The organism is Paenibacillus thalictri, from assembly GCF_004307995.1.
Lineage (GTDB): Bacteria > Bacillota > Bacilli > Paenibacillales > NBRC-103111 > Paenibacillus_AF > Paenibacillus_AF thalictri.
In genome coordinates this window covers 403,701-461,371 of the sequence record NZ_SIRE01000002.1, presented here as the reverse complement: position 1 = coordinate 461,371, position 57,671 = coordinate 403,701, and the positions used below count along the sequence as shown (strand labels likewise).

General features: G+C 50.8%; 50 protein-coding genes (1 of these 50 only partly in view). 34 read left to right on the top strand and 16 right to left on the bottom strand.

What is annotated here, in order from left to right:
* Positions 1-5: 5 nt before the first annotated feature.
* From EYB31_RS02265 to EYB31_RS02255, 3 genes are all read left to right on the top strand, one after another.
* Positions 6-563, top strand: coding sequence for a PadR family transcriptional regulator (locus tag EYB31_RS02265; protein ID WP_131011619.1), 558 nt, complete (start codon positions 6-8; stop codon positions 561-563).
* Positions 564-716: 153 nt separating this feature from the next.
* Positions 717-1,124, top strand: coding sequence for a hypothetical protein (locus EYB31_RS02260; RefSeq protein WP_131011618.1), 408 nt, complete (start codon positions 717-719; stop codon positions 1,122-1,124).
* 149 nt (positions 1,125-1,273) lie between these two features.
* The gene (locus tag EYB31_RS02255) at positions 1,274-3,265 is read left to right on the top strand and encodes a sensor histidine kinase (RefSeq protein ID WP_165452158.1); all 1,992 of its coding nucleotides are present in this window, start codon (positions 1,274-1,276) and stop codon (positions 3,263-3,265) included.
* Between the two features lie 160 nt (positions 3,266-3,425).
* On the opposite strand, the gene EYB31_RS02250 is transcribed toward EYB31_RS02255, so the two are convergent.
* The 3 genes from EYB31_RS02250 to EYB31_RS02240 form a co-directional block, all read right to left on the bottom strand.
* On the bottom strand, positions 3,426-4,232 hold the full coding sequence (locus EYB31_RS02250; protein ID WP_131011616.1) for an HAD-IIA family hydrolase: 807 nt from the start codon (positions 4,230-4,232) through the stop codon (positions 3,426-3,428).
* A gap of 204 nt (positions 4,233-4,436) precedes the next feature.
* Positions 4,437-6,416 carry a sensor histidine kinase gene (locus EYB31_RS02245; RefSeq protein ID WP_240762002.1) on the bottom strand — a complete coding sequence of 660 codons (1,980 nt, stop codon included), beginning with the start codon at positions 6,414-6,416 and terminating at the stop codon, positions 4,437-4,439.
* Positions 6,409-7,107 (bottom strand): response regulator transcription factor, encoded by a 699-nt coding sequence (locus EYB31_RS02240; RefSeq protein ID WP_420819410.1) that lies wholly within the window; start codon positions 7,105-7,107, stop codon positions 6,409-6,411. The genes EYB31_RS02245 and EYB31_RS02240 overlap by 8 nt, the downstream gene beginning before the upstream one ends.
* A 325-nt stretch (positions 7,108-7,432) precedes the next feature.
* Here EYB31_RS02240 and EYB31_RS02235 point away from each other — a divergent pair, with 325 nt between their 5' ends.
* The 6 genes from EYB31_RS02235 to EYB31_RS02210 all read left to right on the top strand — a co-directional run bounded on the left by EYB31_RS02235 (position 7,433) and on the right by EYB31_RS02210 (position 13,496).
* Positions 7,433-8,428, top strand: coding sequence for an ABC transporter ATP-binding protein (locus tag EYB31_RS02235; RefSeq protein ID WP_131011614.1), 996 nt, complete (start codon positions 7,433-7,435; stop codon positions 8,426-8,428).
* Complete coding sequence (locus EYB31_RS02230) at positions 8,425-9,228, top strand: ABC transporter permease (protein WP_131011613.1); 804 nt, start codon at positions 8,425-8,427, stop codon at positions 9,226-9,228. The genes EYB31_RS02235 and EYB31_RS02230 overlap by 4 nt, the downstream gene beginning before the upstream one ends.
* Entirely contained in the window at positions 9,212-10,006 is a 795-nt protein-coding gene (locus EYB31_RS02225; RefSeq protein ID WP_131011612.1) for an ABC transporter permease, read from the top strand. Before EYB31_RS02230 ends, EYB31_RS02225 begins: the two co-directional genes overlap by 17 nt.
* 246 nt (positions 10,007-10,252) lie before the next feature.
* Positions 10,253-10,711, top strand: a complete 459-nt coding sequence (locus EYB31_RS02220) for a chemotaxis protein CheX (protein ID WP_131011611.1) — start codon at positions 10,253-10,255, stop codon at positions 10,709-10,711.
* Positions 10,712-10,838: 127 nt separating this feature from the next.
* Complete coding sequence (locus EYB31_RS02215) at positions 10,839-11,615, top strand: SDR family NAD(P)-dependent oxidoreductase (RefSeq protein WP_131011675.1); 777 nt, start codon at positions 10,839-10,841, stop codon at positions 11,613-11,615.
* 120 nt (positions 11,616-11,735) lie between these two features.
* On the top strand, positions 11,736-13,496 hold the full coding sequence (locus EYB31_RS02210; protein ID WP_206105423.1) for a hypothetical protein: 1,761 nt from the start codon (positions 11,736-11,738) through the stop codon (positions 13,494-13,496).
* 167 nt (positions 13,497-13,663) lie between these two features.
* Here the strand turns inward: EYB31_RS02210 and EYB31_RS02205 are convergent, their stop codons facing one another.
* The 4 genes from EYB31_RS02205 to EYB31_RS02190 all read right to left on the bottom strand — a co-directional run bounded on the left by EYB31_RS02205 (position 13,664) and on the right by EYB31_RS02190 (position 16,703).
* On the bottom strand, positions 13,664-15,067 hold the full coding sequence (locus EYB31_RS02205; protein WP_206105422.1) for a SulP family inorganic anion transporter: 1,404 nt from the start codon (positions 15,065-15,067) through the stop codon (positions 13,664-13,666).
* 573 nt (positions 15,068-15,640) lie between these two features.
* Positions 15,641-15,880 (bottom strand): YkuS family protein, encoded by a 240-nt coding sequence (locus EYB31_RS02200; RefSeq protein ID WP_131011610.1) that lies wholly within the window; start codon positions 15,878-15,880, stop codon positions 15,641-15,643.
* Positions 15,881-15,981: 101 nt separating this feature from the next.
* Complete coding sequence (locus EYB31_RS02195; protein ID WP_131011609.1) at positions 15,982-16,344, bottom strand: hypothetical protein; 363 nt, start codon at positions 16,342-16,344, stop codon at positions 15,982-15,984.
* Positions 16,345-16,427: 83 nt separating this feature from the next.
* Positions 16,428-16,703: a DUF2573 family protein gene (locus EYB31_RS02190; RefSeq protein ID WP_131011608.1), complete on the bottom strand. Its 276-nt coding sequence runs from the start codon at positions 16,701-16,703 to the stop codon at positions 16,428-16,430.
* Between the two features lie 105 nt (positions 16,704-16,808).
* Between EYB31_RS02190 and EYB31_RS02185 the strand changes: the two genes are divergently transcribed.
* The 5 genes from EYB31_RS02185 (at position 16,809) to EYB31_RS02165 (ending at position 21,168) form a co-directional block, all read left to right on the top strand.
* On the top strand, positions 16,809-17,828 hold the full coding sequence (locus tag EYB31_RS02185) for an alpha/beta hydrolase family protein (protein ID WP_206105421.1): 1,020 nt from the start codon (positions 16,809-16,811) through the stop codon (positions 17,826-17,828).
* Positions 17,829-17,836: 8 nt separating this feature from the next.
* Positions 17,837-18,574 (top strand): YqjF family protein, encoded by a 738-nt coding sequence (locus tag EYB31_RS02180; protein ID WP_420819414.1) that lies wholly within the window; start codon positions 17,837-17,839, stop codon positions 18,572-18,574.
* A 115-nt stretch (positions 18,575-18,689) separates the two neighbouring features.
* Positions 18,690-20,126 (top strand): DEAD/DEAH box helicase, encoded by a 1,437-nt coding sequence (locus EYB31_RS02175; RefSeq protein WP_131011606.1) that lies wholly within the window; start codon positions 18,690-18,692, stop codon positions 20,124-20,126.
* A 33-nt stretch (positions 20,127-20,159) separates the two neighbouring features.
* Complete coding sequence (locus tag EYB31_RS02170; protein ID WP_131011605.1) at positions 20,160-20,711, top strand: hypothetical protein; 552 nt, start codon at positions 20,160-20,162, stop codon at positions 20,709-20,711.
* A 61-nt stretch (positions 20,712-20,772) separates the two neighbouring features.
* Positions 20,773-21,168 carry a Uma2 family endonuclease gene (locus tag EYB31_RS02165; protein ID WP_131011604.1) on the top strand — a complete coding sequence of 132 codons (396 nt, stop codon included), beginning with the start codon at positions 20,773-20,775 and terminating at the stop codon, positions 21,166-21,168.
* 262 nt (positions 21,169-21,430) lie between these two features.
* Here EYB31_RS02165 and EYB31_RS02160 read toward each other — a convergent pair whose 3' ends face one another.
* The gene (locus tag EYB31_RS02160; protein WP_131011603.1) at positions 21,431-23,098 is read right to left on the bottom strand and encodes an FAD-dependent oxidoreductase; all 1,668 of its coding nucleotides are present in this window, start codon (positions 23,096-23,098) and stop codon (positions 21,431-21,433) included.
* A 184-nt stretch (positions 23,099-23,282) separates the two neighbouring features.
* Between EYB31_RS02160 and EYB31_RS02155 the strand changes: the two genes are divergently transcribed.
* From EYB31_RS02155 to ilvA, 11 genes are all read left to right on the top strand, one after another.
* On the top strand, positions 23,283-24,566 hold the full coding sequence (locus EYB31_RS02155) for an S-layer homology domain-containing protein (RefSeq protein ID WP_131011602.1): 1,284 nt from the start codon (positions 23,283-23,285) through the stop codon (positions 24,564-24,566).
* A gap of 128 nt (positions 24,567-24,694) precedes the next feature.
* Positions 24,695-25,657, top strand: a complete 963-nt coding sequence (locus EYB31_RS02150; protein WP_240762011.1) for a mannonate dehydratase — start codon at positions 24,695-24,697, stop codon at positions 25,655-25,657.
* Positions 25,658-25,872: 215 nt separating this feature from the next.
* Positions 25,873-27,621, top strand: coding sequence for a sensor histidine kinase (locus tag EYB31_RS02145; RefSeq protein WP_131011600.1), 1,749 nt, complete (start codon positions 25,873-25,875; stop codon positions 27,619-27,621).
* Positions 27,599-28,768 (top strand): response regulator transcription factor, encoded by a 1,170-nt coding sequence (locus tag EYB31_RS02140; RefSeq protein ID WP_131011599.1) that lies wholly within the window; start codon positions 27,599-27,601, stop codon positions 28,766-28,768. The genes EYB31_RS02145 and EYB31_RS02140 overlap by 23 nt, the downstream gene beginning before the upstream one ends.
* Before the next feature lie 105 nt (positions 28,769-28,873).
* Positions 28,874-30,259 carry an ABC transporter substrate-binding protein gene (locus EYB31_RS02135; RefSeq protein ID WP_165452157.1) on the top strand — a complete coding sequence of 462 codons (1,386 nt, stop codon included), beginning with the start codon at positions 28,874-28,876 and terminating at the stop codon, positions 30,257-30,259.
* A gap of 54 nt (positions 30,260-30,313) precedes the next feature.
* On the top strand, positions 30,314-31,222 hold the full coding sequence (locus tag EYB31_RS02130; RefSeq protein ID WP_131011597.1) for a carbohydrate ABC transporter permease: 909 nt from the start codon (positions 30,314-30,316) through the stop codon (positions 31,220-31,222).
* 2 nt (positions 31,223-31,224) lie between these two features.
* Positions 31,225-32,076: a carbohydrate ABC transporter permease gene (locus tag EYB31_RS02125; protein ID WP_420819409.1), complete on the top strand. Its 852-nt coding sequence runs from the start codon at positions 31,225-31,227 to the stop codon at positions 32,074-32,076.
* A 79-nt stretch (positions 32,077-32,155) separates the two neighbouring features.
* Positions 32,156-33,214 carry an alpha/beta hydrolase family protein gene (locus tag EYB31_RS02120; protein WP_131011596.1) on the top strand — a complete coding sequence of 353 codons (1,059 nt, stop codon included), beginning with the start codon at positions 32,156-32,158 and terminating at the stop codon, positions 33,212-33,214.
* 4 nt (positions 33,215-33,218) lie between these two features.
* Positions 33,219-34,481 carry a CapA family protein gene (locus EYB31_RS02115; protein ID WP_131011595.1) on the top strand — a complete coding sequence of 421 codons (1,263 nt, stop codon included), beginning with the start codon at positions 33,219-33,221 and terminating at the stop codon, positions 34,479-34,481.
* A gap of 178 nt (positions 34,482-34,659) precedes the next feature.
* Complete coding sequence (locus EYB31_RS02110) at positions 34,660-35,406, top strand: HpcH/HpaI aldolase family protein (protein WP_165452156.1); 747 nt, start codon at positions 34,660-34,662, stop codon at positions 35,404-35,406.
* Between the two features lie 229 nt (positions 35,407-35,635).
* Complete coding sequence (gene ilvA, locus EYB31_RS02105) at positions 35,636-36,889, top strand: threonine ammonia-lyase IlvA (protein ID WP_131011593.1); 1,254 nt, start codon at positions 35,636-35,638, stop codon at positions 36,887-36,889.
* A gap of 125 nt (positions 36,890-37,014) precedes the next feature.
* Here the strand turns inward: ilvA and EYB31_RS02100 are convergent, their stop codons facing one another.
* The 5 genes from EYB31_RS02100 to EYB31_RS02080 form a co-directional block, all read right to left on the bottom strand.
* Positions 37,015-38,823: a hypothetical protein gene (locus EYB31_RS02100; protein WP_131011592.1), complete on the bottom strand. Its 1,809-nt coding sequence runs from the start codon at positions 38,821-38,823 to the stop codon at positions 37,015-37,017.
* A gap of 54 nt (positions 38,824-38,877) precedes the next feature.
* Positions 38,878-40,434 carry an extracellular solute-binding protein gene (locus EYB31_RS02095; protein WP_240762001.1) on the bottom strand — a complete coding sequence of 519 codons (1,557 nt, stop codon included), beginning with the start codon at positions 40,432-40,434 and terminating at the stop codon, positions 38,878-38,880.
* Between the two features lie 39 nt (positions 40,435-40,473).
* Complete coding sequence (locus EYB31_RS02090) at positions 40,474-41,352, bottom strand: carbohydrate ABC transporter permease (RefSeq protein ID WP_131011591.1); 879 nt, start codon at positions 41,350-41,352, stop codon at positions 40,474-40,476.
* Positions 41,353-41,373: 21 nt separating this feature from the next.
* Positions 41,374-42,330, bottom strand: a complete 957-nt coding sequence (locus tag EYB31_RS02085) for an ABC transporter permease (protein ID WP_131011590.1) — start codon at positions 42,328-42,330, stop codon at positions 41,374-41,376.
* A gap of 349 nt (positions 42,331-42,679) precedes the next feature.
* Positions 42,680-44,944 (bottom strand): helix-turn-helix domain-containing protein, encoded by a 2,265-nt coding sequence (locus tag EYB31_RS02080; protein WP_165452155.1) that lies wholly within the window; start codon positions 44,942-44,944, stop codon positions 42,680-42,682.
* A gap of 311 nt (positions 44,945-45,255) precedes the next feature.
* Between EYB31_RS02080 and EYB31_RS02075 the strand changes: the two genes are divergently transcribed.
* From EYB31_RS02075 to EYB31_RS02050, 6 genes are all read left to right on the top strand, one after another.
* Entirely contained in the window at positions 45,256-46,026 is a 771-nt protein-coding gene (locus tag EYB31_RS02075; protein ID WP_131011588.1) for an IclR family transcriptional regulator, read from the top strand.
* A gap of 64 nt (positions 46,027-46,090) precedes the next feature.
* Entirely contained in the window at positions 46,091-47,026 is a 936-nt protein-coding gene (locus tag EYB31_RS02070; protein WP_131011587.1) for a nucleoside hydrolase, read from the top strand.
* Between the two features lie 18 nt (positions 47,027-47,044).
* On the top strand, positions 47,045-47,971 hold the full coding sequence (locus EYB31_RS02065; RefSeq protein ID WP_131011586.1) for a carbohydrate ABC transporter permease: 927 nt from the start codon (positions 47,045-47,047) through the stop codon (positions 47,969-47,971).
* Between the two features lie 18 nt (positions 47,972-47,989).
* Positions 47,990-49,264: an ABC transporter substrate-binding protein gene (locus tag EYB31_RS02060; RefSeq protein ID WP_131011585.1), complete on the top strand. Its 1,275-nt coding sequence runs from the start codon at positions 47,990-47,992 to the stop codon at positions 49,262-49,264.
* Positions 49,265-49,400: 136 nt separating this feature from the next.
* Positions 49,401-50,219 carry a carbohydrate ABC transporter permease gene (locus EYB31_RS02055; protein ID WP_165452153.1) on the top strand — a complete coding sequence of 273 codons (819 nt, stop codon included), beginning with the start codon at positions 49,401-49,403 and terminating at the stop codon, positions 50,217-50,219.
* Positions 50,220-50,249: 30 nt separating this feature from the next.
* Positions 50,250-51,587, top strand: coding sequence for an amidohydrolase family protein (locus EYB31_RS02050; RefSeq protein WP_131011583.1), 1,338 nt, complete (start codon positions 50,250-50,252; stop codon positions 51,585-51,587).
* Positions 51,588-51,791: 204 nt separating this feature from the next.
* On the opposite strand, the gene dapA is transcribed toward EYB31_RS02050, so the two are convergent.
* Positions 51,792-52,661, bottom strand: coding sequence for a 4-hydroxy-tetrahydrodipicolinate synthase (gene dapA / locus EYB31_RS02045; protein ID WP_131011582.1), 870 nt, complete (start codon positions 52,659-52,661; stop codon positions 51,792-51,794).
* Between the two features lie 223 nt (positions 52,662-52,884).
* Between dapA and EYB31_RS02040 the strand changes: the two genes are divergently transcribed.
* The 3 genes from EYB31_RS02040 (at position 52,885) to EYB31_RS41480 (ending at position 55,662) form a co-directional block, all read left to right on the top strand.
* Positions 52,885-53,766, top strand: coding sequence for a LysR family transcriptional regulator (locus tag EYB31_RS02040; RefSeq protein ID WP_131011581.1), 882 nt, complete (start codon positions 52,885-52,887; stop codon positions 53,764-53,766).
* A 326-nt stretch (positions 53,767-54,092) separates the two neighbouring features.
* Positions 54,093-55,292 (top strand): DUF2515 domain-containing protein, encoded by a 1,200-nt coding sequence (locus EYB31_RS02035; protein WP_165452152.1) that lies wholly within the window; start codon positions 54,093-54,095, stop codon positions 55,290-55,292.
* The gene (locus EYB31_RS41480) at positions 55,183-55,662 is read left to right on the top strand and encodes a CBO0543 family protein (RefSeq protein WP_420819408.1); all 480 of its coding nucleotides are present in this window, start codon (positions 55,183-55,185) and stop codon (positions 55,660-55,662) included. The genes EYB31_RS02035 and EYB31_RS41480 overlap by 110 nt, the downstream gene beginning before the upstream one ends.
* Positions 55,663-55,932: 270 nt before the next feature.
* On the opposite strand, the gene EYB31_RS02025 is transcribed toward EYB31_RS41480, so the two are convergent.
* Both EYB31_RS02025 and EYB31_RS02020 read right to left on the bottom strand, forming a co-directional pair.
* Positions 55,933-56,385 (bottom strand): VOC family protein, encoded by a 453-nt coding sequence (locus EYB31_RS02025; RefSeq protein ID WP_131011579.1) that lies wholly within the window; start codon positions 56,383-56,385, stop codon positions 55,933-55,935.
* Between the two features lie 899 nt (positions 56,386-57,284).
* On the bottom strand, positions 57,285-57,671 hold the 3' portion of the coding sequence (locus EYB31_RS02020; RefSeq protein ID WP_131011578.1) for an aminotransferase class I/II-fold pyridoxal phosphate-dependent enzyme. Its footprint extends 918 nt past the window's final position; only the last 387 of its 1,305 coding nucleotides appear in the window; its start codon lies beyond the right edge, outside the window — the gene reads right to left on this strand; the stop codon is at positions 57,285-57,287.

Sequence of the window (57,671 nt, the reverse complement as noted above, 5' to 3'; positions counted from 1 at the left end):
GGGCGATGTCGATCAAACTGGTCATTTTGGGCCTTATGATGGAAGCGAACCGGCATCCATACGAAATTCGGCAAATGATGAAGGACCGCGGCATGCACCATTACATCAAGATGCAGGATGGATCGTTGTATTACGCCATCGATCGGCTCAAAAAAGACGGGTGCATCGAAGTGGTCGAGACGATCCGAGAGGGCAATCGGCCCGATCGGACCATATATCGGATAACGGAGGATGGCAAGGCGTTATTTCAAAAGCTGCTGCTGGAGCAGTTTAAGCAGGCAACCAGCGTATTTCATCCGCTTTCAGCGGCATTGGTGTTTGCCCACAACGGCGATCAAGCTAAAATATATGAGCTGCTGAAGGCCAAAATCGTCGCATTGCGGGAACGCACCGACATGGCCAAGGAATTGTACGAAGAGCATATCCCGACGGTGCCGCGCAGCGTGCTCCATATGATGTACGGTTTTTACGAACATTCGTTAACCGAGCTGAAGTGGCTGGAGCGGCTGGCTGAGGACGCCAAAAACGGCAGGCTGAAGGAGATTGGCTCGCCGTTAAACTGAATAAGAGATTTGCATGAAGGCTGCGCTATCACAAGCGCAGCCTTTGTTGGTTTTTAAAACAACAAAAATTTTGCAATTTACCTCAATTTAACCTGAGCTTGCTAAGCTTGCAACCATGCTCTGGACGAGCAAATACCAATCGGAGGTCTTGTAATGAAACATGTTGTGAAAAAGCTGTTGCTCAGTGCGGCGTTATGCGCCGCGATGTTGGGGACGTCGGCCGTAGCGTTTGCCGATGCTTCCATGGATTTTACCGTTACCGGGTTGTCTTACGATGAAGACGAAATCCTGGTAGCGACGGGAATCATTGAAAACACCGGCGATAAGCATATCGAAACCGTCGACCGTGTAGATATGACGCTTTCGATGTCCAATGACGCCGGCGAAGAGGTGTCTACCGAAGCTTATTGCGAAAATATTCAAGTTCATTTGGCCCCTGGAGAAAGCAAGGAGATTACGATCAAGTTTCCAAGCGGAACAAAACTTGATAAGATCGATAACCCGACCTGCTGGAAATCCAAAGAAAACGATTGGCAATTCACTTATTACGACGCAGAGTAACTTGAATACGAATAACCGGCGTTAGGAAGAACTACACGCTTATTTGAAGTGGTGCGTTCCGGCTGTGGCGGTCATCAGCATTTCCGTCATGTGTGTATTTTCGATCCTTCATGTCGGCTAGATTGGAACTTGGAGAGGAAACTGAGGTCATGCGCATCATCCGCTTCCTATTCGTCAGTTTCTGTGTGCTAAGCTTAATTTATGGCGTTGCTTCGGCAAACGCGAGAAGCGAAGGTGAGATCCCGGAGCTTGTCACCTCGGATAGTAAGCTGATGTATTCGATGAACACACATATGAGTATATTGGCAGACCCCGATCGGCAATGGTCGCTGGATGATGTGCAGTCGCAAGTTTTGCAGGAACGGTTTCGCCCGGCGACAGGTCAATCTTCCTTTGGTTTTGGCTCGCCGGTCTACTGGGTGAAGATGCAAATCCGCAACGGCTCCTCCAAGCCCAACTGGGAAATCGGTTTGCAAAACCCGCTGCTGGATAAAGCGGAGCTGTTTGCCCCTGTCTCAGTCGAACCTTTGAATCGGAATTATCCTGCGTTTGCGCTTAATTTGCCTTCAGGACAACTTACGACGATTTATATGCGACTGGAAACTTCCGGTTCGATGATCGTGCCCCTGAGCTTGACGGAGCCCTCCGCTACGTATGACGCCATCCATCTGGAGTTTTTGTTGTATGGGTTATATTACGGGATGATTGTCATTATCATCGTTTATATGTATACCCTATACAGATCCATCCGCAATTCGGCGTATCTTTACTACATATTTTATATCGCCAGTTATTCCGCTTCGCAGTTTATATGGAATGGACTGGCCCGGCAGTTTATGGGACCGGACCTGTTGATGGCAGACTCGCGGGGCATCTATTGGTTTAACGGTCCGTCGAGCGCATACGATTTCTTTTTTCTGCTGAGCCTTTGGTTTGGTTTTATGGCGATTCGAAAAATGCTGGAGCCGGACAAATACGCGCCTTTGGCCGGCAGGGTGTGCAGGTTGATGCTCGTCTTGTGTCCTATCAGCGTGTTGTGCGCGCTTATGGTGTATTCAGGCGGAATTCCCTATTATTTATCTTGGTTTAAATCCGCGGGCATTCTTATCGTTCCGTCCGTAATTATTGCTTGCGCGGTAAAAGGAAACCGGCTGGCCTGGTACGTGTCCGGCTCCATTTTGCCTTTATTTATCATTGGCGGCCCCAGCAATCTGCTGTCGTTTGGGCTTGTGCCCGACAATGTATTTACTCACTTTGGCATGCAGTTTGGGTCTGCCGCCGAATTTTTGACCATGGCCGTGCTTTTGTACGAGCAAATTTCCAAGATGCGCAAGACTCAAGATGAAGCCAAGCAGCAGCTCATGAATGCGTTAACCGATTGGAACGAGGCATTAAATAAAACGGTGGCCGAGCAGACGGAAAACTTAAGGCGGACCAATGGCGAGCTGGTCATTGTGGAAGCTGCGCGGACAATGCTGCTGCAAAATATTTCTCACGATGTGCGCAATCCGCTCAATTTTGTGCAAGGCGGCATTCTCGCGCTGAAATATAAACTGGCCGCGGAACCGGGGCAGCAGGAACGGCTGCTCAACAAAGTGTACGGTAAAGTGCTTGATGTCAACCGGTTTATCGATGATCTGTTTGAGCTGAGCCGTTCCCAAGGTGCGCAAATACCGTATGTTTTGGAATTGGTGATGTTTCAGGATTGGATCGAAGATCTGTTTCAAGAGGTTGCCGCAGATATTGAATATGCCGGCAGACGCTGCAAGGTCGCGATTTCTTCCAACGGCGCGGATGCGGACGTGCAGATCGATCCGCATTTAATGAAAAGGGTAATTTTGAATTTGGTGCAAAATGCATGCGCCTATACCCCTGCGGGCGGAACCATTACGCTGCACGCATCGCTCGGAATCCGTTCGGTTGCTGTCAGAATTGGCGACGACGGTCCGGGTATCGGCCCGGAGCGTCTGCCGCATATTTTTCGCCGGAATTATAAGGAGGCCGAATCGCAGGGCAGCGGTTTGGGACTGGCGATTGCCAAAGAAATTGTCGAAGGGCACGGCGGCGAGATTGGGGTTCAGAGCTTGCCGGGACAAGGCAGCCAATTTTATTTTACATTGCCTGTCGTTGATACCACATGACATGGATCATGCCAAATGCAAAAACCGGAGAACGCTGCACTCAGCGATCCCCGGTTTTTTTGCATGTTTTATTAGGATGTGCAAGACCAAACTTCAGCTGCAATTCTGGCGCTCATCATGGAAAGACTTCGCTGGAAGTTTTCTTAAGGTGTAAGCTGCATTAAACGTTGTTTGCAGGCAACTGCTCCAACAACTCTCTGAAAGCGGCCAAATCGTCGCAGATGACGTCGGGCTGGACACCGGCAGCGGCAATTTGCGCCGCCGCGTTTTCTTTGGTGGCCAGTCCCGTCAGCACCAGCGCGGTCCGGCAGCCGGCTGCGGCGCCGCCGCGGATGTCGGTGAGCATGTTGTCGCCGACGGCCCAAATGCGCTCCGCCGGCAGTCCAAGCCGGGCAATCGCCAAGTTCATAATAACCGGCGAAGGTTTGCCGATCACAACCGGCTCGGCTTGCGAAGACGCTTGTATCGAAGCGGCGATCGAACCGGCTCCCGGAGTCAGTTCGCCGTTCCACGGCAGCAGCAGGTCCGGATTTGTCAAAATATGCGGCGCGCCGGCGCGAATATGTTTGACGGCCGCCGCCAGTTTGGTATACGTAAACTCGCGGTCGATGCCTTGCACTACGTAATCGGGATCGGTTTCCGTCAGCTCGAAGCCCGCTTCGGCCAGTGCCGTCATCAGTCCGGCTTCACCGATGGCATATACGCGCCGTTTGCCGCTGGAATCGGCTGCTCCCAAGTGCAAGGCGGCTGCCTGCGAAGAAGTGAATACGGCCGATTCAGGCACCCGGATGCCAAGGCCCAGCAGATGCCGGGTCACTTCGTGCGGCGTGCGCGACGAATTGTTCGTGACGAGCAGATAAGGGTACTCTTTATGCTGCAGCCATTCGATAAAACCGGCGGCATGAGGAATCGGGTGATGCCCGTTGTATAACGTCCCGTCGAGATCAAGCAAAAATCCGTATGTCATCGGAAAATGTTCCTTTCTTGGACCGGCCTTAAGTTTGACAGTAAGGTAATTACCTTCTTTACTGTAATGCATAGGTGCGGTTGTGGCAAGAAAGGAACGTGGGGGACGCCAGGGAATTCAGGGACGATCAGCGACCGGAAGTAGGATTGGTACATGCCGCGTTCACTTGTCCAGCGCCTCCACTGTCCGCGGGATTGCGATCCATCAAGCCAAGCTTAATCTTACATAGAAGTGGATGCGGTTTCCGTCCGTTTCCGCCCAGATGTGGCCGTGATGGGCTTCAACGATGCTTTTGGCGATAGCCAGCCCTAATCCGGAACCGCCGCTTTCCGAAGAGCGGGAGCTGTCCACACGGTAAGTGCGTTCGAACAGCCGATCGAGTTCCTCCTGGGAGAGCCCTTCGCATTGATTGCTGATCCGCACGACGACGTACCGGGCTTCTTTCACCATTTGAACGGTGATGACTCCGGGTTTTAAGCTGTATTTCACCGCATTGGCAAGCAGGTTGTCGAAGACACGAATTACCTGGTCCGTGTCGATGTGCACGACCATTTTGTCATGGGGCAGTTGGCGGACAATCTGAAGTTGCTCTTCATCCGCCAGCGTGACGTATTCCTCAAGCAGCTGCTCGAGCATTTCATTCAGGCAGACGTTGTCTTTGTTCATCGGAATGTCATGGTTGGCCAGCTTGGTGTAGTGGAATAGATCGTCGATCAGCACCTTCAGCTTTTCCGATTTTTGATAGGCGACAGACAAGAAGCTGGCTGCTTGTTCGTCGTTTTCATATTTTTTGTCGTGGAGCAGCCTTAAATAACCCATGATCAGCGTAAGCGGTGTGCGCAAATCGTGAGACACGTTAGTAATCAGCTCGTTTTTCACGCGTTCAGCGCGCCGTTCTTCCTCAATTTTGCGCTGCAGTGCGGAAACCATGAAATTCATATCGGCGGCAAGCCGGCCAAGCTCGTCTTTGGACCGTTCGATCATGCGGTATTCCAGATTGCCGGTCGAGATGATCCGCATCCCGGAAGCGAGGTCTTCGATATAGCGCATTTTGCGGCGCGACAAGTAGTAGAACAGCAGAATAAATCCGGCAATCGCGGTCAGCCAGGAGAGCGGGCTGTCCTCCCTGCGGTAAGTAATGTGCGGATCGGGGATGCCCGATACGATCAGGTACGATTTGCGGCCGTCGTAATTGACGGGATAAAAGCTGGCAAACTCTTTGCGTGTATCCGAGCGGTTGACCCGGTCGTCCATCGCTTTTTTGATGATCTTATGCACGTCGACCGTTGTTTCCGCAGCGTTGTCGGTGCGATAGATGACTCTTCCTTCCAAATCGGTGAGCAGCACCTTATAGTTATTGTCGCGGACCAGGTGGCGTATATGTTCTTCAATGCGCTTTTTCCTCCATTGCTCGTCCTGCTGGCGGTTTGCCGCGGCTTTCTTCGACACCGCCGTGCTGCCGCCAGGCCAAGGGGCGGGCGGGAGGACAGGGGAGACTGCCGCGGCGGTCGCCGATCCCGCTGCGGCGGACGTGCCGGGTGTAGCGGCGGAATTCACTGCGCCAACGGGAGCGGTCTGCCCGGTCGTTGCCGCCGTCGGTGCGGAATTCACGCTAGCGGCACCGGCCTGCCCTGGAGCTGCGGCGGAATTCGCCGCACCTGCGGGAGCGGACTGTCCTCCGGATCCTGGAGCTGCCGCGGCATTCTCCGGTACCGCCGGAACGGCAGGCGCCAACGGGACCAATGGGGTCGCCGGTGCGGCTTTTCCGGTCATTTCCGCTTCAGTGGAATCCTCGTCGTCGGGTTCGCCGTATTCGTTGCGAAGCTCCGCGATATCCTCATCCATCCAGCGCACCAACGTTCTGGCCTCGTCATCGATGCGGTTGATGCCCATCGTGTAATCAATGACCGGCGAACGGTTCATTTCGCCAAAAATGTTGGAAGATATGGCGTAGATGATAAGTGAAGAGACAAGGCAAAAGGCGAAAGTGATGACCAGCTGAAGCCGGATGCTCATCTCCACATTGTTGCGGAACATCCGATAGAAGCGTTTCAGCAAAGAAAACGGAAACAGATTAAACAAACGTCTCAGCAGAGAAAAAGGAAACACATGAAACGGAAAACGGGACTTCGGAGCCGGTTCCGCGAAATAATCTTCAGGCAGCTGCTTTTTATGATTAATCAACTTTGTAGCCAACCCCCCACACGGTTTTTATAAATTTGGGCTTGCGCGGCTGTTCCTCGATTTTTTCCCGGATTTTGCGGATATGTACCATCACCGTGTTGTCCGACTCAAAAAAGGCTTCTCCCCACACGGTTTCGTAAATTTTCTCGATGCTCCACACCTTTCCGCGGTGCCGGGCCAGCAGCTCCAATATCGCGAATTCGCGGGGAGTCAGCTTGACATCCCGGCCGTCGACCTTCACTTCGCGGGTGGAGGTATTGATGAACAGGTCGTCGACTTCGATCTCTTCTTCTTTGTTTTCCCGCGGAACATTAAGCCGCGTATAACGGCGCAGCTGAGATTTGATGCGGGCTACAAGCTCCAGCGGATTAAACGGTTTCGTCACGTAATCGTCGGCACCGGTGCTGAGCCCGAGAATTTTATCCATGTCTTGGCTTTTGGCCGACAGCATAATAATCGGCATGTTTTTCTGCTCGCGGATTTTGATGCAAGCTTCCATTCCGTCCATTTTCGGCATCATAATATCAAGGATAATGAGGTCGATTTCCTCTTTTCGCAGCACCTCAAGCGCCTCGAATCCGTTGCCCGCGCGAAGCAGCCGATAACCTTCATTTTTCAAATAAATTTCCAGCAGATCGATAATGTCTTTTTCGTCGTCAACCAGAAGTATCGTTTGCGGACGCAATCGCATCTTCTCCTTTCCTTACCGGCTCATAACATCATTATAGACGCCGATTCTTAACAAATCGTTCTGTTAATTCTTAAGCAAATCTTAAATCAAGGGATAAAGACATATTTTACTGTTGTCAGCCATTTGTCCTCCGTGGTAATATATAACAATTAGTGGAAGGGTTTCTAGGGAACCGTCGATCTAGACGGACCAAGCGAAGCCGACGCCGGGCAATAGCCGCGTTACACCGTAGGAATTAAAAGACCTCGCGCAAGTTCCGCCGTTATGGCGAAACTGCACGGGGTCTTTGTTGCTTTAATAAGTTGAAGCGGGAGGGGGACGGCATATGTCGGCCATACGGGTGCAGGGTTTAACGAAATGTTTTGTTGTCAAAAAGAAATCGGCGGGGTTCACAAGCAGCTTAAAATCGCTTTTCAAGCCGGAGACGATGGTGAAAACCGCGGTGCACCCGCTGGATTTTTCCGTGGAGCAAGGGGAGACGTTGGCTTTCCTGGGTCCCAACGGGGCAGGCAAATCAACAACAATCAAGATGCTGACGGGGATTCTCCACCCTTCCTCCGGCAGCGCCGAGGTGCTTGGCTGCAAGCCTTGGGCGGACCGGAAACGGCTGGCGTTTCATATCGGCTCGGTGTTCGGGCAAAAATCGCAGCTGTGGTATCATCTGCCTGCGGCCGACTCGTTTGAGCTGATGAGCCGTATTTACGAGCTGAACCGGATGGATTTTGCAAAAAGACAAGAAGATTTGGTCGAACGGTTCGAAATAGGTCCGTATATGAATATCCCGGTACGCAAGTTGTCCCTCGGAGAACGGATGCGCTGCGAATTGGCGGCGGCGCTGCTGCACAGGCCAAATATCGTCTTTCTGGATGAACCGACGATTGGTCTGGACGTGGTAGTTAAGCATAAAATCCGCCAGCTGATTTTGGAGATGAACCGTGAGGAAGGGACAACGGTGTTTCTGACATCACACGATTCCGGTGACATTGAGCAGTTGTGCAAGCGGGCGATCGTGATCAATCACGGCCAGCTCATATTGGACCAGGATGTCGCTACGATGAAACGCGAGCTGCTGACGCATAAGTCGATCCGCCTGCAGCTTCTGGAGGACAGCGAACCGCTCTCGATGCCGGGAGTTGAAACGGTGGAGCATACGGGCCAGACGATGCGGCTTGCCGTTGATACGCGGCGTGTCTCGATGGAAGCCGTGCTTGCGCGTATCGTCGCCGCATGCCGCATCCAAGATGTGACCATAGAAGATCCGTCCATGGAGGAAATCATCACTCATATCTACGCGCGGAAAGCCGGGGTGGGCGTGTTATGAGGCTGCTCACGGGAACGCTGAAATATGCGGCGATCGGACGAATTTCCTTGCGGAACCATTTGGCGTATGTATACGATTTTTTGGTGCGGACCATCTTTCTGGTGCTGATCATGTACATCTTCCTCCAGCTTTGGCGGGTGACGTTTCAAGGGGAGGGGACCGAGAGGATTGCCGGTTACAGTTATCCGGAGTTAATTTGGTACATTATTTTTGCCGAAGCGCTGACGATGGCGACGCCAAGCCTTCCTTTACGGATCGAAGATGAGGTGAAAAGCGGGGATATCGGCTACAAGCTGATCCGTCCGGTCAATTACATCGCCATGCAATATGTGACCTTTATGGGGGAGATGGCCGTCAGACTGATTGTCAATGTGGCCGTAGGTTTCCTGATCGGCTTCCTGGCATTTGGCTTGCCTCATTTCGGAGGAGGATGGGCCGGCTTTGCGGTCGTATCTTTGTTTGCGATGACCGTTCAATTCATGCTTGGCATGCTGATCGCTTTATGCGCATTCTGGGTTGAAGAAACAAGAGGCATCGAATTCGTGTACAACAAGCTGCTGTTTACGATCGGCGGAATGCTGATGCCGCTGGAGCTGATGCCGGAAACGCTGCAGCATATATGCTCGTGGCTGCCGTTTCAGACGGTGCTTTATTTTCCGGCAAAAACGGCGGTGCATTTCGACCTTGGCGGCATGGCGCAAATGATCGGCGTTCAGCTGATTTGGATCGCTGTCCTCTCCTTGGGGGTGGCGGCCGTCTATAGGAAAGGGGTGGGCAAACTCAATGTTAACGGCGGTTAATACGATAAGATTTGTGCTTACTTGCTGGAAGCTGAATTTGGCCGGCGCGATGGAATTCCGGATCAGCTTCCTGCTGACGGCAGGTATGATGATTCTTAACAATACCGTATGGGTATTGTTCTGGGGCGTATATTTCCATCGCTTCCCGGTTGTGAACGGCTGGGATTTCCGCGACGTGATGATGATGTGGGCAATCAGCGCCGGGGGCTTCGGACTTGCCGCATCGTTGTTCGGCAACGCTTTCCGGCTCTCGTCGCTGGTGGCGGGCGGACAACTTGACATCTACATGGCACAGCCCAAGCCGGTGCTGCTTTCCATTCTGGTCAGCCGGATGTCGGTGAGCGCGATCGGGGATTTTTTGTTCGCTGTCATTTTGTTTGTCATGTTCGGACAGCTGACGGCGGCGGGTTTGCTCAAATTTGCGCTGGCGCTGGCGATTACGATGACAATCTACATATTTTTTATGGTGATTGTGCATTCGCTCGCTTTTTATATGGGCAATGCGGAGGGAATCGGCCAGCAAATGTTAAATGCCGTTCTCGCTTTTGCGACATATCCGACCAATATTTTTAAAGGTCTGGGCAAATTAATGCTGTTTACGGTCATCCCTGCGGGTTTTATCAGCTATCTTCCGATTGGCTTAATCAAGCGGGTGGAGCTGCCTTTTCTGTTTGGAGCGCTGGGGATGGCGGCCGCGTTAGCGCTGCTCGCCACGTGGTTTTTCTATACCGGCTTGCGGAGATACAGCTCGGGAAATATGATTTCGCTGCGCATGTAATTTGCAAGTTTTTCACAATCATTTTCATAAAAATGGTATACTTGCGAGGTAAAATTAGGTATAATTATCCCCAACGGACAAGAAATGTGAAAAAAGCTCGCATTTTGTAAGAAAAACTACCGATCGAAGCTTTACGACGAGGCTGCGTTTGTGTCTTAAATGAAGTTTTTCTTGCAATATCAGATGGTTCGGTTTCGCTGAAACTTACAAATTCTGATATTATCGAAAAAGGGGACCGATAAGTTTATGAAGGCGGAGTATATCAATCCTTTTTTGGAATCTGCACGTATCGTGATTGAACAAGTGGCAAATGTGCGTCCATCCACAGGTAAGCTTGGCATTAAAGACGTGAAACTAGTTGAAAAATATATATGGATTCAGATTGGCATGACCGGCCAGATGCAGGGAGATATCGTCTTTGGCATCCACGAAGAGGTGGCGCTTCGTATGGTATCTGCAATGATGGGCGGTTTTATCGTTACAGAGATGGATGAGATGAGCCGCAGCGCGATTTCCGAGCTTGGCAACATGATTAGCGGCAATGCCAGTACGATGTTGTTCAATCAGGGCGTGCGAGTCGATATTACCCCGCCAAAGATCATGCATTCGGCGAATGCTGCCGGGTTTGTTCCAAAAAAAGCGCTGACCATTCCTTTGATTATGGATGGCATCGGAGAGCTGGACATTCAAGTGCTGGTCACTTAAGACCTTTGTGCAATGGATAGTTTGACCAGAATGGTTTCATTCTAAAGTGGAGAGCTGAACGGGCCCAGAGCCTTGCGGCTGTCCGCTTTTTTGGTTGGCGGAAAAATGGAAAGAAAGGTCGGTTGAGATGAATATCGCAGGGAAGATCGCTGTTGTAACGGGGGCTTCAAGCGGCATCGGCGCGCTGATGGCGCAAGTTCTGGCACAGAAGGGGGCGTTGCCGATACTGATGGCCCGCTCGGAGGAAAAGCTGCGGGACGTAACGGCGAAGATCGTCGAACCGCATGAAACGCATGTGCTGGACGTGACCGATGCGCAGCAGGTTGAAGAGACGATGCGGAAGGTGACGGAAAAGCACGGACGTATTGATATATTGATCAATAACGCGGGTTATGGCGTGTTCGAGAGGTTCGTTGACGCTCCGCTAACTGAATTCGAAAGCATGATGGACGTCAACTACATGGGGGTTGTCCGCTGCACGAAAGCCGTGCTTCCGGGGATGATTGCGGCCGGAAGCGGCCACATTGTCAATATCGGCTCCATGGCGGGCAAGATCGGTTCGGCCAAATCATCCGGTTATTCGGCCACCAAACATGCCGTGCTTGGCATGACCAATTGCTTACGCCAGGAGCTTGTCGGCACCGGCGTATCTATCTCTGCGGTAAATCCGGGACCGATCGACACACCTTTTTTTGACCGGGCCGATCCTTCGGGAAATTACGTGAAAAACGTCGCCTGGTTTATGCTGAAGCCGCAGCAGGTGGCGGATCGGACTATCGAAGCGATCGAACGGGGCATTCCCGAGGTGAACATTCCGTTCACCGCAAGCTTTGGCGTCAAGCTGTACCAGCTGTTTCCGCGATTGTTCGACGGCATCGCCTATAAGCTGCTTAATAAGAAATAGCAGGGCGGCGGATTAAATGTAAAGCTCCGAAGCCAAATAAACAACGGATGGTTGTCGATTTCGCTCTTATGCTGCATAATACTTTATTATATGGTAATTTATTGATAAAGGAGGAGCGAGATGTCTTTTCAATTCGGATCCAACACTCCCGACATTGAGAACCCATTCAAACGTGAAGGGATGCTTTACTTAATTAGCGGAACATTTATTTCGGTAACTAGCGTCATATCGGTCTTGCTGATGAAAAAGCAAATCATCGATCATGCGGCTCTGTCGAGTTGGGTGCATTTAATTTTAAGCTTATTATTTTTATCGCTTGGTGTCTCACACATCGTTAGAGGATTGATGAAGGTGTTCCGATTTTATATCGGAAGGGATGTTCCTGTAAGCTTGTGCAAAAATCAGACTAAAAGCGAAAAGCATTCGCTTGAGCGGAATGTGGTGTACAAAGCCAGCGAATTGGATCAGATGATGGCCGGGCGCAAGAACATTACGTTTCTCGAACCGATAACGCTGCTCGACCGGATGCTGTACAGCGTTTTCCCAAAACTTTTATTTCTGCCTTACTCTATGCGAAATTTTCTTCATATCGTCACTGAAAACACCGGACTTGCTTTATTGTGGCTTGGCGTATACATATTATCGCTTGTGTCGGGTTTCCTCGGATTGACATCCATTACGCAAACTGCGCTTGGACAATGGCTCGGCGTCGTCTTGCTGCTCGTGTGTCTGGGGATCTGGCTGTTTAACGCTCCGACGTTTCAGAAAATCAATAACCACCAGCTTATTTTCGGCAAGCGCCGCAATGTATACCTGGTATCGATTTTCTCACTGGTATTACCGACGATTGGGGAAATGCTGATACGCAGGGATGTCACGATTCCGGAAGCTCCGATACAGCCGACGCTGCCGCTAATTATATTGTTTCTGCTTCAGATTGCCGTTCTGGTCTGCGCCATTCTCATCTCTAAACGACGAGCTGAAATGTACGACCCGCTCACGGAGGTGTCCGAATTCAGGGAGCATTGGCAGGAAAACGTTCACCCGCAAGATTTTTTCCGGTCTCTGGATATGGAGATGGCGAACCTGCGGTATATGGAGTACCCGAACCGGGTATACCGAGAGCTGGCGCCGAAATTAAACATGGAAGGCAGCATGGACAAAGGCAGCTTCCGAGGAGATACCATTCAGGAAACACAGCCGGTTTATGAGCCGATACCGTATCCGAAACTCCTCCAAAATATGAGATTATGGATTTCTGTCGGGGGGCATATTGCAGTTGTCTGTGCGTCACTTCTGCTTTTCTTTTACAGCGCGAATGCTGCTGAGTATTCCTTAGGCATATTTTTTAAAGAGGTTTTTTATCCGCTTAATTTATGGTTGTTTGGAACTTCGGCAATTATTTTGGCCCATTTATATTGGTCGGAAATGCATTTTACGAGTTACCTTATTCAATTCCAAGGAGAAGGAACGTATACGGAATCCAAGTTTTCCGTCGGAATGGCGATCACCGATTCGACGAGAAGCGAAAATACGATTGTCCGCAGTTCGTTCAGCCCTTGGCTATACGCGACCAAGCTTGTTTCAAGCACGCTTGTAGGCTCGGGAGCCGGAAATATGTCGAGCCCGCGTTATATACTCAGCATGCACAAAGCCGACGATTTGCTTGCTCACCTTGTTCAGCAGATCCGTTCGTTCGTGGATGAACGCCAAGTCATTGCCGTATCGACTTCAGGCAAAGACAATGAGGCGATACAGCGAATTTACTCAGTGAATGAAGCCGCTCCAACGAAGGAGAAATTGTTGGATCTCGGCGCTTCAGCCAGACGGGAATCTTTAAAGACTCCGGAGGACGATTCGGGTTCCGGCAACAAGGAATAATGAGGCTAAACTACCGGTTGTGTAATTCGTGTCAATGTGCAGGCTTGCGAAACGGATGGCGTGTAAACATCAAACATAATCAAAACCGTCAGGGATCCCTGACGGTTTTTTCGTAATACTCCCACTTCTCCTGTTACACAAACTCAAAAGACGGCTGCACCCGGTTGTTAATGTCCCGAAGATACGGCAAGGCCGACCTGTTCGACGAGTTTTCGGCTTTCTTCGTTTAAGCCAGTGATGCTGACGTTTTTACCGAGCTGCTCATATTTCAGCTTTGTCTTGGAGATGGCGGTGATCGCCGAATGGTCCCAGACGTGGGAAGCGGTGAAGTTGATGACGACCTTCTGCGGATCGTTTCTATAATCGAAAAGATCGATAAAATGCGTCATTGTGCCAAAAAAGAGCTGGCCGGAAATGTGGTACACCTTCGCCCCGTTTGAGGAGGCAGTGGCATGTGCTTTAATTTTCGCGGACTTCCAGCCGAAGATCAGCGCGCTTAAGACTACGCCGGATACGACTCCGATCGCCAGGTCGGACGTCGCCACTACGATCGCTACGGTAACAACCATAACCAGCGCATCGCCGCGAGGGATTTTGGCTAAAGTTTTCAGCGAATTCCAATCAAACGTGCCAAGGGAAACCATAAACATCACGCCGGTGAGTGCGGCCATCGGTATTTGCTTGACGACATTGCCCAGCACCAAGATGAGAAATAACAGAAATACGCCGGCCACAAACGTCGATAGCCGCGTCCTGCCCCCCGATTTGACATTGATCACCGTTTGGCCGATCATCGCGCAGCCCGCCATGCCGCCAAAAAATCCGGTTACGATGTTGGCGATGCCTTGGCCTTTGACTTCTTTGTTTTTATCGCTTTTTGTCTCCGTCATCTCATCGACGATCGTTGCGGTCATCAGCGATTCCGTAATGCCAACGACAGCCAGCGCCAGCGAAAACGGCAATATGCTCCAAACCGCTTGGAGCGATAGCTGGATATCCGGTATGTGGAAAAACGGCAGCTCTTGCGTAATTTTCCCCATATCGCCGACTGTACGCAGGTCCAGATGCAAGGTTACGGAGATGATCGTCATCACAATGATCGCTACCAGCGCGGACGGCACCGCCTTAGTTAGCAGCGGGAACAAATATATGACGGCAAGTGTACCTGCAACCATGGCATACATCTGCCAGTTCGCTCCTTGAAAATTGGGGAGCTGGGCCATAAAAATGATGATGGCGAGCGCATTCACGAAACCGGTCACGACCGAATGCGGGATAAACGTAATGAATTTGCCGAATTTGAGCATGCCCATGACATATTGAATGATTCCGGTTAAAATCGTTGCCGCAAATAAATATTCGATCCCGTATTTGGCGATAATCGGTCCCATCAGCGAAGCCATTGCTCCGGTAGCTGCGGAAATCATGCCCGGGCGGCCACCGACAATGGAGATGGTGACAGCGATGCAAAACGAAGCGTACAAGCCAACCATCGGGTCCACTCCGGCCAGAATGGAGAAGGCGATCGCTTCCGGAATCAACGCAAAAGCGACCGTAAGCCCGGATAACATATCCCGACGAACGTTAGAAAACCACGCATTTTTCAATTTTGGGTACAGCAAAAAAACTCCACTCCTTTTCGCTTTTGAAAAATTGTTTATTCCGAAAAACTGGGGTCCGCTCGCATTGCAGTTGGGTATTGCACGAATAAATAACTTTTCACTTTCAGAAAAGCCGGGTCCGATAGTCAACGGTTTTTATTATACACACATTGCTCCGAGATCTCTATCTTTATTTGTTGTACAGAGGTTTCATTGGTTTTCTTTGCGGGGAAAAGTGTGGACGATCGTTTTTTTGCTAATCGGCAGATACGTGGTAACGGGGACAGTACAATGAGGGAACTATGGTTTACGCGGCTTTCGGTGGACTGGTATACTTATTGAAAGGTCATCTCGCGGCAAACGGATTTCATGTATGGTGCTTACGGCGGTTATTGGGAGGACAATAAGGGAAAGCGGCCGACAAAGGGCGGGCGGAAGTACGATAACACGGCTGGATAGTTCGGAGTATGGTCTGCATAAGCGCTGTTAGCAAACGTCAGCGGCTTTGCAGCCATACTCCCGGCTTACTCATGAGGGTAAGGACTAATGGACTTGATTTGCTCTTTGCTTCACTTGAGCAACAACTTCATCGTCGGTCAAGCCGTCCGCATTGATAATGGACGCTTTCGTTGAAGTGTCGGCGATGCCCATGATGTTGCTATTTTGCCCCGATACGACGCAGCAGTCCGCGCTTGCCGCGCTATCGAAGGAAACGATCTCGCAGCCGCTGTTTTGCAGTGCCTGTTTCAGATGGCTTAAGCTGTTTTCTACAGCAACTTTCATCGTGTCACCTCTTTTCCAAATAACCATTTTACATACCGGTTTATTTTGAGTAAGAGGTTGTAGAAATATTCCAGTTCATCCTGAAATCTTTCAGCCCGATTTCAAGTTGCTTCTTCAAGCTTCTTTATAATGTTGATGTGGAGAGCTATTGATGCGATAAATACAGCGGCCATATACACTACAAGTGCTCCGTCGGGAATAGGCATTTCAAACATCTTCAACATGTAATAATTCAGCATTGCGTATGCCGCAGAAATGCCTATCATCAGAACGTGTTTAAAAAACGGGATGGCCCAGGAAATCGCGAATACTACAAAAGTTATGATGACATACCAAAATGAGCTGGCTATAAAACCCATGGCCACGCTGGCGACAAGCATTTCCACAATGAAAATCGATTCGTATGAAAAATCCTCTTGGCTGCCATTCGGGCTGCCGTTTATTTTACCGGGCAACGCTTTCACCCTCCCACTTTACACATTCCCCGCTTGCTTTACTTCGATCGTACATAAATTGGGCGAAATTGTAAAGGTTTGTCGGCAGGGCGTCACGTTTGCGGCTGCTGCGGATCCTCCTGTTTGCTGCGCGCCTTCAGCTTGATGTTCAAATCCCGCACTTCTTCGAAGAGCTGGCGGATTTCCGCTTTGCCTTGCGGGTGGTTCTGATTCCAATGGCTGGCCAAGGCCGGCATTGTTTTGTGGATATGGTTGTATATCGCCCATATTTTAATTTTCTCGACCATTTCGGGGGAGGCATCCCCTGTTAGCAGTTCTGCAAATTTTTCGACAAGCGCCTCAAAAGGCTGCTCTAATTGTGGATTCATAGCCGCACTACCTTTCGGATCATAATAAATGGAATAAGCTGCTTACTCCCCAGTCTAACGCGCGGATGGCGGGGTGTCAAAGCGGTTAGCAGGAGGCGACGGACGATGACAACAGAACGAAACGGCACCATTTTGGAAAAAACGCCGCTCAAAAATCCTTCCGCGGATTTGCTGCTGTATATGCTTACTTATATCAGCGACGGGCTAAAGGTTAAAGGGTATTTGGTTGTCCCCAAAGCCGGGGCCCCGTATCCGGCGCTCATCTACTGCCGCGGTGGCATACGCAAGGTCGGCATGGTGCGGAAACGGCGGATTATGTCGATGGCGCGGCGGGGGTTCGTCGTTTTTGCCCCGTTTTACCGGGGGAATGAAGGCGGGGAAGGACGCGAGGATTTCGCCGGGGACGACCGCTCCGACGTCTGCCACGCCATTACCGCCGTGCAATCGCTGCCGGAGGTGAAGCCGGGCCCTGTGCCGCTGATCGGTTTTTCGCGCGGAGCGCTGATGGCGCTTGCCGCCGCACGCGAATGCGATCAGGCCGGACCGGTCGTTGTTTGGGGCGGGGTTAGCGACCTGTTTGATACGTATGAAGAACGGGTCGATATGCGCCGGATGCTGAAGCGGGTGGTCGGCCATCCCCGCAAGCAGACGGAGCAATACGTGCGCCGGTCGCCCGTCTATTGGGCCGATGAAATCAACGTGCCCATTCTGATCGTACATGGGACAAGCGACGCGCAGGTGAACGCCGGTCATGCCCGCAAGCTGGCGGATGCGCTGGAGAAAGCGGGGAAAGAATATGCGATGGAATTGTATGGCGGCCTGCCTCACCGGTTTCCGAAAGAAGAGGACGAACGGGCGCTGGATGCGGTATTTGCTTGGATCACCGGCAAGCTGCAGGATGCCGGCGGATCAAAAGCTGCAGATGCGGTAAGTGCTGCAAGTGCGTCAAATGCGGCAAGCGTGCCAAATACAGCAATTGCGGTAAGTGTGTCAAATGCGGCAAGCGTGCCAAATACTGCAAGTGCGCCAAATGCGGCGAATGTGCCAAATGTGCCAAAAACGGCGAATGTGGAAGCCGTCGCCTTGAAATCCGCTGCTTCGCAGGAAGCGGGGAGCGTCCGATGACACACCCGCTGCTGCTGCATACCGCCCACCGGCCGTGGCCTCTGCCTTCGCGGGCATATGTCATGCATCAAAGCTGGCTTGATCTGCTTTTTGTCCATTGGCCGATTCCTTGCGACACGCTGCGTGCGCTCATTCCTGCAAAGTTCACGCTGGATACATGGGATGGCACCGGCTGGCTGGGAATCGTTCCGTTTCATATGAAAAATATCCGGCTGAGGGGGCTGCCTCCTATTCCGTTTACCTCGGCTTTTCCGGAATTAAATGTACGCACTTATGTGACATATCAAGGAAAACCCGGCGTTTATTTTTTCAGCCTTGACGCGCGGCACCGGCTTGCCGTTGAAATGGCCCGGCGTTTGTTTCATTTGTCGTATTTATACGCACATATTGAGGTGGAGCATGACCCTGACGGCGGCATTGTTTACAACAGCAGACGCTGCGATCCGCGGGGGAAGGAGGCATTATTCGCCGCCAGTTACCGTCCCGTCTCGGAGGTTCGGAACAGTCTTCCCGGTTCGCACGAGCATTGGCTGACGGAACGTTATTGTCTCTACAGTACGGACAAGGCGGGGGATGTCTACCGCTGCGACATTCACCATGTCAAATGGCCGCTGCAAACGGCGGAGGCGTCGATCACAATCAACTCGATGGCGGCTTCTCACGGCATTGTTTTGCCCGATACACCGCCTTTGTTGCATTTTGCGCGAAAACTGGACGTTCTGATATGGGGGCTGGAGCGGACGTAATCCATACATTCTTCGCAGACATCCTAAAAATCACGGTGAAAATAAGGCTACTTGCGGCAAGCCCCCGCGCTTGATATGATGCAGGTAATACGCTATATGGGGAAAGAGGTTATTCATGAACAACAGCTTTGAACAATTGCACATTCAGCCTTTTTATATAAAAAAACTGCATGCGATGGGGATCGTCGAACCGACGCCGATCCAGCGCGATTCGATTCCTGTCGTCATTGAGGGCAGGGATGTGATCGCTCAATCCCAGACAGGCACGGGAAAAACGCTCGCTTATTTGCTGCCACTGCTGCACCGGATCAATCCTCAAGATAAACAGCTGCAGGCCGTCGTGCTGGTTCCGACCAGGGAGCTTGGCATGCAGATCATGCTGGAGCTCGATAAGCTGACCAAGGACAGCGGCATTACCGCACAAGCGCTGATTGGCGGCGCATCCGTGCAGCGCCAAATTGACAAGCTGAAGTTGCGTCCGCAAATCGTGGTTGGTACACCGGGCCGCGTGCTTGAGCTTATCAAGGTGCGTAAGCTGACGATGCACTTTGTGCGTGCGATCGCTGTGGACGAAGTGGACCAGGTATTCGATCTTGGCGCTATAAACGAAGTTGAAGCGGTGTTAAAAAGCGCCCAGCGGGACCGGCAAATCGTATTTTTTTCGGCCACGATGCCGGAATCGGTTAACGCTATGGCGGATAAATGGATGAAGGATCCGCAGCGGGTGCAGGTCAATCCGCAGCAGCGAACTTCGGAGACGCTTGAGCATTTGTATTTTACGTGTGAAGAGCGGGATAAGCTGGACACGCTGCGCCGTCTTGTGAGGATGTACAATCCGCCTGCGGCCATTGTGTTTATTAACGAAACGGACGATATCGGAGAAGCGGCGGAGAAACTTCGTTATATCGGATTATCGGTCGAAGCGCTGTATGCCAATGCGGGCAAGATGGAACGAGCCAAAACGATGAACACATTCCGCGAGGGGAAGTTTCAACTGCTGCTGGCGACGGATGTGGCCGCCCGCGGGCTGGATATTCCCGGGGTGACTCACGTTATCAACTTGGATCCTCCCGTTGACGCGGACCATTACGTGCACCGGGTCGGACGGACGGGGCGAATGGGCCGCAAAGGTACGGCTATTTCGATTGTGACGCCAAAGCAGGAGTTTATTATCAATAAATTTGAAAAAACGCTTGGCATTACGATCGAACGAAAAGCGATGTTTGCCGGCAAGCTGGTTGAACCGGAAAGCTTGCGCAGCAGCGCCGCCAAAAAGCGCGCGGGCGTGACCGCAAAAGTATCGGCTGCTGCCGAAAAAACAAAGGACGGACGGGCCGATTCCCGTCAGACAACCGGCCGAACCGCCTCCCAGCAGGCACCGGCCGAAGCGGCTCCGTCCCGCAAGTCCGGAGGCCGTCAAGGCGGCGCTGCGGCGGTACCGGCCAAACCTGCGCCGTTGTCGAAAAAACAGGAGCGGCTGCAAAAAGAGCGTGAGCGTAAAAACAAAGGCGCGCCGCGGTGGTTAAAGGATAAGCCGGACAAGCAAAAGTAAGTTTTTTGGGCGGGAGAACAAGGGGAGCGGGGAGTGAGTGTGTTCAGGTTGTTGAAGGGCGTTTTGGCGCTTGTTTTTTGCATTGCTTTTGTGATTGCAGGGTTGGTGTGGTACGTGCAGCCGGAAACACATCTGGACTTAAGCTACTCCGGGGTGGAATGGCCGGACAAGGTAAAACAGATGATTTCCTCCCGCAAGCTGAGAATCGAACTGAATGAGGAAGATTTAGATCAGTTCGTGAAGAAGGCGATTGCGCAGCGGCAGGATGTGCCGGGCGGTTTGCGGATTACCGGGGCGCGCACCTATTTGCAGGGCAGCGAGATGATCGTGGACATTACCGGCATGTATCAAAATTTATGGCAGGTGGGAGGGAAATTATATTTTACACTTACATGGGACGAGCCGGTCTTAACGGCCACCCATACCCGGACGACCATTAAACAAGCGTCGATCCCAAACGATTGGTTTCAGCTGGAGCCCATTGAAGTCAATCTTTCCGAGATGGTCCCGAAGCCGCTTGGCGTTCGCTCCGTTTCGTTTGACGGTTCTACTCTTACCGTATCGCTGCGGTTTGTGCGGCGGTAGAAGGCTGCTTGGCAGCCTCCGCGCAAGGGGTATCATAATTATAAATCGATATTGGGGTGAAATGGAAGTATACTCCGCTCCATTCGACGTGCGGCTGCCGAGAGGAGACGAAACGTCCGACGATGAGATCAAAACGGTTGTCCAGCCGGACATCACCGTGATTTGCGACAAAACCAAACTCGACGACAAAGGCTGCAAAGGCAGTCCGGATCTGGTCGTCGAAATCGTCTCTCCCGCCAGTCTGAAAACCGATGTCAAAACCAAACAAGCGCTGTACGAGCGGTTCGGCATCCGTGAATACTGGATCGTCTACCCTGCAGAGAAGTCCGTTGTCGTATACCGGCTGCAGCCAAGCGGCAAATATGAGCTGAGCGATGCGTATGCGCAGGATGAGCTTATTCAGGTGGGCATATTCGGCGATCTGGCGATCGATTTGAAAGAAGTGTTCACAGAGTAGATGACGGCAAAATACAGTTGCCGTCCGTGATCGAGCCCGTTCGCATTGCAAGGGCTGAAAAGTGATTTTGATGCCAAAAAGGTACAACCGCTCAAGAAAATGAGAGGCTGTACCTTTTTTGTGCATTTTACGTCAATGCGGATTCCCACATGAGGATGTGGCACGGACTTTGCCGGGCCGTTTTTGTGCGCACCACTCAAGACCTCGCCAAGCCTTGTCAAGCATCCCACCAGTGCATCTGCCGAGTACTTTGTCAGCCGCCTTACTTCTTACGCGTCTTACTGTACGACGGATACGTGATCTCGCCGCTGTCGAGTTTGGCGAGTTCATCGGCGGTCCAGCCTGTCAGCTTGCTGTGGCCGGTAGCTCCGGTCAGCTTAATTTTGTATTTGCTCTCCAGGTAGCTGTGCAGCGCCGGCATATCGGCTTCCTTGATTTCGCGCAGCTTCTTTTTGCCGTGCAGCTGCCCGAGCATAATGCCGATCGTTTCGGCAGCCAAGCTCGTGTTGGGCTGGATGCGCGCGCTGCCGTAAGCGATGGCGGAGGCGCCGACGTTTTTGCCGGCGACAAGCACGTTGTCGTAGTTTTTCAGCATGAAGCTGCGCAGCGGCATACCGTATTTGTCGGGGCGGCCCATCTCGATCCCCCACTTGTTGGCGCTGGTGCCTTGAAGATCAAGCGGATAACCGGCGATGCTGACATCGTCCCAAAACATGCGGGCTCCGAGCATATCCGACACTTTAAGCACATAGTCCGTTTCATAGTGATTGTACTCGCGGATGTACAGGTAGTTCGGAAAACCGTTCAGTTCCGCATGCTCCCAGCCGGGCAGATTGTTGCGGAAATGCTGCAGCACGGCAGGCATTTCCTTCTTGCCAAGTTCCAGCGCGTCGGCAACCGATTTATCGTCGGAAGGGTCGACGGTGTAAACAAGCAGCGCATTGATGAGCACTTCACCGTTCCGCTGGTTTACCGCGTTTAATCCCCGCAAAAAGATGCGATCGTTTGAAGGTTTATATTTTTTCGTAACCCCGCTTAAGCCAACCGCAAAGCTGTTGTCGACAACGCCCCACTCGTATTTGGCGCTGCGTTCCTCGGGTTTCATGTTGTTAAAAGTGCTTCTGAATTTTTCCCAGTCGACATTTTTAAATTTCATCATGTACCCGGAACTCATATATTCGATGTTTTGCTGGCCGTAAAAAGCTTCCAGGCCGGGCAGCCGGGTTGTCTGAAGTTTGCCGAGCAGGGCCGCAAAATCCGTGTTGTCCAGCCAATAAGAGGCGGCAAGCCGCTTTTTGACACCGTCTTTAGTTTGGTAATCAACCGATTCGACGGCGTGTGGGCCAAAGCTGCCGGGGATTTGTTTTACATTATCGAGCCGGATCCCGGATTCGACGGGGATATCTTTTTTCAGCTTGTCAAAATAAGCGGCAAATTCGGGCTGCTTGCGGATTTTTCCGTTGCGGAAGCCGTCAAACAGCTCTTTGACCCGTCCTTGAGATAACGAATTGCCTTTTTCATCGCGAACTTCATCCAAAAACAGCATTTCCCCCTGCAGCACTTGTCCGCCAAAGGCTTCCCGCGGATCGAGCACCTTGACACGCAGCCCTTCGTCCGCCGCGGCCCTAGCCAGATACAGTCCTTCCAATTCGCTGCCGATCACAGCGACATCAACAGTTTCCGTAGGCGGCTCCGGCTCCGGCTTGGGGGTGGCAGGAGCGGGATTGCTTGTCCCGGCGCTTGAACCGGCTGCGGCGGCTGGCTTCGTATTAGCCGCTTGCGGCTCTTGCGAGCTGCTTGCGGGAGCTTGGCTGTTTTTTGCGGCAAACGGATTAAAGGCAAATACGGCAACGGCTCCAATCGCTGCCAAAACGAGCACGGATAAGGCCATCATGCGCTTTTTTCCGGAATAACGGCGAGATCGTACCATCAGACTCTCCCTTTATCATAATCTGTGTATGAAACTATAGTGCAAGTTTAACATCTTTAAATCTTTTAAGCTAATTTTCAGGAACCCCCTTAAAGACTCCAGGGGTGGCGAAACTATGTATCAGAGCAAAACCTCGCGAGGGTTCTTTTAACAATGAAACATGACTATTGAGGAGAGATACCCTATGAAAAAGTACACTTGGACGAAAAAAGCGATTGTGAGCAGTTTGGCATTAACGATGGCATTCGGCGGAACATCGGCGGCATTCGCAAAAGATAAAGATCACGACGACAAAGGTAAAGGGAAAAACGAAAAAGAGTACAATATCAAAGGCAATAACTACACGAATTTCAATAACAATAACTACTACAATACCAACAACAATTCAAATAACGGCAAGGCCAGCTTGGAAATCAAATTGACGTTTGACGATCTCAAAGGTAAAGACGTCGAATGGGCGATCCGTTATATCGCCAGTCTTGCTTCCAAGCGGGTATTCGAAGGTTATGAAGACGGCTCCTTCAAGCCGCGCCAAACGATCACCCGCATCGAGGCGATTACTGCGGCCGTCCGTTTGATGGGCTTGCGTGATCAGGCGGAGTCCCAGGCAGAGATGAACTCGCAGCTGAATTTTAAAGATGCGGATAAAGTGAAGTCCAAATATCCATGGGCCGTCGGTTATGTAGCCGTTGCGCTGGAAAACGATTTGTTCACCGAAACCGAGGATTCCGTACAGCCGGAGAAGGAAGCGGACCGCTTGTGGGCAACTACGCTGCTGGTGAAGGCGCTGAAACTTCAGGATGAAGCGAAAGCCAAAATGGGCACAAAGCTGACTTTTAAAGATGCGAACAAAATTCCCGCAGGTTCGGTAGGTTATGTGGCTGAAGCGATCGACAAAAAACTCGTCGATGGCTACGAAGACAACACATTCCGTCCAAGCCAACCGGTAACACGCGCCGAACTAGCCGCATTGCTCGACCGCACCGGAAGCCAGCTCCCGGGTAACGGCAGCACTACAAGTTATACGCTGACGGGCACCGTTGGTTCCAACAATAATAACGTGATTTCCATTAATCAAAATGGCACCGCGCAGCAGCTGACTGTGGATGCGGACGCATTTGTTTACCGGAAAGGGACAAAGGTCTCCGCCGCGGAAATTAAGGCGGGAGATGAAATCCGTGCCAACCTGTACAACGGCAAGGTTGTTTTTGTGGAAGTGACAAAGGCGGTCGACGATGTACAAGTCGTCAATTATACGGTTATCGGCACACTGAACAGCTATACGCTGAATGCCAGCGGACAGATCGCAACTGTTTCCGTTAACCAAACAATCAACGGCGCAGTACAAACGGCCGTATACAACGTCGCTGCGGGCGTAGCGATTAATGATGCCTCGCTGCTGACGGCCGGCCGTTCCGTTCAGCTGCAAATTACGAATCAACAAGTTACCGCAATTACAGCGCAGTAATATATGTAATCTGCGATGATCCTATCCGGTGTTTCCTGCATTGCAGGGGGTGCCGGATTTTTGCGTTTAAGAGGGATTTGCCGCTTGGGGGCGAATACATGTAAGTAAAAGGGAGGTATGCCTCAGTGATGAAAGTATCGGTAACCTTAAACAGGACAGATGTGACAGACAGCCATCTCAGACTGCTCAGCCAGATTGGAGTGGACTGCGTGGATTTTGGGAACGGCAATGCGTTTGCCGGCGTTGCGGAGCAAGGATATCCCGATTTGGACGGGCTGCTTGCCTTGAAGCGGCGTATTCAGTCGTGGGGGATGGATATCAACCGTGTGACATTGCCCAATATTAGCGAAAAGTTTATCACGGCGTCCGAAGGAAGCGAAAAAGAGCTCGACCACGCTGCAACCGCTTTGACGGTATTTGCCGAAGCCGGCATACCGATTGTACGGCAGCGCATCGCCGGGGATAACCGTTTTGACAGCCAGATCATGTACACTGCGGTTCACCGCGGCGGCATGACCAACCGCGGGGAAAACTGGGCCGGGGTGATGAACGGACTGCCTTCGCGCGAACAGCAGGAGATGTGGTGGGGGCGGTTCTGCGACATTTACGGCAGACTTGTTCCGCTGGCCGACAAATACAACATCAAGCTGGCGATGCACCCTTCGGATACGCCGCTTCCCGGCATGCCGTTTGGCAGTCTCGGTTTTCACCGCATCATTGACGCATTCCCAAGCAAACGAGTCGGATTTATTTATTGTACAGGCACACGGGGCGAAGCAGGCGGTTCTGCTCTTGTATTGGACGAAATCAATCATTTTGGCCGAAAAGGACGTATCTTCTCCGTCCATCTGCGTAATGTGAGGGGTAGTCTTGCAACCGCTTCCGGGTTTGAAGAAGCGCTGCTCGACGACGGAGATATGAACATGTTCAAGCTGCTGCTGGAACTGAGGAAGGTAGGCTACGACGGCTGTCTGAATGCCGATCATATGCCGCATTTGGCGGGAGATTCGGCCGAGCATACGCTGGCCTGGTGTTATTCCGTCGGATACATTAAAGCGCTGCTTGCTGCGCTGGTTGAATTTTCAGGTTAGCGGGTGTTCATTTATTACGGTTCCCAAGTAACGGATAGACAAGCAGATTTGATTCTGCCGGCTCTGTCCGTTTTATTTTTGGCTGATTGTTTTAATGTTTGATACGGTATCGGCTTCTAATCACTGAATTGTGTAAAAACAGAACGGATATGTTCATTAATCTAACTGAAACGAATTCTTATAATGGAGATACATCTCAGGGAGGAGAAAATTAAATGAGAAATCTGAAGATCAAGCAGCGGTTGTTTCTTATCTTGTTTACAGAAGCGGTTGTCATTGGATTATTAGGTTGGCTGGCACTTCATATATCGTTTAAAATCTACGACAATCAAATTTATATTGAAACTTCGGATAAATTAAAGCTGCAATCCCGGGCGATTGATGAGAAGCTGCGTAAGGCGGACGAGCTGTCTTATTCGATATTGGCCAACCCCGGACTGCAGCAATCGCTAAAGATGATGAAGCAATATCCGGATTCCTATGAATCGAGCCGAGCCTCCCGGGAGCTTCAGGAAAAGTTTCTCATCCGTACGCCGCTGCAACCTTATGTAGGCGCTGTTGATATTATTGACTTTTACGATAACCAATACAGTATCGGTCAGGACGCAGGTGTATTGGACAAAAATAAAATACGGCAAATCAAGGAAATGGCAGTAAATAAGAAAGGCGCCAGCTTCTGGGGGAAGCCGGATAAGGACAGCCAGACGTTCTTTCTCATGCGCGAATTGAAAGAATCGGCTAATGTGAGTATGGAAACTTTGGGCTACTTGATCATTCGTGTGGATGCCGATAAGCTTGTCCGTTCAACTACGGCGGAAATCTCTAACAGTGAAACTCATCTAACGATTGTAGCGGATCAAACGGTTATTTATCCGAATGATAGTCTGTTTCAGGTCGGCCCTGATCTTCCGGTAGACGAGGAGAATGGTTACCGGATTATTGCGGATGGCAGTAATGAGTATTTGGCTGCATATTTAACCTCTTCCTATACCGGTTGGCTGTTTATAAATATGATTCCTTATGCTTCTATATTTCACAATATTTCCATTATGAAAGTGTCGTTACTATTTTTTTATATTGTCATTTTGCTGGTTATGATCTACATCGGTTTTCGCTTTGCCCGCAGCATTACGAAGCCGATTGAAAATTTAACCGTAAAAATTGCTCAGGTCGGTAAAGGCCGATTCGAGCTGGATCAATCCGGTGTCTCAGTCAGCCGTGACGAGGTAGGACGGTTAAACCGCGATTTTGATATTATGATCAGTCGTCTTGACGCTTTAATTAAGGAAAACTATATCAAACAGATGATGCTGAAGGAAGCCGAATATCAGGCGCTTAAGGCAAAAATCAACCCGCATTTTTTGTACAATACACTGGAATCTGTAAATTGGCTGGCAACGATGAACGGGCAAACGGAAATTTCAATTATGGTGAAAGCATTAGGAGACCTGCTTCGCAGCACCGTAAACAACAAGGAGTATGTGACCATCGGCGAGGAAATAGCAAATTTGGACAAGTACATTCAAATTCAAACGATCCGTTACGAAGATCGGCTGGATTACAGGATGGAAATCCCGGAGAATTTGGCGGATATACAGATTCCCAACCTGATTCTGCAGCCCATTGTAGAAAATTCCATACAATACGGGTTGGAGAATATGCCGGGCATTTGCCGCATCCGTGTTGGCGCGGAGGAATCGGCCAAAGAATTGGTTATATTCGTGAATGATAACGGCCCGGGCATGGATCCGCTGTATCTGCATAACCCGCGGGATCATCAAGAAGGCCAAACCCAATCAAACGGGATTGGCCTTAGAAGTATTCATGAGCGGATACGATTTATATATGGAGATGAATACGGTATCGTGATTGACAGCACTGCAAACGAAGGGACGACCGTGCAGATCCGAATACCTTATATGCGGAACGGGAGGGTAACACATGTACAAAGTGCTGCTGGTTGACGACGAACGGATTATTCGCGACGGTATTGCCCGTTCGATAGATTGGTCATCTCTTGGGCTTGAATTTACGGGTGCCGCTGCCAATGCGGAAGACGCGCTGCAGCAGATTGCCGAATTATCGCCGGATATCGTGATTACCGATATTAAGATGCCGGGCCGCAACGGGTTGGAGCTCATTCAAGACGTGCAAACGAGGCACTCAGAACTCAGGTTTATTGTATTGTCGGGATATGGCGAATTTGAGTTCGCCCACAAGGCTATGGAGTACGGAGTCCGCCATTACTTGTTAAAGCCGTGCAATAAAGAGGAGATAACCGGTGTATTGCTTAAGGTTATGGCTGAATTGGACGAGCGGCACAGCAAAGAGAAGTTTTATATGCAAGCGATTCCCAAGGTGAAGGAGCAGTTTCTGCGCGACGGTGTGCTCAGCCGCTTCTATACGCAGCAAGATTGGGACCAGTTCAAGCGAATGTTAAACCTTGGCGGGCGAAACGTCAGGCTGGTTATTTTTCAGTTTGAACAAAAATTCAGCTATACCGATATTTTCGCATTAACTAATATTACTGAAGATTTGCTCGGCAAAGAGGGGATTTTATCCACCGCCTTGGTTGGTGATACATTTCTTGTGCTTATCCGGGACGATGACCTGATAGCAATCCGTTCGACTGTCATTTTAATTCGGGAAACGTATATCAAATATTATAAAAACGGGCTTATTTGTGTCATCAGTGAAGAGGGCCCGGTGGAAGGGATCCCTTCTATGTATAATCAAGCGCTCCGTATCGTTATCGATTTCCCGCAATACGGCACGCTTGTGAACCGGATGATCCAATATGTCCGGCTGCATCTGCATGAGGAGCGGCTTAATCTGCACTGGCTGGCAACGGAAGTGTTTTTTATGAACGCGGATTATTTGGGTAAGCTGTTCAAGAAGGAAACAAATGAAAATTTCTCCAATTACTTAATGAAAATACGTGTGGATAAAGCAAAGGAATGGATCAACTGCGACCGGGAAGCGGCTATCTATGAAGTTGCGGCGAAAACGGGTTTTGGAGAAAATGCCCAATATTTCAGTAAAGTGTTTAAACAATTTACCGGCCTTACACCAAAGGAATACAAACTTTCCGGACTCAACCGGATTCACTGAATATGACAAGAGTAAACCGGATATGTTTATTATTTTTATAAGGGGTACGCTTTAGAATGAAGTTGAACTTAATTTCTAATTTAATGCAAAGGATGTGTAACAACAATGAAAAAGCGATGGGTCCATGGTATGGCATTGCTGGCTGTATCCGCATTGTTGCTGGCGGCATGCGGAGGAACAGGCGGCGGCACTGGCAGTGCGGGAAGTACAGGAAGTACGGGCAATACAGCGAGTTCAGGCGGGGCGGGAGGAACAGGGGGGCAACCGGCCAAACCGGAAGAGAAGAAAAACGAAGAGAAGATCACATTACGCGTGGGGTATTTCGCAGGCGCCCAAGCAACGGTAGATGTGACCAATAAAGTGATTGCATTATTTGAGAAAAAGTACCCGAACATCAAAATCGAATCGGAGTACTCGCCGTTTGCCAACTATTTTGAGAAACTAAGCGTTCAAGCGGCAGGCAACAGTATGCCGGATGTGGTCAGACAAGATTACGCGTATTTGGCTCAGTATGTTAATAAGGATCTGATGTTTGGTTTGGACGATCTTGTGAAGCAAGGCAAGATTAATCTGGAGGGTGTTGACAAGAAGCATCTTGAGGGCGGAATGGTGAACGGCAAGCTGTACGGTATCAACATCGGAAATAACGCATTTGTCTCTTTATATGATCCGGAAGCATTCGCCAAGGCCGGCGTGCCGCTGCCGACGGATAATTGGACCTGGCAGCAGTATGAGCAAACGGTGCTGCAATTAAAAGACAAGCTGAATATTTACGGTGATATGCATCTAGGCAGTAATGTGTTCCAAATCTATTTGCGTCAAAACGGTGCTTCCTTCTTTAACAAAGACGGTACTGCGCTTGGTTATGACGACGATAAGCTGTTCACCGATTTCTACGATATGGTGTTAAGGCTGCAAAAAGCTAAAGCGCTTTCACCAATCGCTGAAGAGCTGGAGGCCAAAGCGGCGGAAGACACCCCTTTCGCCAAAGGAAAGACGGTGATGGATAACCAATCATGGAGCAACAACTTATTAGTACGGGAAACCTTGTCCAAGAAAAAACTGCAAATGGCTTTAGTTCCCGGGTCAGGCAACGGTAAAGGGATGTATTTAAAACCGTCGCAGTTTATGTCTATTTCCAAATCCTCTAAGCAGGTGGATGCAGCAGCCCAATTTATCGACTTCTGGATGAATGATATCGAAGCGAATAAAGCGTTAAATGCGACACTGGGGTTTCCTTATATTCCGAAGGTGCTGGATGCTATGTCGCCGGGCTTTGACGAGGTACAGAAGAAAACGGCTGCCTACTTAAAAACCGTTGAAAAATACGCGGCAGCTATCGATCCCCCTGCACCCGGCAACAGCGGAGAGGTTTCCAAGCTGCTTGAAATTGCAACGGGCGAAATCTATTTTGAGAAATCGTCAACCAAGGATGCAGCTGCCAAATTCAGAAAGCAAGCCAATGAAATTTTAGCCAAAAACAAAAAATAAACGGGCAGACGGGTGCGGTAGTCTTGAAATGGTACGAAAAGGTGAGTGGAGTTTATGAAAATAGAACGTATCGGGAACGTTCTGAGATCTGATCATACAGCCGGCTATCTATTTGTTTTGCCGTGGCTGATCGGGTTTGCAGGATTTACAATGCTGCCGCTCTGCGCCTCATTGTATCTATCGTTCACCAAATATGATGTATTATCACCGCCTGTATGGATCGGTATCGATAACTACAAAGCTATGCTTCATGACGACAGGTTCTGGAAATCGATTAAGGTCACGTTTATATATGTATTTACGGCAATACCGCTGAAGCTAGCTTTTGCATTAAGTATCGCATTACTGTTAAATGCCAAATTCAAAATGATGGGATTGTACCGGTCGCTGTATTATCTTCCGACCATTATGGGCGGAAGTGTAGCAGTAGCAATCATGTGGCGGCAATTGTTTGGCCTGGAGGGAGCGCTTAATTCGTTTTTGGCCGTGTTTGGAGCGGTCGGGGAGAAGCAATCGTGGGTGATGAACCCGTCAACATCTTTATGGACGCTGGTCTTGCTTGGCGTCTGGCAATTCGGTTCATCGATGTTGATTTTTCTTGCCGGACTGAAACAAATACCAACGGGCTTATATGAGGCCGCTATTATTGACGGGTCCAACTGGTTCCAGCGTTTATTTCGTATAACGCTGCCGCTGCTTACTCCTGTTATCTTTTTCAATTTGATTATGCAGATCATTAGCGGCTTTAAGGTGTTTACCGAAGGACTGATTGTGACCGGCGGAGGGCCGATGGACTCCACCTTATTCTATGCGCTCTATTTATACGAAAAATCATTTACCAGCTTTGATATGGGTTTTGGTTCGGCTATGGCCTGGGTACTGCTGCTCATTATCGCTTTCTTCACAGCGATCGTATTTAAATCATCTGCAGGCTGGGTGCATTACGAATCGAAAGGAGAATAGCGATGGGAATGCTGAACCGTCCGGCTGCTATTCGGGCTGTCGTTTATCATCTGTTTGTTTGGATTACTGCATTTTTAATGCTCTATCCGCTGCTGTGGCTTTTATCCAGCTCGTTGAAGGATAACTCGGAAATATTTACTCATGCGCACCAGCTGACCCCGAGTTTTATTAAATTTGAAAATTATGTAACCGGCTGGCAAGGCTTCGGCGGCATCAAGTTTTCAACCTATTTCCTGAATTCGTTGATTATTACGGTTTGCGCAACGGTCGGCTGCGTCATTTCCTCCACCCTGGTAGCTTACGGATTCGGCCGCATCCGGTTTGCAGGCTCCAGATTTCTATTTGTGTGCATGCTCATCACCATGATGCTGCCTGGTCAAGTGCTGATTATACCGCAGTACATCTTTTTTCAAAAAATCGGCTGGGTAAATACCTTTCTTCCGCTCATTGTCCCTTCCTTATTTGGTCTGCCGTTTTTAATATTTATGATCATGCAATTTGTGCGGGGGCTCCCGAATGAGCTTGATGAATCCGCCAAAATCGACGGCTGCGGGAGATATGCGATTTTTTACCGTATCATTGTCCCTCTTGTTACGCCTGCTGTCATTTCGGCAACGATATTTAAGTTTTACTGGGTATGGGACGATTTCTTTGGCCCGTTAATTTATTTAAATCGGCCGCGTCTTTATCCGGTATCGCTGGCTTTGAAGTTTTTTGCCGACCCGCAGCAAAAAACGGACTGGGGCGCCATGTTCGCGATGTCCATTTTGTCATTGGTCCCGGTATTTGCAGTATTCCTTGCATTTCAGAAATATATTGTGGAAGGGATTAGCACGACGGGCTTGAAGGGGTAAGAAAGATGCGAATCTGTAAAATTAAGGTAATATAATGTGATTAAGGTGACAAATTTAGTTTAAGTGCGGAGGATGGAAGATGATTCAATTTAATACGAAGCAATATTTGAATAACATGCTTGATAGGGCGGACCGGGCATTTGCGGCAGACAAACAACTGCATGAAGGAAATTGGCAGGAGTGGCAGACCGGCTTCCGAAAGCGGTTGCGTGAATTGACAGGTGTAGAGCGGATAACCGCCTTAACGGACGGGCTTTCTTTGTCCGCCCGGTCGGAAGGTGTATGCGAGTTTCCTGACTATACCCGCGAAAAGCTGTATGTCACAACCGAGCCGGGGATCGAAATTGCTTTCTATTTATTGCTGCCGAAGGAAGGGGAAGCTCCATTTCCTCTGGTACTGACTCCGCACGGTCACGGCCGCCGCGGTAAGGAGGTTTATGCCGGTAACTTTGAGGATGAGCAAGAGGAGGAGGAAAGCCTGTCGGGAGAACGCGACATTGCCGTGCAAGGCGTTCGTGAAGGTTATGCGGTGATCGCTATGGATGTGCGCGGGTTTTGGGAGATGTCCCGGGTTGAGGAATATGATAAGGGTGAAAACAATTCCTGCACGGAGCTTCAGAAGCTTGCCTACATGTTTGGTCGGACGATCATTGGAGAGCGTGTGCACGATATCGGTCGGTTGATTGATTATGCGGCTACCCGGGAGGAAATAGATTCGTCCCGAATTGCAATTACAGGCAACTCCGGAGGCGGAACCGTATCGTTGTTTGCTGCGGCGATGGATGAACGTATCTCCATTTGTGTACCGGGCTCTTATTTAAATACGTTTGAGGAATCCATCTTATCGAGATACCACTGCATGTGCAATTACATACCGGGAATGCTGGAACTAGGTGAAATGTATGACGTCGCCGGATTGATTGCTCCGCGGCCTTTTCTGGCTGTCAACGGCACCGATGATCCAATCTTTCCTATTGCCGGAGCCAGAGAATCGTTCAGGCATATACAATCCGTATATACCCATATGGGTCATCCTCAACATTGTGAATTTTATGAAGGTAACGGCGGTCACCGCTACTATAAAGCGCCGGTATGGCCGTTTATCCGTAAGCATATGACAAGTTTAAAGGAGAGATAGCTGTATGAAAGGAAGCTGGAATGAGGCGGTATGGACGGAAGGCGGTCATTTACGGACGGAAGCTGACGAAGCCGCAGAAGCCGGCTCCGCTGGCGGAAAACATCATTACCGGATTACCGTGGCATCGGATTGGGCACCGCTCCGCGGGCACGAAGCGATAATGGTCGAACGGCCGTTGGATATTTTTGGGGATTTGCTTCCATTGTTCAGAGAAAGCGATTTGAATATCGTAAATGTGGAAGCGGTTCTTGGCGATCACGGGCAGCCGATCTTGAAGGACGGGCCTTGCCTGAGAGGGGATGAGCGAGCCGTTCAGGGTTTGGTGGAAGCACCCTTTCATGTTGCTTGTCTGGCTAATAATCACACGTGCGATTACGGCCCGGAGGGACTCCGGCATACGATTGATGTGCTGCATAAAGCAGGCCTACATACGGTCGGAGCGGGAATGAACGGTGAAGAGGCGGCTAAACCGCTGCTGCTGCAGGCGGGAGCCGTGAAGCTGGCTGTCGTCAACTTTGCCGAAGGGGAAGCATGCCGTTCCGTTAACGGCTCGCCGGGAGCGCATGGCTTTGATCCGCATACAGCAGCACTTCGCATTCACGAAGCGAAGCAGCAGGCGGAGATCGTGCTTGCCGTCTATCATGGTGGGAGGGAGTACACGCCTATGCCTCCGGTGTATGTGGTTGAAGGCTTGCGCAAGGCTGCCGAGGCAGGAGCATCGGCGGTCATCGCGCACCATCCTCATGTACCGCAAGGTATGGAATTCCATCATGGAGTTCCGATTGTTTACAGTCAGGGTAATTTCGTTTTCTGGCAAGAAAATGATCTTTACTATAGGCATGTCGGCTATCTCGTCCATCTTGATTTTGCCGGTGACAGGTTGGTTAAGCTGGAGTTGTCGCCTTACACAATCGGCAGGGAAGGTCTTTCTTTGCTTGCAGGTAAAGATAAGGAATATTTGCTCAGCCAACTACAGCATATTTCCCGGCTGCTGACGGAACCGAAAGCAGTGAAGATGGCGTGGGATGCGTTTGTTGACCGCGTTGGTGTACAAGGAATGGTCGCGAGGCTGCAGAGTGATCTGGACATGATAGCACAAGATACACCTGCAGGAGCAGCCCGGCTGTACAATATGTTCTTCACCTCCGCGCACAACGAGCTGTTTCTGAACGGGCTGAAGCGTGCTGCATCAGGTGAAGCCGGAGCTTCTCCCGAATGGGCTAAGGAATTGGTGGAGCGCTGGATGACGGAGAAGATTAACGGATAAAGTGAATAAGCAGTCTTACAAATTCATCGCCGATTTCATAACGTTTAGTCAATTCGCTGTCCGCATGTGATAGTGGATGCTTCCAGGAGGCGGAGTGTCATTTTTGCCCAGCGTACAAATCAGGAAGCTAAACCTAGGAGAAATATGGTATGATTTTTGGAGAAAGGAGGAAAAAAACATGTCCAACAACATAAAAGAAATAATGAAGGAAGGTAAAACAGCGTTAGGTTGTTTTATCGGAATATATTCTCCGTCGCTGGCGGAGATGATCGGACACGCGGGGTTCGATTTTGCGGTGATCGATAACGAGCACGGCTCGTTCAGCTGGGGCGAGGTCGAGAATATGATCCGAGCCTGTGAGGTGGCCGGAACGACTCCGATCGTTCGTATCGTCAACGCGCTGCCCAGCGAGATTTTGAAAGCGCTGGACCGGGGAGCCAGAGGCATTCACGTGCCGCAGATCAATACCGGCGCGGAAGCAAGAGCAGTCGTACAGGCGGCCAAATTCCCGCCGCTGGGTACGCGAGGGGTGGCTTATTCGGTTCGCGCCGCCTCGTACGGCATGAATAAAGGACCTTCGTATTTGAACCAGAGCAATGACGATGTGCTGGTTTGTGTGCATATCGAAACGCCGCAAGCGGTGGAGCATGTCGATGAGATTATGGAGAGCGGCATTGACCTCGCTTTTATCGGCCCGACCGACTTGTCGGTAAGCGCGGGGCATGCGGACAATCCCGATCACCCGGAGCTTGAAGCGATGAAAAACAAGGTGCTGGAAGCGGGGCGCCGGCATGGCGTTCCCGTCGGCATTCTTGCCGCCGACCGCGCCGGATTGGACCGTTACCGCGCATGGGGCGCGAATTATATCGGCACGAATTTTACTTCACTGCTGTATTCGTCGCTAACTTCGGTTACGAAACAGTAGCAATAAAGGCTGGGATTGCCGAAGATCGAAAGCGAGCGTAGAGGTTGGAGCCACTCCCGTACCTCGTGTGGGGAAATTGCGCGGCTAGTAGCAGTTATCTGCTTCGCTCCTCGTATGGACCGCCGTGCAAGCCGTATCCCGCTTATGCAGCAAAAAAAGGTTGATGTTCGCGGGCGGCTGTGTATAATAGATCTATTATACACATTTTCGGACATGATGGAGGTCACTTATGAGCCCGGCAAAAGTCAAATTAGACGATATCGTTTTGGCCAGTCACCTGCTGAAAGATGTCGTGAACTATACTCCGCTGCAAAAAAACTTTATATTATCCGATCGTTACGGCTGCAACGTTTATTTGAAACGGGAAGACCTTCAGGTCGTCCGCTCCTTTAAAATCCGCGGTGCGTACAATCTGATCCGTAGTCTTCCGGAAGAATTGCTAGAGCGGGGCGTCGTCTGCGCAAGTGCAGGCAATCACGCCCAAGGCGTCGCTTATTCCTGCAAAACATTGGGCATTCAAGGGAAAATCTTTATGCCGACGACCACGCCAAGACAAAAAATTTCTCAGGTGAAGTTGTTTGGCGGCTCGTTTGTTGAGGTTATTTTAAGCGGCGATACGTTTGACGATTCGCTGAAGGAAGCGATCAGAATCAGCGAACAGCAAGGCATGCAGTTCATTCATCCGTTTGACGATCCGAAAATCATCGCCGGGCAAGGAACAGTGGGCATGGAGCTGCTCAATGCGCTGCCGGAGCAAGCCGATTTCGTATTTATGGGCATCGGCGGAGGCGGTCTGGCCGCAGGCGTCGGCACTTATGTGAAAAGTATCAGTCCGGCGACGCAAATCATCGGCGTAGAGTCAACGGGCGCGCCTTCGATGACAAAGGCGTTTGAGCTGGAGCAGGTCGTTACGCTCGACGAAATCGACAAGTTTGCCGACGGAACGGCCGTCAAACGCGCCGGGGAGCTGACTTTTGAGATTTGCCGCGAGGTTGTCGACGATATCCTGCTTGTTCCGGAAGGCAAGATATGCACGACGATCCTTGAGCTGTATAACGAAAACGCCATTGTGGCCGAGCCTTCCGGCGCGCTGCCGATTGCGGCGCTGGACTTCTACAGGGAGCAAATTGCCGGCAAAAACGTCGTCTGCATTATCAGCGGCGGCAACAACGATATCGATCGGATGCAGGAAATCAAGGAGCGCTCGCTCATTTACGAAGGGCTCAAACATTACTTTACGGTAGAGTTTCCGCAGCGTGCGGGCGCGCTTCGCGAATTTTTGGACGAGGTGCTGGGGCCAAACGACGATATTACCCGCTTTGAATATACGAAGAAAACAAGCAAGGAGAACGGACCCGCGCTTGTCGGCGTTGAGCTGAAAAACAAGGAAGATTACGGCCCGTTGATCGAGCGGATGATCCACAAAGGCATCCGTTATGTGGAAATTAACAAGGACCCGCATTTGTTTAATCTGTTGATCTAAGCTAAAGAAGGCTGAATCGCGCAGGCGGCAGCATGAAACTGCACCTCCATTGTGGATATAATCCAGCAATTGGAGGTGCAGTTTTTTTCTTGGCACATGCCGTCTCGCAGCGCTTTACGCTTCGGTTACTCAGTGTCCTCGCCTAGGCTCAATTGGATCCGAAGCGAACTGCGGCCTTGCAGTTCAAGAACGGTGTACAATCCGTTGCGATTGCCCCTTGCTGTACTGTCCAACAAAGGTTCACCGTCGAACTCCACTTTGTATACCCACCTGGGTATTTTGACGGTTGCTTGATGTGAAAATTCACAGCTCGAATCGGCATGATCCCGAATATCGGTTATATCCACCAGAGAGGTGTGCGTACCGTTTGAGGAAAATAAAGGCACCCTCATGAACAACGGACCTGCCTCTTCACGTTCGGCCATATATCGGACGCCGTTCTTATCGAGCACATAATGTTCGATAAGCGCTCCTTGGTGTAATGCTTCTCCCGTATAGCGGACCTTAAACTCCACACGGTCTTCTTCCTGTGAAATGCTGCTGAGCTTATGTTCCAATTCCTCCGACAACTCGGCTAAATACGTCACTTGCCCCTGTTGCGCAATCCAGCCGGGACCGATGGCAAGGCTTTGCGCAGGTACGCCATCCGGCAGAACATACTGCGGATCGCCCGGACACGGTCCCGATAATGCCAATTCTGTAGGAACGCCGGCTTTATGGATGCGTCCGAATCCGGTTGCGTCGTAATGCGGATCCGCCTTGGTATCGAGCTGCACGGAATATCCGCCGGCATTGGCTACGATTTTATGAAACGCCGGCGACGTTTCCCATACATAACCGCCTGTTTCCGCTGGACACGGCTGTTCCTCGATGGTGTCATCGGCGAAAAGAAATGCGATATAGATGAAGGAACCGAGGGTAGCCATATATTTATCGTAATAACCGTAGAATTCCGTCCCGAATTTGGAGCCGGGGGGAAAGCCGTTCTTAATATGCCGGGGCGGATCCAGCTCCAGCCAGCGGCGAACCGAGCGAGCTGCCAGCCGGGCGCTGCGCTTGAAAGCTCCGGCCGTGGCATGATCGCCGAGCCGTGCATACCGCACCGCTTCATATTCACAGTTGGCGGCGATCAGCGCCTCGTTAAACAAATACTGATTGCTGCGTCCGCCGTACGGCAGCTCGAATGCCGCCGATTGCAGCAGCAGCGTGCATAACCCGCCTTGCTGCAGTAGCCTGTCCAACGCGGGATAAAACTCGCCGCGATAGCCGAATCCAAGCAGCAGCTGGATCTGGCAGCGGGTGGCCAAGTCGTACAATATTGGACAATTCGGGTCCATGTACATGCCGTTTGCGTCAAAAAGACGAAGCTGAACCGGCCAGTGGCGGGAGAAATAACCGGTTGTTTCGGTAAGTCCGGCCCGCTCCCGCAGCCATTCCCCGGCCATGTTGTATATATTGATATTGTGCATCCGGCGCTCGTCCTCCGGCGCGCGAATGACGTAATAATAATTCCGCTCGGGATCGATCTTCTTCAGCTCGTCCAACCAGCTGCGGCTGCGCTCCTCCGGTACATGCTCCTTCATCGCCTCATAGGCAAGCATAACCTCCTTCACGGAAAAGTCGACCATCTGATCGCCCGAAGTTTGCGGAAATTGCCGGCAGCAGGCGTCCATCATACGCTCCCATAACGGCTGAAGTTCCTTGTACCGGCCGTTTGCGATCAAGACGCCAAGAATGCTTGTGATCCGCGAATAGGCTTGCAAGTCATCAAGCCTGCCGTGCTCCGTGCAAGGCAATCTTGCTTCAAGCTGCACCGGATCGTAAGCTCCGAACGCTTTTTCCATCATGTCCAAATACAGCAGCTTCGTTTCCCCGGTGGGGGTGAAGCCGGCAGGCTTACGCCGGCTCCGAATATATTCGAGTACATTGATCATGACATATCCGGCTCCTCTTCGGCTTGTTTGGATGATCTCACCTTCGTGTTCTTCTTACTTAGCCGACCTTTTTTGGTACGAATCGTTCATTTCCTTGGACATTTTCTGAAAATCGGCGTCGGTTTGCAGCTTCTTAACGAATTCATCCCATGCGCCGATCGGCTCTTTATTGAAAATAACCTTTGTTTTAATATCTTGTATTTTTTTGCTCAGCTCGGATCCGGCGGTCAAGGCCGTTTCCGAATACAACCCGACGGAAATGTTCGGTTTGCTGATTTTGGAGCGTTCGTCGATAATTTTTTTGTTGCGCTCCAGATAATCGTCGGCCATTCCGTTACGGATTGCGCGTTGGTATTTGTCGTTTTTATAAAACAGTTGTTTAAAAGCGCCTTGCGTCACCAATTCTTTGGTTCCCTTTTCCGTAAACACCTTATTGCCGTCTTTCTCCGTATAATGGACGTCTTTCAAACCGTAGCTGACCAAGTCCCATGCTTCATCCGAAGCGCCGTAATCGAGGAAGGCAAGGATCGTCTTTAATTTGGCTTCGGGAACTTTTTTATTAACAGCGTACATGCCGAAAAATCCGGAGTCCTTGTATGTAAATCCATTGATAGCGGTCAGCGGCAGCATATCGGCTTTCGGATCGGTTTTTCTCAGCTCGGCGGTCGGCTCCCAAGCCCCTTCCGGCGTATCGGTATACATGCCTGCTTTGCCCGCTTTGACCATGTCCCTCGATTGGCTGGGCTTCAGAATCGCAAAATCTTCAGGTATCAGCTTATCTTTATAAGCGTTGTTTAAATAAACAAGCGCATCCCTTGTTCCCTGCAGCACGTTGATATTCGTCAGCTTGCCGTCTACGACTTTCCAGTCCCCGTTGGTCTGGTTAAACACCGATTCAACCCAGCCGAGCGCGCCCATGCCGTTTGTTTCCACATTTGCCGCAAAACCGAATGTATCAGCTTTACCGTTGCCATCGGGATCGTTGTTCGTAAATGCCTTCCACGCCGTGTACATCTCATCCATCGTTTGCGGAACCGGGAGGCCCAGCTTGTCGAGCCAGTCTTTGCGAATATAAGGGAAACCGCCGCCGTCAACAGGACGGACACGGGGAATACCGTAGTTTTTGCCGTCTTCCATCTTCGTAAATTCCCAGGCTTCTTTCGGAAAATCATTCAGCTTCGGAAAATTTTTGTACATAGAGGTGACATCCCAGAAAGCTCCTTGAGCCGCCGCCCGGCGAATGACCGGCGCAAACGGGTCGCTGATCAGCATCAGGTCCGGCATATCACCGGAAGCGAGCGTCACGTTCATTTTCTCGTTGTAATTGTTCGGTGAAAGCCAGGATACTTTCAATTTGGTATTCGTTCGTTTCTCAATTTCCTTAATAATGCTGTTGTTTTCGTCCGGCGGTTCCGGCGAATAAAAAGTCGTCATGATACTAATTTCGGTCGGCGCGCTTGCTGCCGGAGCAGACTGGTTTTTGGCGCTTGGTTCAGTTGGTGTGACATTGCCGGCGCTGCCGATCCCGCTCCCGCCGCCGCAGGCGGACAGCATCAATGCGGTGGTGACAAGCACGGAGATTGCGGTTGTTTGGATTCGAATCATTTTCATAAGACCTCCCTTGGATATTAGTATAACGCATATATGCGGTCATTCCTTCACGGAGCCGACCATAGCTCCTTTGGCAAAATGCTTTTGCAGAAACGGATAAACCAAAAGGATAGGAACCGTCGCGATCACCACAGCCGCCATTTTGAGCGTTTCCGGAGGGATGCGCTGTTCGGCCGTCATTTCCGCCGCCGCATCGCCGCCCGCTGCAGTCGAAGAGTCGATCAGCATGTTCTGTAGCAGCACCTGGAGCGGCCATTTTGTATGGTCGTTGATGAAGAGGACGGCGTTAAAAAACGTATTCCAATAAGCGACTGCGTAAAATAACCCAAAAGCGGCCATAGCCGGCATAGACAGCGGCAATATGACGCGAAACCAGATGCCGAGGTCGCCGCAGCCGTCGATGGTCGCCGCTTCTTCCAGGCTGACCGGAATACTGTCAAAAAAACCTTTCATCAGCAGCACATACCAACCGCTTGTCAGTACGGGCAATATGAGCGACCAGATGTTGTTAATCAGTCCCAGTTCTTTAACTACCAAATAAGGCGGGATGATGCCGGGTTGAAACAACGTGGTCAACAGCACGCTCAACATGATCAACCGGCGGCCATACAACTGCCGCCTGGAAAGCATGTAAGCGAAAGCCGATGTGACAAGCAAGCTGAGCACGGTGCCGACGACGGCGAGAAAACAGCTGACGCCGATGGAACGAATGAAGGACTGCGTCGACATCAAATATTTGTAAGAGGCAAGCGTCCAGATTTTGGGCCATAAGATGATGCCGCCTTGAATGTATTCCGACGGATCGGTGAAAGAGACGACAAATACGTAATAAATAGGGAACAACGCGGCCAGACTGAAGCACACAAGCACGGTATAAATCAAACCGCCTGCCAAGCGGTCATTTATTGCTGATGTCATGCAGCACCACCTCCGTATCGGTTAGTAGACGCCGTCTTCGCCGAATTTTTTGGCAAGACGGTTGGATATAATGACAAGCGTGAACCCGACTACGGATTTAAACAAGCCGACGGCGGTGCTGAAGCTGAATTGGCCTTCACGGATACCAAGCCGGTACACGTAGGTGTCGAAGACGTCGGCCACCTCGGAAACGGCGCCATTCATCATCAGAAATACTTGTTCGAAGCCGACATCCATAATATGGCCGATGCGCAGGATAAGCAGGATGACGATCACGCTGCGGATCGCCGGCAACGTCACATGCCAAGCTTGCTTAAGCCTTCCGGCCCCGTCGATTTTGGCCGCTTCGTACAGCTGCGGATCGACCCCGGCAATGGCCGCCAAAAAGATGACCGTGCCCCAGCCGGCTTCCTTCCAGATCGACTGTACGGTGAGCAGTCCCCAGAACAGATCCGGGTTGGTTAAGAAATCAATTTTGCTCATCCCGGCGGCCACCAGCAGTTTGTTGACGATGCCTTCACCTTGAGAAAGCATCAAATAGCTGATCCCGGCGATAATGACCCACGACAAGAAGTGGGGCAAATAGATGACGGACTGAATGATTTTTTTGACCAGTGCCCGCCTGACCTCATTTAATAGCAGCGAAATAACAATCGGAAGCGGGAAAAAAAACAGCAGATTCAGCGCGTTAATTGCCATCGTATTGCGCAGCAGCTTCCAGAAATCCGGGTTACCGAACAGCCTTTCGAAATGCTTAAGTCCGACCCATGAGCTTCCTGCCATGCCTTGAAACGGCGAATAGTCTTGGAACGAGATCAGAATGCCCCACATCGGGACATATTTAAATACAATAAAATAAAGCAATCCCGGAAGCCCCAACACATACAGCGCTTTGTTGCGGCCAAGCCGTTTCAGGATAAGCCGGATCCCGGCGGCGCGCCCGGCAGGAGACGAGACGGGGGCGGTGTTCAGATTCATATCATGTTCACTCCTTTGTTTTGTAGTGGATTTCGATTCGTAAGTTCTCCCGCGTTCTCACTATAGATCGGGTGGTGAAAAGCACACAATAATACTTTTTTAAATGCCCGAAACGGTTGATCTAACAGGGAATAATACTTTTTTCAGCGAATAACACTTTTTTCGGAAACGCCCAAATCCCCCCGCAAAACGGGGTCTTAAGGTTTGGCAGCTCATTACGGGGAGCTCCGGTATGATCAAATTGGATAATGCGAAAAAAGCCCGCTGCGGCGGGCTTCTTAAGGATTGGTTCGAATGCTGGCTGCGCTTTGGAGAAAGCGCTCAAGCGGGAAATGGCGCCCTACCCCGATCACGGGGCAGGTACTCGCGAACGCTCGCGGAATTCACTGGCTGTGATGCCCTCTTGTTTTTTGAATATCCGGTTAAAATAGGTCGGCTGGTAACCGACCGCAAGCGAAATGTCATTGATTTTCATATCGGTGCCAATCAGCAATTGCTTCACTTTATCCATTCGTACCTGCGTCAAATAATCAATGAAGTTGACGCCCATGATTTGCTTAAAAGCCGAGCTGAGCTTGACCGTGCTTGTACCAAACAGATCGGCGCAATATTCGAGCGATATCTCGTTCATGTATTGCTGATGAATCGTTTCGGCGACTTGCGCGACCAGCCGTTTCATATAAAAATCTTGTGCTTCGGTCAGGGCCGAAATATAAGGCGCTACAATTTTGTTTTGGAACCATGGGAGGATGTCGCCGGGTTCCTTAAGCCGGGCAAACAATTCGTACACGTTCATGCCGTCGTACAGCTTGTGCGGGTGGAACCCTGTCTGCATCACCAGGTGAAGCATAGCTCCAAGCAGCTGCTGCATGCCTTGCTGAACGGGACCTTCCTTGGCCGTGTGCCGCTGCAGCTCGCCGTAAAACGTTTCGATCAGCGCCATGGCTTCCTCCATTCTGCCGACACGAATCGTTTGGATGATCGTCTTTTCCAGCTCAAACGGATAAAAGACCGGCTCTTCGCCGATCGGCAGAAGTTCCCAAGCGGCGAGAATTTCGTTGTCATGATCAACTCTGCGGTAGGAGAGCGCTTGTTTGGCCTGTTCGAAAGCGGTTGCGACTTCACTGGCGGCCGGCGCGAATTTGGCGATGCTGACCGTAATTTGCAGCTTCAAGGTTTGGTGCAGCGCCCCAAGCATATCTTGAGCCAACTGATAAGTGTCGCGATGGTGCTGCAGCTCGCCGGCAGGTGAGAGCGGAATCAGTACACCGACCGAGAGGTCGCGAAAATTAATGACACCGAAATGCTCGTATTTTTGGCCAACGACTTCTTCGGCAATGTTGGCCGCTGCAAAGGTAATCAGTGGTTCGTCTCCAGGCAAAAAGCGGTCCTGCAGCAGCGGGGACAAGCCGCGAAGCTGAATAAGCAGCAACTGGTAACCGCAGCCTTCAGGGCGCCAGCCGAACGATTTCATCTGCTCGAACGTTTCCTCCTCGGACAATGACTGCAGATGGCCTTGCACGAACTGCAGCAGGAAACCTTCTTTGAGCATCGGTTTGGCGCGGTCCAGACGATGTTGCAGCTCTTCGCTTTCGCGGGTAATATGCCGCCAACGGCGTTCTACTAGTTCCAGCTCATCGCCAGACCCGATAGAATCCGGCGTATTTGCGCCCGCAAGCTGCACCATTCGCTGGATCGGGCGGTACAGCTTGTTGGAGGCGAACCAGGAAAGCAGCAGCGCCAGCAGCAGACTAAAGGCGGATATGCCGATCATCAGCCGGGAAATCAGCAGCACGGGAGCCGTCAGGTTGGATAACGTGGTTGCCGAAACAAAGGTCCAAGGTTGTCCCAACCGGTGGATTGTACCGTAGGAAATGGAATAGGTGCGGCCGTCCCAGGTCCAGTCGAACGAGCCGTCAGGTTGGTTGTGCAGCTGCATTTCTTTCCACAGCGCATTTTGCAGGGAGGCGTTACCGGCGGCAGGGTCCGCGCTACCGATCATTTGTTTGTTTTCATCCAGCAGGAAGGAGGTGCCGAAGTCATCTGTCGTCAGCTCGCCGATGAATACGTTCACGCGTTCCGGGCTCAAATAAACGAGCAGTGCTCCGTAAGGTTTGATCGCTTGTGCGGCCAAATTGTGAACGAGCATAACCTTGCTTTTTCCCTGGTTCAGCGAAAGCTCCGATTCAGGGCGCAGCCAGAACATATCGCGGGTTTGGCCGATGAGCGAACGGAAATCCCTTTTCTCCTGTTCGCTCATATTGCGGCGCGCCAGTTCGTCGGTAATCAGCGCTTGCGGCCCGTCGAGGTACAAGTAAATTTTATCGATCAGCGGATTCGACACTTTCATGGACATGATCGATTTGTACATATCTTGAATTTCTGCGTATTGGTTTACGAAATCCAAATTTTTCAGCTTCACGTCAAAGCTAGGATTCAGCGTCCATTGCGTTAAATTCATCTCCAGCTGAGAGAACGTTTCGCTGAGCCGTTCCATGCCTTTGCCGAGCTGCAGCTGGTGCGTGCGGTGAACCTCGCGTTCGATATAGCTGCTGCCGATATAATAGGAGCCGACCCCGATCAGCGCAGTGGGAATACAAGTAATTGTCAGCACAAATATAAGGCTTTTGCGATACAAGCTTCCTTTTTCTTTAAATGAATGGATAAATCGGCTCCAAGCGGGGATACGGAACAATCGGCTCACATCCTGAATTGAGAGTTGTACCCGTATCATAACAGATTCGCGAATCGTGCAACATACTTGCAGAGGAAGAGTTTGGCTCACGGAATAACATATGGATCAGCGGCAGTAGCGTTCAACGACAAGTTTCTCCAAAAAAGGATTGCGTTCGTCATAAAATGATATATAATAATCTTAAGAAAAATAGAACGCCGTTCTTATTTGCGGTACGAAAGGTTAAGTAGATGGAGAAGAATGTGAAGAAAACGGCTATTTTAGAAACCGGAGACCGAATTTTAAGAATGCTGGAATGTTTTACCGCGGAAAAGCCGGAATGGGGAGTTACCGAGCTTGGAGAATATTTGGGCTTGTATAAAAGCGTCGTGCACCGGATGCTGGTCACGCTGGAGCATCGCGGGTTTGTGATCCAGAACCCGTTGACCCAGAAGTATACGCTGGGCATCAAGCTTTTTGAGCTGGGAACGGTTGTGGCGAACCGGATGAGCTTACGGACGGTGGCGAAGCCGATTATGGAGAAGTTATGCGAGAGCACCGGAGAAACGGTCATGCTGATGATTGCCGACGGGCTGGAAGGCATCTGTATCGAGAAGGTCGAAAGCTCGCAAAGCGTGAGGTATACATCTCCGCTGGGCAAAAGAGTGTCTTTGCATGCAGGAGCCACTACCAAAATATTAATGGCCAATATGCCGCCGGACAAGATTAATCAAATCATCTCGAGCGGATTGCAAAAGTTTACCGAATATACGGTCGTTGATCCATCCGAGCTGCTGGATCATCTGCAAACGATCAGAGAACAGGGATACTGCATCTCCTCCAACGATTTTTCTTTGGGTGGCATGGGCATTGCTGTACCGATTCGGGATCATACGGGTGAGGTGATCGCCGGGTTGTCCATTTCGGGTCTTGAATTCAGGATGAGTAAAATTACGGATGAATTGCTGCAGCAATGTCAAAATGCTGCCAACCTTATTTCTCAGAGACTTGGCGCGGTATAAATTTTTTTTGATAAATATAGAGAACGATGTCCTTGAAATAAGAACAATTAAAGGAGGAATTGATATGCGCAAAGTGATTTTGGACGTAGATACGGGGATCGACGATGCTTTAGCCATCGCATACGCCTCAGCTTCGCCCGAGATCGAATTGCTTGGCGTCACGACGACCTACGGCATGGCTCCCGTAGATTGCTCGGTACGCAACACGCTTCTTGTGCTGGAGCATCTGAAATGCGACGTTCCGGTGTTTCGGGGCGCCGAGACACCGCTTGTCCGCAGCCGCGAGTACAGCGGAGCCTTCCATGGAGAAGACGGGCTCGGCAACACGGCTGGCCGCGAGCCCAAGCGGGCGGCGGCGGATATGCACGCCGTCGATTTTATCATCGCACAGGCGCGCGAGCATGGCCGCGAGCTGACGCTTGTGACAACGGCGCCTTTGACGAATTTGGCGCTGGCGATCCGCAAGGCGCCGGATATCGTCCAGCGCATCGGCAGTGTCGTTACGATGGGCGGGGCGGTTGCGACGCTCGGGAATGCGACGAAATTTGCGGAAGCCAACATCATCATTGATCCGCATGCGGCGGACCTCGTGTTTTCCTCCGAGCTGCCGATTACGCTGGTAGGCCTTGATGTGACGAGGAAAACGCTGCTCCGGCAGGAAGAAGTGGAGCGCTGGAGAGTTAAAAATACCCCGTGCAGCTTGTTTTTTGCGGAATTCACCGAATTTTACATACAAGCCTACCGGAAATACCATCCTTATCTTAAGGGCTGCGCGCTGCATGATCCGCTGGCTGTTGGCGTGGCGGTCCATCCCGAGCTGGTACAGACGATTCCGATGCATATCATGGTTGATCTGGAGGCGGATGCGCTTGGCCGCACGACCGAGGATTTGCATAGGGAGTCCCCGGATAAGCCAACTACCCAGGTGTGTCTGACCGTCGACGCCGAACGGTTCGTCAGCCGTTTTCTCAGCCGGGTCGATCAAGCTTTTAGCAGATGATGAAGGAGGACTACACCTATGAGCAAACCTAGCAAGGCCATTCCCCGGCCGGGATTGCTGACCCGCTTCGACCGGATGCCGGATTCGGCTACGGCCAGCGTTTATTTGACGCCGACTTATATTTTGCTCGCCCTGACGATTTTGTTTCCAATGGCTTACGCCTTGTTTCTTTCGTTTACGAAGATGGAGTTTGTTTCCGGGCATGCGCATTTTACTTTCGTGGGAGCGGACAACTACATCAAGCTGCTTCAAGATGACAGAATTCCCAATGTGCTGCTGCAAACGTTTTTATTTACCGTGCTCAAGGTGGCCGGGACGCTTTTTATCGCCTTTGGCATTGCGCTGACGATTTTTCACGGCATTTGGGGCGGCGAGTTTTTTAAACGCATCTTTCTTATCCCTTGGGCCTTGTCCAATGTTGTGAACGGGCTGATGTGGAAATGGATGTATAACGGAAACAACGGAATTATTAACGAGCTGATGCAGAAGCTGGGACTCATTAACGAATATAAATCCTGGCTCGCCGAAGGTTCGACGGCGCTTGGCGCCGTCATTATCGCCGATATATGGAAAAGCGTTCCGTTCGCTGCGCTCATTTTGCTGGCGGGGCTGCAGACCATTTCCAAGGAACTTTACGATGCCGGGCAAGTGGACGGCGCCGGAACGATTCAGCGGTTTTTCCATATTACGCTGCCTTCGCTGCGTCCGGTGCTGATGGTGCTGTTTGTTATGGAAACGATGTGGGCGCTGCGCGCGTTCGACATCATTTGGGTGCTGACGCAGGGCGGCCCGTTGGATACAACGATGGTCATCAACGTCTACGCGTACGTGCAAGCATTCCGCAACTTCGATATGGGCTACGGCTCGGCGCTGGCGTTTTTCATTACGCTTTGTACACTGCTTTTTACCGCAGTTTACTTAAAAACAATAGGCAAAAACGATTAAAAACAGGGGGAGTCAAACATGGAAAACAAGCAATTCAAATGGTTGAAGCTGGGGGTTGCAGGCGTTTTGTCCGCCTCTATGCTGGCCGGATGCGGAGCGACGGCCGATCAAGCGGGGAGCAGCGGCGGCGCAGGGAAGGAAAACAAGGAAATTACCGTGCTGTATTTGGACGAGCCGTTCTGGAAGCAGCAAAATGAGGAATTTACGAAAGCGACCGGCATTAAGGTGAAATATGAAACGGTTCCTTTCATGCAGCTTCACGACAAGGTGCTTGTTTCTTTCACGGCGGGCAACAGCGAATATGACGTGATTCACGTCCGCGACGACTGGGCGACCGAATACGCCGCTAAGGGCTTTCTGGAGCCGCTGGATTCGTATGTGACCGACGATATGAAAAAACGGCTCAATCCACAGACGATGGAAGCGATGTCGTACAAGGGCAAGCAATACGCGATTCCGCGTTACGTATGGCTGTGGCAGTTCTACTACAACAAAAACTTGGTGCAGAACCCGCCGAAAACGTGGGATGAGCTGATTGCCTCCGCCAAAAACATCAAAGCGGATAAAGTGTCCCCTTATGCGGAATCGTGGGGCGGCGTCTTGTCTTACTCCAGCTTTATCGTTCATTTACGGGCAAACGGCGGCGAATTCTGGGATTACAAAAACGACCGCCCGAGCTTCAACAGCCCGGAAGGCTTGGCTGCGCTGCAGACGATGGTTGATATGAACCTCAAGCACAACATTATGAGCCCGCAATCCAAGGAGTTTACGAGCTCCGGCGCGATGGTCGAAGTGCTGACGCAAGGCGCGATTGCGATGAACATGAATACGCCGCAAACGCTTGCGATGTCCAACGATAAAGAAAAATCGAAGGTTGTCGGCCAAATGGGCGTAGCGCTAATTCCGGGCGGCAAGCTGAAAACCGCTTCGTACGGCGAAACCGGCGGTCTTGCCATTCCGGCTTCTTCGAAGAAAAAGGACTGGGCTATGGAATATATCAAGTTTGTCACAAGCGCCGACCAGCAGAAGAAAATGTCGCTGGCCAACGGAAAAATCCCAAGCGACGACGCCGTGGTGAAGGATGCGGAGCTGCAGACAAAATATCCGAACTACGCGCTGCTGCCGGAACAAATGCAATATCCGTTTGGCCTGTTCCGCCACGAGCAAGCGACGAAAATTACCGATGAGTTGTCCCGCAGCCTGTTGGCCGCTCTTCTTGGCAAAGTAACGCCGGAGCAAGCGCTCAGCGAAGCGGAGCAAAAAATATTGGCCATGACCGGCAAAGGCAAATAACCTCTTATAAGGCTTTAACCAAGGTCAAAGCGGCTTAAGATCAGGAAGGAACGGAATTTCCGGGGAGGAGGTCCTGGGGATTCCGTCTTTCTGAAAAAGCCGGCCACAATTCTCAAACGAGAGGATGTTTTGGAGTGTGAAGTACGCGAAAAAAACGGTTCAGGTGACGATCTCGATATTGCTCATGATCTTTATCTTGTTTCCCGTCTTATGGCTGCTCTTGTCCAGCTTTAAGCTGCCGCTGGATTTATTTAGCAATCCTCCGAAAGTATGGCCAAGCGAATGGACCGTCAAATATTATATCCAGCTGCTGAAAGAAAAATCATTCACATCCGCCATGCTGAACAGCTTTATTGTGTCGGGTTTTACGACGCTTATTTCCTTATCGATCGGCTCGCTGGGGGCCTACGCATTCGCGCGATTTCAGTTTCCGCGCAAAAACGCGTTTTTTCTGACCGTGCTGGCCTCGCAAATGCTGCCGCATATGGCGCTGCTCATCCCGCTGTTTATGATCATGCGTGTGACGGGGCTGCTGTATACGCATCAGGGTTTGATTTTGACCTATATCAGCTTCTCGTTGCCCTACGTGGTCTGGATGTTCCGGGCTTTCATCATCTCCATTCCTTACGAGATTGAAGAAGCGGCTAAGCTGGACGGCTGCACCCGCTTGCAGATCATTCGCAAAATCGTGCTGCCCCTCTCGATGGGAGGGCTTGTGACGACAGGAATCTTTGTATTTATGGGCGCATGGAACGAGTTTTTGTTTGCCAGCGCGATGACGAATATGAATGTGAAAACATTGTCCGTCCGAATGGCGGAATTTATCGGGGAAGACCGGGTCGCCTACGAAATCATGTTCCCGGCCGGGATTGTCGGAAGTCTCCCGGTGTTGTTTCTGGTGTTGTTTTTCCAGAAATTTATTGTTAGAGGGCTGACCGAAGGCGGCGTAAAATGATGCGAATCAGGCATAGAAAAAGGTGATGACATGAAATGCGATTTGTTGATCAAAGACTGCAGCGTGATGACGCCGGAGTTTACTATCGAAGATAACCGCGCTATAGCCATTGACGGCTCGCGTATTGTGGAGATCGGACCAAGCGCGGAAATGGCGGCCAAATACAAACCCGACGAGACGTTATCGGGCAAGGGAAAGTTGTGTATGCCCGGGCTGGTCGACGCTCATACGCATACTTGCCAGCAGCTGCTTAAGGGACGGACAATGGACGAGCTTCCGATGATCTGGTCGCGTATTCTTGTTCCGTTCGAAGGCAATATGAATGAAGCTGACGTCCGGATCAGCGCCGAAATGAGCTGCCTGGAGATGATCAAGTCGGGAACAACCGCTTTCGCCGATGCCGGAGGCGTTCATATGCATCAGGTTGCGGAAGCGGCGGTACAGTCGGGAATGAGAGCGGCGATTACCCGCTCTTCCATCGATATCGGCGACTTTTTGCCGGACTCCATGAAGCAGCCGCTGGAGCAAATCATCGACAACAACGAATGGCTGTACCGCACGTACAACGGAGCCGGAGACGACAGGGTCCATATCTGGTTTGGCATCCGGCAAGTGATGTCCTGTTCGCCGGAGCTGATACAAGCGGCAGCGGAGAAGGCCCGGCAGTACAATACCGGGCTGCATATGCATCTGGCCGAGCATCGCGACGAAGTCCGCTACTGTCTGGAGCGTTACAGGAAACGCCCGGTGGAATATTTGGACTCGCTTGGCGCGTTAGGACCGAATTTGCTGACGGCGCATAACGTCGTCTATTCGGAGCATGAGCTTGAAATATTGAAAGCCCGCGGCGTCAAGATCGTGCATTGCCCGCGCGCCAACTTTAACTCCCACGGTTTTCCGAAAACGCCGCGTATGGTCGAGATGGGTATATCGATCGGCATGGGCAGCGACGGAGCGTCCGGCTCCAACTTGAGCTTGTTTGACGAAATGCGGGTATTCCGCTCCGGACTTCATGCTTATTGGGGGCTCCCGGTGTTTGATCCGCTTGTGATGCCGGTCAATGAGCTGCTGAAGATGGTAACAATCGGCGGCGCACGCGCCATGCAGCTTGCGCATGAGATTGGCACCGTCGAGACCGGCAAGAAAGCCGATCTGATTCTGATCGATATCGATCAGCCTCATATTACGCCGACGCGTATTCTGGTTAACACGATTGTGGAATCGGTCACGAGCCGCGACGTGGAGGATGTCGTCATTAACGGCAAAATCGTGATGAAAAACCGTGAAGTGTTGACGCTTGACGAAGAGCGCATTATGTATGAAAGCCAAACCACGATGGATGCTATAGCCCGCAAAGCGGGAATTTAAAGCATAGAGCCTTCTGAAACAAGAAACGGCTCCCGATGTCCGGAAAAAATCCGGCGTTTCGGGGGCCGTTTTTTTGCAGTTTGCGTGGTAAGGAGCGTCTCCAATCGGGCGTGGCCATTATCATAGTAAAGCTGGTGGAGAAGTTATGCGGATTAAAAAAAGTCATGCCGCCGGCAGCCGTTGACGGAATATATGAACTTAAGGTTACACGTATGCCGCAAGCTCGTGCTCCAGACTGGAAGTGATCGGGCAAAGCGGCAGCCGCACCGCGCTTGATGCGATCAAGCCTTGCCGGGAAAGCAGCCACTTTACCGGGCACGGGTTCGGCTCGCGGAACAGCAGACGGATCAACGGCAGCAGTGTATCAAAAGCTCTTTTGGCATCGAGAAACCGGCCGCTCTGAGCAAGACGGTATACCTCGGCGAAATCATTGGTCCTGACATTGGCCGAAGCCAGCATGCCGCCCGAAGCCCCGGAAGCAAGCGACGTATAGAAGTAGGCATCTTCTCCGCAAAGCACAGGTTTGCTGTCAAAACGCGTCAGCTCGGACACCAGTTCGGTGCCGCCGGAGCTGTCCTTCAGGCCGATCACGCCGTCGATCTCCAATATCTCCCTCATGGTGTCCACGGTCACCTTCACCCCTGTACGGTATGGAATTTCATAAGCAATCACCGGGATTCCAACCCGGGCCGCTTGGCGGAAATGCTCGATAATACCTGCTTGGGAAGGGCGGCTGTAATAAGGAACGACGACCAGTGCGGCGTCGGCGCCAAGCAGCCCGGCTTGCTCCGTTCTTCTTACCGTCGCTGCGGTATCGTTGGTCCCTGTGCCCATGATGACGGGGATATGTTGACCTTTTGCCAGCTCTTTAGTCGCTTGCAAAAGCGCTGCCGCTTCTTCCCAGGTCACGGTCGGCGACTCCCCTGTCGTCCCGTTGACGACAAGCCCTTGAATGCGCTGCTTTACCAAGTGTCCGGCGTATGTGCGATAGGAATCGAGATCCAACTCGCCGCTTGGCGTAAAAGGTGTTATCACCGGTATAAAAATGCCACGCAAATCTTGTTCATTCAGCATGTAACATCGCTCCTCACGTTTAAATTGATTTTGCCGTATCCATTAAACCGGGGCACTGCGGGTCGCTGCATTCCTTGTTCCGCATGAGCATTTGAGCCTAAGCATGAGCTCAAATTTATCGGTTCAACTGTATATAAACCATACCATGGATTTTAGTATCACAGTTATCTATAATAATTGATTATATGCATCGAAAATATTGATGATAGGTGAGTGAGTGCTTATGGAACTGGTTTATTTCGAAACATTTCGCGAGGTTGCCGAGCGGCAAAGTTTTACCCGGGCGGCTGAAGTGTTGGGGTATGCCCAATCCAGCGTGACCACGCAAATTCAAAAGCTGGAGAAGACATACGGCGTACCGTTGTTTGAACGGCACGGCAGGCAGCTGCGGCTGACCCCTCCCGGCGAGGAACTGCTGAAAATTGCCGTCAAAATGCTTGAATTATACCGGGAATCGCTGGAGGTCGTGGCACGTCAGGCTGGGGGTACGCTGTCGATCGGTTCGATTGATTCGCTTGCTTCATATTACCTCCCTCCATACATTCAGCTGCTGAAAGCGCAGTTTCCCGAACTGACCATCAGGCTGCAAACATGCAGCGAATCGGCGATTGCCGAGAAGGTCAAGCAGGGGGAACTGGACATCGGCCTGCTGCTCGCCGATCATACGGCCGATGTTTTGCTTCGGTGCGAAACGATCCGAGAGGAGCCGCTTTTTCTCATCGCCCGTCCCGATCATCCGTTAACCCGGTTTACTGAAGTGACGCTGGAGCAGCTGCATGAAGCGGAATGGATTATGGCCGAGGAAAGCTGCAATTACCGGAACATGCTGGAGAAGGCGCTTAAAGCGGGAGAAGTGCCTTACCGGATCAGCTTTGAGCTGGGCAATCCGGAGGCGGTTAAACGCTGCGTCATCACCGGACTAGGCATCGCTTTGCTGCCAAGGATGGTGGTGGAAGAGGAAGTGCGCCGGGGCGAACTGGCGGTGCTGCCTTTTTCCCATCCGGACATTCGTCTGGAACTGCAGATGCTGATCCATCCGCGCAAGTGGATGTCGCAAGCGATGGTTGCATTTACGGGGCTGCTGCTTGATAAGTACAAAGAATAACTATATTCAAGGTTAAAGCTAATATCAAAATGTGGAGATTTTCAGGGGATTTTTCCATTTTGTAGCAACGGGCATATGAACTCTTCGTCATCAATCCGTCATTTGCGCAATAGGATAATCATATACGCATGTCCGTCAATAGCCTGCTTTCCAGATAAGAACTCCAGGCGCGGGGAGACGGAATTTGCCAACACGCGCCAATCCCGGGTGTGTGTCCCTGGGCCGCATGGAGAGGGGCGAACCGAACGCGTTCCCCAGCCGCAATCTTTCGCTCATGCGTTTGATCTTAAGAATTCGACTCTTAAGGGAGGCCTTAGATTCCGCTGATGATTGCATTTGTGAAACAGAAAATAAATGCGCTCAAACAAAGTCGTTTTCTTCAACTGAATGCTGTTAAAAAGGAGCTTAAAAAGAAAAGCAAACACATCCGGAATTCCGTACGTTTACCGGCATTGACTCCGAAAGACGGGGAGCTTATTGAGCGGATCAAAGAAAAAACAGAGCGGTTAAACGCAAATAATGTGACACGAACGACGGCGTATTATGATTTCTATTGCCGCCATCCGGAAATTCATTGGGCTTTGCTTGGTCATATGGTATCAAGAAACGGCGGCTGGAATATGACCGATCTGAAAGGGGAATTGCTTTCCAGATTATTGTCCGAGCAAGAGCAAAAGGAGTTTTTTCACTTTTTGGAGCGCGGCAACTGGCTGATTTTTCAGGATGTATATCCGCAATTTTTGTTGTATGAGGAAAGTTTAAAAAGGAAAGAGAACTTGTTTTACCTTCTGCCTTATTTTCATGTTTCCACGTTTATGGAGACGATGTGGAATCATTTCATGAAGAGGGGAGACCGCTATTCGCTGGCCATGGCTTTAATAATCAACGAACAGAACTACCTTGAGCAACGAGTGATTTGCAATGAGTATTACCGGAAAACCGTGCTGCAAACCATCGAGTTTAAAATGCAGGATATTTTAAGCCTCAATCAAATCCTTTTTCCCTGTTACCGGGACATGAAAAATACTACATCAACAACCGTCATGGTTGGTCAAACACTCCATCACTTCGCATCCCTTCATGACCGCATTTTACTGGGAAAACGGCTGTATTCCGTCATTTTTAACGACCCGGACGTTAGTAGATGCATAACGGACTGGGCCGCGGATCATCCCCACACGGCTTCCCGCAAAGATTACTGGCCGCATTTGTTTAACGATGTGAACGAATCGCTGCCTGGTGTACCTTATAAACGGAAAACGGATCATTGCCGTTTAAGGGAACACGCCGCAAAAATATATAGCCCGTCCTTGCGTTATGTTTGGAACCATGTTGAACATGACAAAGCGGAGGTGGGGGACTGGTTTAAGGACTGGAAGGTCATTGTGTATTTCCTGGATCCAAAGGAACAAGTAAATGGGGAGATCTATGATGCCTACTGTGAAACATTGGAGAAAATCGAGCTGGCCGTTATGGCAAAAACAGCGCTTTTTAAACGGTACGACGAAAAAACAAATGTCCTTTAAACGTTACGTTCCGGCCATGATATTTGCCTCCTGCCTGGGCACTTATTTGGACCTCCTCTTGGTGGAGAAGCAGTTATACAGTTTTCCTGTCCGAATTCTTCCAGATTTATTCCAAATCAATATTATGTTTACACTAATAGGACTCCCGGTAGGAACCGCCGTCTTTCTTTATAATGCCGAGAAGATGCGCCCCTCATGGAGAATCGGATTTGTTCTATTCCTAGCTGTGGCAATGGCTGTGGCAGAGCAGCTATCCGAAACGATGGGCTGGTTTTCCCATGGGCCGCAATGGAGGCATTCGTATTCTTTTTTTGGCTATATGATTTTTATGTGGCTGGTGCTGAGGTTTCATCGGTGGATGAACAATTGAAGGGAACAACAGCAACGGAATTAAATAAAAAGGGAACGAGAGTTCAATTTGCCGCCTTTTCACATTGGGCGGTAAAACCGCCTCGTTGAGAGGCGGCTTATTGAGCTATCGTCGTTAAAGTTTATGCATCACGAAGTCCCACCGAGTGAAGGCAGCTTGCTGCCGGCCGCTATGCGATTAGTCGGTGTTAATGTGTCCCGGCAATTACTTCCTCGTTCCTTGTTTCCGGGACCGAGGGTCGCCCAGACCTAATGTTCCTTTAAACGACACTTATTTATTACCAAGTTGTTCTGCCAAACCGATTAGAATTCCTTCATGTCCGCGAATGTAGCAGAGCCGATACGAGTTCTCGTATTGAACCACTTCGCCAACGAGCTGAGCACCATGCTTAGTGAGTCTGGATACCAGTTCGTCAATGTCTTCAACGGCGAACATGACGCGCAGATAACCGAGGGCATTTACAGGAGCAGTTCGGTGATCTGATATAGCAGGTGGGGTGAGGAATCGCGAAAGTTCAAGCCGGCTGTGGCCATCCGGGGTAACCATCATAGCGATCTCTACGCACTGCGAACCCAGCCCGGTTACGCGACCCGCCCATTCACCTTCGACAGTAGCTCGTCCTTCGAGCTTCAAGCCAATTTCCTCGAAGAAAGAGATTGCGCCATCAAGGGATTCTACAACAATGCCAATGTTATCCATTCTCAGTAATTTGTTATTTGCCATAGTTTTATCTCCTTATGTGTACAATTTTATTACCCGATCGTCTTCATATGTATTCTATCAATAATTACCGATTACTTCCAAACGATTAACATCTTGTCACAGTTCAAGATAACAAAGATAAGTCACGTTTCGTTCATTTCAAACATTCATTGGAACGCTTCAATTGGATTTTGGCAATGCGGACAAACGAGTCACTCTATACAGTCCTTTAAAACCATGGGTAATTCATCTCTGAACAGTGATATTACCCTAATTATAGAACATTAGTTCGCATATATCAAACATCAACAACAAAGTTTAACATAGCTATTTAAAAAAAAGCTATCCACCCAATCCGGCGGACAGCTTTTTTAAAACTATTTGTCTCAAGCGAGCAGTAAACAGCGTGTCCCGCCAACCTTAAGCGCTAGCGAAAAGGAGGCGGGAGACACGCGAACCCGAGGCACAAAGCCGCGCCCCGCATCATCGCACCCAAAGTAAAGCGTGTCCTGCCAATCTTAAGCGCTAGCGAAAAGGAGGCGGGAGAAACGCGAACCCGAGGCACAAAGCCGCGCCCCGCGTCATTGCACCCAAAGTAAAGCGTGTCCCGCCAACCTTAAGCGTTAGCGAAAAGGAGGCGGGAGAAACGCGGGTCCGAGGCACAAAGCCGCGCCCCGCGTCATCCGCACCCAAAGTAAAGCGTGTCCCGCCAACCTTAAGCGTCAGCGAAAAGGAGGCGGGACAAACGCGAGCCCGAGGCACAAAGTCGCGCCCCGCGTCATCCGCACCCAAAGTAAAGCGCGGCGTTTATAGGTTTTGCGGCAGCAAAACCATAAACGCCCAGGCGCGGGCCCGAGGCACCCTCCACCTCTACCGCGGCGGGTCCAGGGCGCAGCGCCTGGGGTCCCCCGATGGGGGAGTTAGGGGGCGACCTTCACCAGATCAAGCACACCCTGGTAAATCGTGTTAAACAGCTCTTCCAGATTCGCTTCTTCAATGCAAGAGAAAGCGACGCGCAGGTCGGTTGCGCCCAAAGCGATCGTGCCGACCCCGTATTGGTTGAGCAAATGCTGACGCAATGTTTCAGCGTCGACGTTTTTTAATTTGAGGCACATAAAGTAACCCGAATTGAAAGGGTAATATTCCCATACATCGTCAAATTTGCCCGTATCCAGCAATTCCTTGACTTTGTTGGCGCGGCCTTTCATGATTTGAAACTTTTCGGCTTTCTGCGTTTGGAAGTCCGGCGATTGCAGCGCGTGCAGCACGAAAGTTTGCGACGGATGCGGTCCGCTGGAGATGGTGGC

Bases quoted from the DNA above. Each gene is read 5' to 3' on its own strand.
- ilvA (WP_131011593.1), top strand. From the start codon at position 35,636: ATGAGCCCGGCAAAAGTCAAATTAGACGATATCGTTTTGGCCAGTCAC.
- EYB31_RS02160 (WP_131011603.1), bottom strand. From the start codon at position 23,098: ATGGTACGATCTCGCCGTTATTCCGGAAAAAAGCGCATGATGGCCTTA.
- EYB31_RS02210 (WP_206105423.1), top strand. From the start codon at position 11,736: ATGTCTTTTCAATTCGGATCCAACACTCCCGACATTGAGAACCCATTC.
- EYB31_RS02115 (WP_131011595.1), top strand. From the start codon at position 33,219: ATGAAAGGAAGCTGGAATGAGGCGGTATGGACGGAAGGCGGTCATTTA.
- EYB31_RS02110 (WP_165452156.1), top strand. From the start codon at position 34,660: ATGTCCAACAACATAAAAGAAATAATGAAGGAAGGTAAAACAGCGTTA.
- EYB31_RS02235 (WP_131011614.1), top strand. From the start codon at position 7,433: ATGTCGGCCATACGGGTGCAGGGTTTAACGAAATGTTTTGTTGTCAAA.
- EYB31_RS02225 (WP_131011612.1), top strand. From the start codon at position 9,212: ATGTTAACGGCGGTTAATACGATAAGATTTGTGCTTACTTGCTGGAAG.
- EYB31_RS02140 (WP_131011599.1), top strand. From the start codon at position 27,599: ATGTACAAAGTGCTGCTGGTTGACGACGAACGGATTATTCGCGACGGT.
- EYB31_RS02155 (WP_131011602.1), top strand. From the start codon at position 23,283: ATGAAAAAGTACACTTGGACGAAAAAAGCGATTGTGAGCAGTTTGGCA.
- EYB31_RS02085 (WP_131011590.1), bottom strand. From the start codon at position 42,330: ATGAATCTGAACACCGCCCCCGTCTCGTCTCCTGCCGGGCGCGCCGCC.
- EYB31_RS02035 (WP_165452152.1), top strand. From the start codon at position 54,093: ATGATTGCATTTGTGAAACAGAAAATAAATGCGCTCAAACAAAGTCGT.
- EYB31_RS02060 (WP_131011585.1), top strand. From the start codon at position 47,990: ATGGAAAACAAGCAATTCAAATGGTTGAAGCTGGGGGTTGCAGGCGTT.
- EYB31_RS02260 (WP_131011618.1), top strand. From the start codon at position 717: ATGAAACATGTTGTGAAAAAGCTGTTGCTCAGTGCGGCGTTATGCGCC.
- EYB31_RS02090 (WP_131011591.1), bottom strand. From the start codon at position 41,352: ATGACATCAGCAATAAATGACCGCTTGGCAGGCGGTTTGATTTATACC.
- EYB31_RS02265 (WP_131011619.1), top strand. From the start codon at position 6: ATGTCGATCAAACTGGTCATTTTGGGCCTTATGATGGAAGCGAACCGG.
- EYB31_RS02095 (WP_240762001.1), bottom strand. From the start codon at position 40,434: ATGAAAATGATTCGAATCCAAACAACCGCAATCTCCGTGCTTGTCACC.
- EYB31_RS02175 (WP_131011606.1), top strand. From the start codon at position 18,690: ATGAACAACAGCTTTGAACAATTGCACATTCAGCCTTTTTATATAAAA.
- EYB31_RS02230 (WP_131011613.1), top strand. From the start codon at position 8,425: ATGAGGCTGCTCACGGGAACGCTGAAATATGCGGCGATCGGACGAATT.
- EYB31_RS41480 (WP_420819408.1), top strand. From the start codon at position 55,183: ATGGGGAGATCTATGATGCCTACTGTGAAACATTGGAGAAAATCGAGC.
- EYB31_RS02150 (WP_240762011.1), top strand. From the start codon at position 24,695: ATGAAAGTATCGGTAACCTTAAACAGGACAGATGTGACAGACAGCCAT.
- dapA (WP_131011582.1), bottom strand. From the start codon at position 52,661: ATGCTGAATGAACAAGATTTGCGTGGCATTTTTATACCGGTGATAACA.
- EYB31_RS02220 (WP_131011611.1), top strand. From the start codon at position 10,253: ATGAAGGCGGAGTATATCAATCCTTTTTTGGAATCTGCACGTATCGTG.
- EYB31_RS02100 (WP_131011592.1), bottom strand. From the start codon at position 38,823: ATGATCAATGTACTCGAATATATTCGGAGCCGGCGTAAGCCTGCCGGC.
- EYB31_RS02065 (WP_131011586.1), top strand. From the start codon at position 47,045: ATGAGCAAACCTAGCAAGGCCATTCCCCGGCCGGGATTGCTGACCCGC.
- EYB31_RS02025 (WP_131011579.1), bottom strand. From the start codon at position 56,385: ATGGCAAATAACAAATTACTGAGAATGGATAACATTGGCATTGTTGTA.
- EYB31_RS02135 (WP_165452157.1), top strand. From the start codon at position 28,874: ATGAAAAAGCGATGGGTCCATGGTATGGCATTGCTGGCTGTATCCGCA.
- EYB31_RS02125 (WP_420819409.1), top strand. From the start codon at position 31,225: ATGGGAATGCTGAACCGTCCGGCTGCTATTCGGGCTGTCGTTTATCAT.
- EYB31_RS02190 (WP_131011608.1), bottom strand. From the start codon at position 16,703: ATGAATCCACAATTAGAGCAGCCTTTTGAGGCGCTTGTCGAAAAATTT.
- EYB31_RS02130 (WP_131011597.1), top strand. From the start codon at position 30,314: ATGAAAATAGAACGTATCGGGAACGTTCTGAGATCTGATCATACAGCC.
- EYB31_RS02255 (WP_165452158.1), top strand. From the start codon at position 1,274: ATGCGCATCATCCGCTTCCTATTCGTCAGTTTCTGTGTGCTAAGCTTA.
- EYB31_RS02070 (WP_131011587.1), top strand. From the start codon at position 46,091: ATGCGCAAAGTGATTTTGGACGTAGATACGGGGATCGACGATGCTTTA.
- EYB31_RS02040 (WP_131011581.1), top strand. From the start codon at position 52,885: ATGGAACTGGTTTATTTCGAAACATTTCGCGAGGTTGCCGAGCGGCAA.
- EYB31_RS02050 (WP_131011583.1), top strand. From the start codon at position 50,250: ATGAAATGCGATTTGTTGATCAAAGACTGCAGCGTGATGACGCCGGAG.
- EYB31_RS02145 (WP_131011600.1), top strand. From the start codon at position 25,873: ATGAGAAATCTGAAGATCAAGCAGCGGTTGTTTCTTATCTTGTTTACA.
- EYB31_RS02075 (WP_131011588.1), top strand. From the start codon at position 45,256: ATGGAGAAGAATGTGAAGAAAACGGCTATTTTAGAAACCGGAGACCGA.
- EYB31_RS02250 (WP_131011616.1), bottom strand. From the start codon at position 4,232: ATGACATACGGATTTTTGCTTGATCTCGACGGGACGTTATACAACGGG.
- EYB31_RS02120 (WP_131011596.1), top strand. From the start codon at position 32,156: ATGATTCAATTTAATACGAAGCAATATTTGAATAACATGCTTGATAGG.
- EYB31_RS02240 (WP_420819410.1), bottom strand. From the start codon at position 7,107: ATGCGATTGCGTCCGCAAACGATACTTCTGGTTGACGACGAAAAAGAC.
- EYB31_RS02185 (WP_206105421.1), top strand. From the start codon at position 16,809: ATGACAACAGAACGAAACGGCACCATTTTGGAAAAAACGCCGCTCAAA.
- EYB31_RS02165 (WP_131011604.1), top strand. From the start codon at position 20,773: ATGGAAGTATACTCCGCTCCATTCGACGTGCGGCTGCCGAGAGGAGAC.
- EYB31_RS02200 (WP_131011610.1), bottom strand. From the start codon at position 15,880: ATGAAAGTTGCTGTAGAAAACAGCTTAAGCCATCTGAAACAGGCACTG.
- EYB31_RS02205 (WP_206105422.1), bottom strand. From the start codon at position 15,067: ATGTTATCCGGGCTTACGGTCGCTTTTGCGTTGATTCCGGAAGCGATC.
- EYB31_RS02215 (WP_131011675.1), top strand. From the start codon at position 10,839: ATGAATATCGCAGGGAAGATCGCTGTTGTAACGGGGGCTTCAAGCGGC.